The organism is Sciscionella sediminilitoris (genome assembly GCF_000737195.2).
GTDB lineage: Bacteria > Actinomycetota > Actinomycetes > Mycobacteriales > Pseudonocardiaceae > Sciscionella > Sciscionella sediminilitoris.
In genome coordinates, this window is sequence record NZ_JALM01000024.1 from 1 (window position 1) to 55328 (window position 55328).

Annotated in this window: 62 protein-coding genes and 2 tRNA genes (1 of these 64 running past the window's edge); 39 read left to right on the forward strand and 25 right to left on the reverse strand. The window is 66.4% G+C overall.

All coding sequences use genetic code 11. From position 1 onward, the window contains the following. Window positions 1-37 precede the first annotated feature (37 nt). On the reverse strand, window positions 38-514 hold the full coding sequence (locus AD72_RS12220; protein WP_031466597.1) for a DUF6474 family protein: 477 nt from the start codon (window positions 512-514) through the stop codon (window positions 38-40). A gap of 54 nt (window positions 515-568) precedes the next feature. Here AD72_RS12220 and AD72_RS12225 point away from each other — a divergent pair, with 54 nt between their 5' ends. Next, complete coding sequence (locus AD72_RS12225; RefSeq protein ID WP_231644805.1) at window positions 569-2164, forward strand: TM0106 family RecB-like putative nuclease; 1596 nt, start codon at window positions 569-571, stop codon at window positions 2162-2164. A 3-nt stretch (window positions 2165-2167) separates the two neighbouring features. Here the strand turns inward: AD72_RS12225 and AD72_RS12230 are convergent, their stop codons facing one another. Next, window positions 2168-3166 carry a LacI family DNA-binding transcriptional regulator gene (locus AD72_RS12230; protein ID WP_031466599.1) on the reverse strand — a complete coding sequence of 333 codons (999 nt, stop codon included), beginning with the start codon at window positions 3164-3166 and terminating at the stop codon, window positions 2168-2170. Between the two features lie 113 nt (window positions 3167-3279). On the opposite strand from AD72_RS12230, the gene AD72_RS12235 reads away from it, so the two are divergent. The 9 genes from AD72_RS12235 (at window position 3280) to AD72_RS12275 (ending at window position 10928) form a co-directional block, all read left to right on the forward strand. Then, window positions 3280-4305: a substrate-binding domain-containing protein gene (locus tag AD72_RS12235; protein ID WP_031466600.1), complete on the forward strand. Its 1026-nt coding sequence runs from the start codon at window positions 3280-3282 to the stop codon at window positions 4303-4305. Between the two features lie 88 nt (window positions 4306-4393). Further along, window positions 4394-5377, forward strand: a complete 984-nt coding sequence (locus AD72_RS12240) for an ABC transporter permease (protein ID WP_031466601.1) — start codon at window positions 4394-4396, stop codon at window positions 5375-5377. Next, window positions 5374-6180, forward strand: coding sequence for an ATP-binding cassette domain-containing protein (locus AD72_RS12245; protein WP_031466602.1), 807 nt, complete (start codon window positions 5374-5376; stop codon window positions 6178-6180). Before AD72_RS12240 ends, AD72_RS12245 begins: the two co-directional genes overlap by 4 nt. Window positions 6181-6336: 156 nt before the next feature. Further along, window positions 6337-7191: a type III secretion system chaperone family protein gene (locus AD72_RS12250; RefSeq protein WP_343123705.1), complete on the forward strand. Its 855-nt coding sequence runs from the start codon at window positions 6337-6339 to the stop codon at window positions 7189-7191. Between the two features lie 50 nt (window positions 7192-7241). Further along, window positions 7242-8021 (forward strand): SDR family NAD(P)-dependent oxidoreductase, encoded by a 780-nt coding sequence (locus AD72_RS12255; RefSeq protein ID WP_031466604.1) that lies wholly within the window; start codon window positions 7242-7244, stop codon window positions 8019-8021. A gap of 18 nt (window positions 8022-8039) precedes the next feature. After that, complete coding sequence (locus tag AD72_RS12260; RefSeq protein WP_051898537.1) at window positions 8040-8717, forward strand: hypothetical protein; 678 nt, start codon at window positions 8040-8042, stop codon at window positions 8715-8717. Between the two features lie 64 nt (window positions 8718-8781). Continuing rightward, a complete protein-coding gene (pyrE, locus tag AD72_RS12265) occupies window positions 8782-9339 on the forward strand; it encodes an orotate phosphoribosyltransferase (protein ID WP_425480764.1) in 558 nt (185 codons plus the stop codon). Between the two features lie 52 nt (window positions 9340-9391). Next, window positions 9392-10264, forward strand: coding sequence for a LemA family protein (locus AD72_RS35260; RefSeq protein ID WP_082468903.1), 873 nt, complete (start codon window positions 9392-9394; stop codon window positions 10262-10264). A 10-nt stretch (window positions 10265-10274) separates the two neighbouring features. Next, entirely contained in the window at window positions 10275-10928 is a 654-nt protein-coding gene (locus tag AD72_RS12275) for a TrmH family RNA methyltransferase (RefSeq protein WP_031466608.1), read from the forward strand. 78 nt (window positions 10929-11006) lie between these two features. Here the strand turns inward: AD72_RS12275 and AD72_RS12280 are convergent, their stop codons facing one another. Genes AD72_RS12280 through AD72_RS12285 form a run of 3 tightly spaced genes read right to left on the reverse strand, consistent with a single transcriptional unit; the run spans window position 11007 to window position 12692 of the window. After that, the gene (locus tag AD72_RS12280) at window positions 11007-11645 is read right to left on the reverse strand and encodes an aminodeoxychorismate/anthranilate synthase component II (RefSeq protein WP_031466609.1); all 639 of its coding nucleotides are present in this window, start codon (window positions 11643-11645) and stop codon (window positions 11007-11009) included. Window positions 11646-11670: 25 nt separating this feature from the next. Beyond that, window positions 11671-11826, reverse strand: coding sequence for a hypothetical protein (locus AD72_RS37155; protein ID WP_197284944.1), 156 nt, complete (start codon window positions 11824-11826; stop codon window positions 11671-11673). Then, window positions 11826-12692, reverse strand: coding sequence for a class E sortase (locus AD72_RS12285; RefSeq protein WP_231644807.1), 867 nt, complete (start codon window positions 12690-12692; stop codon window positions 11826-11828). The genes AD72_RS37155 and AD72_RS12285 overlap by 1 nt, the downstream gene beginning before the upstream one ends. Window positions 12693-12853: 161 nt before the next feature. Here AD72_RS12285 and crgA point away from each other — a divergent pair, with 161 nt between their 5' ends. Both crgA and AD72_RS12295 read left to right on the forward strand, forming a co-directional pair. Further along, window positions 12854-13120: a cell division protein CrgA gene (crgA, locus tag AD72_RS12290; RefSeq protein ID WP_020496810.1), complete on the forward strand. Its 267-nt coding sequence runs from the start codon at window positions 12854-12856 to the stop codon at window positions 13118-13120. A 49-nt stretch (window positions 13121-13169) separates the two neighbouring features. After that, complete coding sequence (locus tag AD72_RS12295) at window positions 13170-13613, forward strand: PH domain-containing protein (RefSeq protein ID WP_197284945.1); 444 nt, start codon at window positions 13170-13172, stop codon at window positions 13611-13613. 43 nt (window positions 13614-13656) lie between these two features. Here AD72_RS12295 and AD72_RS12300 read toward each other — a convergent pair whose 3' ends face one another. Together AD72_RS12300 and AD72_RS12305 are read right to left on the reverse strand one after the other, a co-directional pair. Continuing rightward, on the reverse strand, window positions 13657-14394 hold the full coding sequence (locus AD72_RS12300) for a rhomboid family intramembrane serine protease (RefSeq protein WP_037345570.1): 738 nt from the start codon (window positions 14392-14394) through the stop codon (window positions 13657-13659). 178 nt (window positions 14395-14572) lie between these two features. Then, window positions 14573-15127 (reverse strand): peptidylprolyl isomerase, encoded by a 555-nt coding sequence (locus AD72_RS12305; protein WP_020496807.1) that lies wholly within the window; start codon window positions 15125-15127, stop codon window positions 14573-14575. Window positions 15128-15297: 170 nt separating this feature from the next. Here AD72_RS12305 and AD72_RS12310 point away from each other — a divergent pair, with 170 nt between their 5' ends. After that, a complete protein-coding gene (locus AD72_RS12310) occupies window positions 15298-16077 on the forward strand; it encodes a hypothetical protein (RefSeq protein ID WP_156365158.1) in 780 nt (259 codons plus the stop codon). 31 nt (window positions 16078-16108) lie between these two features. Here the strand turns inward: AD72_RS12310 and AD72_RS12315 are convergent, their stop codons facing one another. Beyond that, window positions 16109-16627, reverse strand: a complete 519-nt coding sequence (locus AD72_RS12315) for a DUF2020 domain-containing protein (protein WP_031466614.1) — start codon at window positions 16625-16627, stop codon at window positions 16109-16111. Between the two features lie 258 nt (window positions 16628-16885). Between AD72_RS12315 and AD72_RS12320 the strand changes: the two genes are divergently transcribed. The 5 genes from AD72_RS12320 to AD72_RS12335 all read left to right on the forward strand — a co-directional run bounded on the left by AD72_RS12320 (window position 16886) and on the right by AD72_RS12335 (window position 21119). Beyond that, the gene (locus AD72_RS12320) at window positions 16886-17644 is read left to right on the forward strand and encodes an SAM-dependent methyltransferase (RefSeq protein ID WP_231644809.1); all 759 of its coding nucleotides are present in this window, start codon (window positions 16886-16888) and stop codon (window positions 17642-17644) included. A gap of 111 nt (window positions 17645-17755) precedes the next feature. Then, entirely contained in the window at window positions 17756-17881 is a 126-nt protein-coding gene (locus AD72_RS37935; RefSeq protein WP_255357153.1) for a hypothetical protein, read from the forward strand. A gap of 74 nt (window positions 17882-17955) precedes the next feature. Next, entirely contained in the window at window positions 17956-19200 is a 1245-nt protein-coding gene (locus tag AD72_RS12325) for a hypothetical protein (RefSeq protein WP_197284946.1), read from the forward strand. Window positions 19201-19213: 13 nt separating this feature from the next. Then, window positions 19214-19711 (forward strand): glycine-rich domain-containing protein, encoded by a 498-nt coding sequence (locus AD72_RS12330; protein ID WP_031466617.1) that lies wholly within the window; start codon window positions 19214-19216, stop codon window positions 19709-19711. Next, the gene (locus tag AD72_RS12335) at window positions 19695-21119 is read left to right on the forward strand and encodes an MFS transporter (protein WP_037345574.1); all 1425 of its coding nucleotides are present in this window, start codon (window positions 19695-19697) and stop codon (window positions 21117-21119) included. Before AD72_RS12330 ends, AD72_RS12335 begins: the two co-directional genes overlap by 17 nt. Before the next feature lie 53 nt (window positions 21120-21172). On the opposite strand, the gene AD72_RS12340 is transcribed toward AD72_RS12335, so the two are convergent. Both AD72_RS12340 and AD72_RS37590 read right to left on the reverse strand, forming a co-directional pair. Next, window positions 21173-21245 (reverse strand) — tRNA-Ala (locus tag AD72_RS12340). Window positions 21246-21261: 16 nt separating this feature from the next. Next, window positions 21262-21384, reverse strand: a complete 123-nt coding sequence (locus tag AD72_RS37590) for a DLW-39 family protein (RefSeq protein WP_231644810.1) — start codon at window positions 21382-21384, stop codon at window positions 21262-21264. Window positions 21385-21698: 314 nt separating this feature from the next. On the opposite strand from AD72_RS37590, the gene AD72_RS12345 reads away from it, so the two are divergent. Continuing rightward, on the forward strand, window positions 21699-21983 hold the full coding sequence (locus AD72_RS12345) for a hypothetical protein (RefSeq protein ID WP_031466619.1): 285 nt from the start codon (window positions 21699-21701) through the stop codon (window positions 21981-21983). A 102-nt stretch (window positions 21984-22085) separates the two neighbouring features. Beyond that, window positions 22086-22322 carry a hypothetical protein gene (locus AD72_RS36495; RefSeq protein ID WP_156365159.1) on the forward strand — a complete coding sequence of 79 codons (237 nt, stop codon included), beginning with the start codon at window positions 22086-22088 and terminating at the stop codon, window positions 22320-22322. Window positions 22323-22492: 170 nt separating this feature from the next. On the opposite strand, the gene AD72_RS12350 is transcribed toward AD72_RS36495, so the two are convergent. Continuing rightward, window positions 22493-22759 (reverse strand): YdeI/OmpD-associated family protein, encoded by a 267-nt coding sequence (locus AD72_RS12350; RefSeq protein ID WP_031466620.1) that lies wholly within the window; start codon window positions 22757-22759, stop codon window positions 22493-22495. Window positions 22760-23296: 537 nt separating this feature from the next. On the opposite strand from AD72_RS12350, the gene AD72_RS12355 reads away from it, so the two are divergent. Then, window positions 23297-23494 carry a hypothetical protein gene (locus AD72_RS12355; protein ID WP_031466621.1) on the forward strand — a complete coding sequence of 66 codons (198 nt, stop codon included), beginning with the start codon at window positions 23297-23299 and terminating at the stop codon, window positions 23492-23494. 246 nt (window positions 23495-23740) lie between these two features. Here the strand turns inward: AD72_RS12355 and AD72_RS12360 are convergent, their stop codons facing one another. From AD72_RS12360 to AD72_RS12370, 3 genes are read right to left on the reverse strand one after another with little or no spacing between them, the layout of a single operon-like run. After that, window positions 23741-24562, reverse strand: a complete 822-nt coding sequence (locus tag AD72_RS12360; protein WP_031466622.1) for an aminoglycoside phosphotransferase family protein — start codon at window positions 24560-24562, stop codon at window positions 23741-23743. Further along, a complete protein-coding gene (locus AD72_RS12365; protein WP_031466623.1) occupies window positions 24559-25242 on the reverse strand; it encodes an HAD family hydrolase in 684 nt (227 codons plus the stop codon). The genes AD72_RS12360 and AD72_RS12365 overlap by 4 nt, the downstream gene beginning before the upstream one ends. Continuing rightward, window positions 25239-26081 (reverse strand): GntR family transcriptional regulator, encoded by an 843-nt coding sequence (locus tag AD72_RS12370; protein ID WP_031466624.1) that lies wholly within the window; start codon window positions 26079-26081, stop codon window positions 25239-25241. The genes AD72_RS12365 and AD72_RS12370 overlap by 4 nt, the downstream gene beginning before the upstream one ends. 195 nt (window positions 26082-26276) lie before the next feature. Between AD72_RS12370 and AD72_RS12375 the strand changes: the two genes are divergently transcribed. The 7 genes from AD72_RS12375 to AD72_RS12400 all read left to right on the forward strand — a co-directional run bounded on the left by AD72_RS12375 (window position 26277) and on the right by AD72_RS12400 (window position 32589). After that, complete coding sequence (locus AD72_RS12375) at window positions 26277-26696, forward strand: hypothetical protein (protein WP_031466625.1); 420 nt, start codon at window positions 26277-26279, stop codon at window positions 26694-26696. A 288-nt stretch (window positions 26697-26984) separates the two neighbouring features. Beyond that, a complete protein-coding gene (locus AD72_RS36500; RefSeq protein WP_156365160.1) occupies window positions 26985-27239 on the forward strand; it encodes an AMED_5909 family protein in 255 nt (84 codons plus the stop codon). A 218-nt stretch (window positions 27240-27457) separates the two neighbouring features. Beyond that, entirely contained in the window at window positions 27458-27751 is a 294-nt protein-coding gene (locus tag AD72_RS12380; RefSeq protein WP_156365161.1) for a hypothetical protein, read from the forward strand. Further along, on the forward strand, window positions 27751-29313 hold the full coding sequence (locus AD72_RS12385; protein ID WP_051898541.1) for an FtsK/SpoIIIE domain-containing protein: 1563 nt from the start codon (window positions 27751-27753) through the stop codon (window positions 29311-29313). Before AD72_RS12380 ends, AD72_RS12385 begins: the two co-directional genes overlap by 1 nt. After that, window positions 29310-30953, forward strand: a complete 1644-nt coding sequence (locus AD72_RS12390; RefSeq protein WP_231644811.1) for a replication initiator — start codon at window positions 29310-29312, stop codon at window positions 30951-30953. Before AD72_RS12385 ends, AD72_RS12390 begins: the two co-directional genes overlap by 4 nt. Then, window positions 30950-31216, forward strand: coding sequence for a helix-turn-helix domain-containing protein (locus AD72_RS12395; protein ID WP_231644812.1), 267 nt, complete (start codon window positions 30950-30952; stop codon window positions 31214-31216). Before AD72_RS12390 ends, AD72_RS12395 begins: the two co-directional genes overlap by 4 nt. Further along, window positions 31216-32589, forward strand: a complete 1374-nt coding sequence (locus AD72_RS12400; RefSeq protein ID WP_051898542.1) for a tyrosine-type recombinase/integrase — start codon at window positions 31216-31218, stop codon at window positions 32587-32589. The genes AD72_RS12395 and AD72_RS12400 overlap by 1 nt, the downstream gene beginning before the upstream one ends. A gap of 113 nt (window positions 32590-32702) precedes the next feature. Here the strand turns inward: AD72_RS12400 and AD72_RS12405 are convergent. The 9 genes from AD72_RS12405 to dnaA all read right to left on the reverse strand — a co-directional run bounded on the left by AD72_RS12405 (window position 32703) and on the right by dnaA (window position 44607). Beyond that, window positions 32703-32776 (reverse strand) — tRNA-Ile (locus AD72_RS12405). A 31-nt stretch (window positions 32777-32807) separates the two neighbouring features. Then, window positions 32808-33515: a DUF3566 domain-containing protein gene (locus tag AD72_RS12410; RefSeq protein WP_231644813.1), complete on the reverse strand. Its 708-nt coding sequence runs from the start codon at window positions 33513-33515 to the stop codon at window positions 32808-32810. Between the two features lie 53 nt (window positions 33516-33568). Further along, window positions 33569-36076 carry a DNA gyrase subunit A gene (gene gyrA / locus AD72_RS12415; protein ID WP_425480765.1) on the reverse strand — a complete coding sequence of 836 codons (2508 nt, stop codon included), beginning with the start codon at window positions 36074-36076 and terminating at the stop codon, window positions 33569-33571. Between the two features lie 70 nt (window positions 36077-36146). Next, window positions 36147-38114 (reverse strand): DNA topoisomerase (ATP-hydrolyzing) subunit B, encoded by a 1968-nt coding sequence (gyrB, locus tag AD72_RS12420; protein WP_031466632.1) that lies wholly within the window; start codon window positions 38112-38114, stop codon window positions 36147-36149. 290 nt (window positions 38115-38404) lie between these two features. Further along, entirely contained in the window at window positions 38405-38950 is a 546-nt protein-coding gene (locus AD72_RS12425) for a DciA family protein (RefSeq protein WP_031466633.1), read from the reverse strand. 103 nt (window positions 38951-39053) lie between these two features. After that, complete coding sequence (gene recF, locus AD72_RS12430) at window positions 39054-40175, reverse strand: DNA replication/repair protein RecF (RefSeq protein ID WP_031466634.1); 1122 nt, start codon at window positions 40173-40175, stop codon at window positions 39054-39056. Window positions 40176-40178: 3 nt separating this feature from the next. After that, window positions 40179-41072 carry a phosphogluconate dehydrogenase (NAD(+)-dependent, decarboxylating) gene (gene gnd, locus AD72_RS12435; protein WP_031466635.1) on the reverse strand — a complete coding sequence of 298 codons (894 nt, stop codon included), beginning with the start codon at window positions 41070-41072 and terminating at the stop codon, window positions 40179-40181. Between the two features lie 46 nt (window positions 41073-41118). Next, window positions 41119-42246 carry a DNA polymerase III subunit beta gene (gene dnaN, locus AD72_RS12440; protein WP_031466636.1) on the reverse strand — a complete coding sequence of 376 codons (1128 nt, stop codon included), beginning with the start codon at window positions 42244-42246 and terminating at the stop codon, window positions 41119-41121. Window positions 42247-43014: 768 nt separating this feature from the next. Further along, window positions 43015-44607 carry a chromosomal replication initiator protein DnaA gene (gene dnaA / locus AD72_RS12445; RefSeq protein ID WP_031466637.1) on the reverse strand — a complete coding sequence of 531 codons (1593 nt, stop codon included), beginning with the start codon at window positions 44605-44607 and terminating at the stop codon, window positions 43015-43017. 549 nt (window positions 44608-45156) lie between these two features. Between dnaA and rpmH the strand changes: the two genes are divergently transcribed. From rpmH to AD72_RS12480, 9 genes are all read left to right on the forward strand, one after another. Beyond that, window positions 45157-45294 carry a 50S ribosomal protein L34 gene (gene rpmH, locus AD72_RS35580; RefSeq protein WP_082468910.1) on the forward strand — a complete coding sequence of 46 codons (138 nt, stop codon included), beginning with the start codon at window positions 45157-45159 and terminating at the stop codon, window positions 45292-45294. Between the two features lie 15 nt (window positions 45295-45309). Further along, the gene (gene rnpA, locus AD72_RS12450; RefSeq protein WP_031466638.1) at window positions 45310-45675 is read left to right on the forward strand and encodes a ribonuclease P protein component; all 366 of its coding nucleotides are present in this window, start codon (window positions 45310-45312) and stop codon (window positions 45673-45675) included. Next, a complete protein-coding gene (yidD, locus tag AD72_RS35585) occupies window positions 45675-45986 on the forward strand; it encodes a membrane protein insertion efficiency factor YidD (protein WP_082468913.1) in 312 nt (103 codons plus the stop codon). Before rnpA ends, yidD begins: the two co-directional genes overlap by 1 nt. 4 nt (window positions 45987-45990) lie before the next feature. Then, a complete protein-coding gene (gene yidC / locus AD72_RS12455; protein WP_031466639.1) occupies window positions 45991-47145 on the forward strand; it encodes a membrane protein insertase YidC in 1155 nt (384 codons plus the stop codon). A 31-nt stretch (window positions 47146-47176) separates the two neighbouring features. Then, window positions 47177-47758, forward strand: coding sequence for a Jag family protein (locus AD72_RS12460; RefSeq protein ID WP_231644814.1), 582 nt, complete (start codon window positions 47177-47179; stop codon window positions 47756-47758). 144 nt (window positions 47759-47902) lie between these two features. Next, window positions 47903-48598 (forward strand): 16S rRNA (guanine(527)-N(7))-methyltransferase RsmG, encoded by a 696-nt coding sequence (gene rsmG / locus AD72_RS12465; protein ID WP_031466641.1) that lies wholly within the window; start codon window positions 47903-47905, stop codon window positions 48596-48598. Window positions 48599-48714: 116 nt separating this feature from the next. Then, window positions 48715-49638 carry a ParA family protein gene (locus tag AD72_RS12470; RefSeq protein ID WP_051898550.1) on the forward strand — a complete coding sequence of 308 codons (924 nt, stop codon included), beginning with the start codon at window positions 48715-48717 and terminating at the stop codon, window positions 49636-49638. Next, window positions 49635-50636, forward strand: coding sequence for a ParB/RepB/Spo0J family partition protein (locus tag AD72_RS12475; protein ID WP_031466643.1), 1002 nt, complete (start codon window positions 49635-49637; stop codon window positions 50634-50636). Before AD72_RS12470 ends, AD72_RS12475 begins: the two co-directional genes overlap by 4 nt. A gap of 146 nt (window positions 50637-50782) precedes the next feature. Then, on the forward strand, window positions 50783-51337 hold the full coding sequence (locus AD72_RS12480; protein ID WP_051898543.1) for a DUF1707 SHOCT-like domain-containing protein: 555 nt from the start codon (window positions 50783-50785) through the stop codon (window positions 51335-51337). Window positions 51338-51340: 3 nt separating this feature from the next. Here AD72_RS12480 and AD72_RS12485 read toward each other — a convergent pair whose 3' ends face one another. After that, window positions 51341-52987, reverse strand: coding sequence for a phosphoenolpyruvate--protein phosphotransferase (locus AD72_RS12485; RefSeq protein ID WP_031466645.1), 1647 nt, complete (start codon window positions 52985-52987; stop codon window positions 51341-51343). Window positions 52988-53040: 53 nt separating this feature from the next. Further along, on the reverse strand, window positions 53041-54072 hold the full coding sequence (locus AD72_RS12490; RefSeq protein ID WP_031466646.1) for an MBL fold metallo-hydrolase: 1032 nt from the start codon (window positions 54070-54072) through the stop codon (window positions 53041-53043). 68 nt (window positions 54073-54140) lie between these two features. Here AD72_RS12490 and AD72_RS12495 point away from each other — a divergent pair, with 68 nt between their 5' ends. Together AD72_RS12495 and AD72_RS12500 are read left to right on the forward strand one after the other, a co-directional pair. Beyond that, window positions 54141-54710 (forward strand): DUF1707 SHOCT-like domain-containing protein, encoded by a 570-nt coding sequence (locus AD72_RS12495; RefSeq protein ID WP_197284948.1) that lies wholly within the window; start codon window positions 54141-54143, stop codon window positions 54708-54710. 132 nt (window positions 54711-54842) lie between these two features. After that, a protein-coding gene (locus AD72_RS12500) for a GNAT family N-acetyltransferase (protein WP_231644816.1) crosses the window boundary here: on the forward strand, window positions 54843-55328 show its 5' portion. 18 nt of this gene lie beyond the right edge of the window; 486 of the gene's 504 nt are visible here — the first part of the coding sequence; its start codon is at window positions 54843-54845; its stop codon lies off the right edge, out of view.

Sequence of the window (55328 nt, forward strand, 5' to 3'; positions counted from 1 at the left end):
CAACACAACCACTCACAAGCTGTTCGTGACTGAGTGACTACTGAACGACGCCGAGGCGGGCGAGCAGACCGGCTTCGACGATGTCGAGTTCTTCCGCGACGGCCCGGTGCGCGGCGCGGCGGCGGGCCGTCGGCATACGTTCGGCGGCGCGCACGGCGGTGGCGAGCTTGTCCAGGGTGGACGCGGACCGCGTGGCGAACCGCAGATCGTCCTCGGTGCGCTCGGCGGATTCGGCGAGCTCGCCAACGGCCGAACGCAGCCCGTTGATCCGAGCGTGCATGGCCGCACCCCGGCCGGTGTACTCGCCGAGCTGGTCGACGGCGATCCCGAGGCGCCGCGCGCGCAACCGGTCGTAGCCGTCGCGGGCATAGGCGGCGGCCTGGGCGGCGTACGGCGCGACCACGGGCAGCACGCTCGGGGCGAGCACCCTGACGACCTTGACCGCGTTCTTCGCCTTGCCCGGGGTGATCCTCGGCGTCTGCTCGGCCTCACCGGTCTTGTCCTTGCGTGCCATGCGGCTAACGTACCGCGCTCGGCGATTGTCAGTGGGTGCCCATACTCTGGCCGGGTGAGTTCGTCCCCAAGCACGCCGCTGCTGGACGCCGGAGTGATCAACCGGTGCCGGCATCGCGTGCACCTCGAGCACGACCCCGAGGCGGTGCGCCCGGAAGTCCCCGCCGATCCCGCGGCCGAGCAACGGCGCGCCGATCGCGCGGCCCATCTGGCCACGGTTCTCGGGGTGCTCAGCGAGCGGTTCGGCGCGCAGCTGGCCGAGGGTGGGCCGGACGGCACACTCGACGCCCTGCGCGAAGGGGTCGCCCTGATCTCCGGGGCGGTGCTGCCCGCGGACCGGGACGCGGGCCGCCGTGGTTCGGTGCCGCTGCTGATCCGGACCGGCGAGGGCTACCTTCCCGTGCTCATCGCGCACCACCGGATCACCGATCCCGGAGAGGGCGCCCGCACCGCACCGTTGACCAGTCCCTGGTACCGCTGCGCGGGCACCGATCCGCACCGCAAGGCGCGCGCACACTCCGGTGACCAGCTGCGCCTCGCCCACGCCTGGCGGCTGCTCGAGGCCACCGGATACGCCGCGCCGGGCCGGGCCCGCGGCGGGGTGATCGGGCTCGACGCGGATGTGGTGCTCTGGCACGACCTCGAGGCGGCGACCTGGCCAGGCGGGCACACCGCGCTCGCCGAGTACGACACCAGGTTCGCCGACCGGCTCGCGATCGCGAACGGGTCCAGGGACACCGCACCCTCCCGGATCATGGCCTGCCGCCGCTGCCCGTGGTGGTCGCAGTGCAGCGAGCAGCTGACCGAGCAGCGCGATGTGAGCCTCGTGACCAGCGGAAACGATGCCGATCAGCTGCGCGCGGCCGGAGTGCGCACCATCGATGAGCTCGCCGCGACCCACTACACCGCGCGAATCGAGGGGTTCACCGGCCAGCTGCGCGAGGCGATCGCCCTGGCCAGGGCCTGGCTCGCGGACGCGACGGTGATCCGCAAGGTCGGCGAGGTCCAGGTGCCCCGCGCGGATGTCGAGGTCGACGTGGACATGGAGAGCTTCGGGGACGCGGGCGCGTACCTGTGGGGCTGCCTGCTCACCGGGGAACCGATCGGCATCGAACCCGGCTACCACCCGTTCGCGACCTGGGATCCGCTGCCGAGCGGGGACGAGGGGCGTTCCTTCGCCGAGTTCTGGGCATGGTTCTCCGAAGTGCGCAGGCGTTGCGCCGAACGCGGGTTCAGTTTCCGCGCCTACTGCTACAACGAGCGCGCGGAGAACCGCTGGCTGCTCTCCTCCCCCGAACGCTTCCCGGATGTGGCGGGGATGCCGGGCCAGGCGCAGGTGCGCCGGTTCATCGAATCCGATCAGTGGGTCGACCTCTACGCCTGCGTCTCCGAACAGTTCCTCTGCGCGCGCGGCAAGGGACTCAAGGTCGTCGCCCCGGTCGCCGGGTTCAGCTGGCGCGATCCGGAGGCGGGCGGGGAGAACTCGATGCGCTGGTATCGCGAGGCGGTCGGATACGGCGGCGGGGAGACGCATCCGGACCAGCGGGACCGGATCCTGCGCTACAACGAGGACGATGTTCGGGCCACCCAGGCCCTGCGCGAGTGGATGTCCAAGGAGGCGAACGGACTGCCCCATCTCGACGAACTCTGAGGCTCAGCACCCACAGGACTTGCGGCCGCGGAACTCCGCGGGAAAGCGCACCGTCTCCGGTTCGCGTTGCGGGTCGGCGAGCCTGCGCACCAGCATGTCCACCGCGGCGCGCCCGATCTGATCGACCGGCTGAGCCATCGTGGTCAGCGGCGGATCGACCAGTTCGGCCCAGTCCATGTCGTCATAGGCGGCGATGGCCAGATCCTCGCCGATGCGCACCCCTTCGGCCCGCGCGGCGTGCAGCACCCCGGCGGTCATCACGTTGTTGCCGGTGATCAGCGCGGTCGGTGGCGGGTCGAGGATGCGCAGCTGGCGCAGGGCGTCGCGGGCCCCGAGGTTGGACGAGTTCCCGCTGATCACCAGCGCGGGATCCCAGGCGAGCCCGGCACGGCCGAGTCCGAGCCGGTACCCGAGCACCCGCTCCTGACTGGTGGTCAGTTCCTCGGCACCGCTGACCATGCCGATCCTCGTGTGCCCGTGCCCGGCGAGATGCTCGACGAGCTTCGAGGTCGCCTGCACGTTCTCCGGTCCGACCTGGTCGAGCGCGCGCCCCGCGGGCAACCGGTCCACCAGCACGGTCGGCATACCGAGCCGGATCAGCTCGGGAAGCACCGAACTGCGCGCGGCCGAGGACGGGGTGAGCAGCAGGCCGTCCACCCGGCGCGAGCGCAGCGCGCGCACCGCGGTCCGCTCGATCTCGGTGTCGTCGTGGGTGTCCATCAGCAGCAGCGTGTACCCGGCGGCGGTGGCCTGCGATTCGATCGCGGCGAGCAGTTCGGCGAAGTACGGATTGGTGACCACCGAGATCGCCACGCCAAGCGAACGGGTGCCGCCGGTGACCAGCGAGCGCGCGATGGCGTCCCCGGTGTAGCCGGTCGACTCGATCGCGGCGAGCACCCGTTCGCGGGTGTCCGGGGCGACCTTGCGCGTCTCGTTCAGCACGTGCGAGACGGTCGTGATGGAGACCCCGGCGAGTTCGGCGACCTGTTTCATCGTCACCATGACAACGCCCTCCGTACACAGTCCGCATTCGTTTGCGCAAACGCTTGCCTAGCGTACAGGGCCGTTATTACGGTGCGCACCGACCACGCAAAGCCCGAGCGAAGGAGCTCGTCGTGCGCGTTCCAAGAAGGCGGTCGGTCCGCGTACTCGCGGCCGGCTGCGCATTCCTCATCCTGGCCACCGCCTCCGGCTGCACGAGCAAACGCTACTGGGGCGGCAACACCTCCAGCGGTGGCCAGGCCACGATCGGACTCGTCACCAAAACCGAGAGCAATCCCTACTTCGTGGCCATGCGCAAAGCGGCCGAGGCGGAGGCGAACAAGCTGGGCGCGAAGCTCTACGCGCTCGCGGGCAAGTTCGACGGGGACAACGAAGGCCAGGTCACCGCGATCGAGAACCTCATGCAGCGCGGGGTGAACACCATCCTGATCACCCCGAGCACCGCGACCGGGGCCGTCGGCGCGATCCGTGAGGCACGCAAACGCGGCATCATGGTGCTCGCACTCGACTCCGAGACCGAACCCAAGACCGCGGTGGACGCCACCTTCGCCACCGACAACTACAAGGCGGGCCAGAAACAGGGCCAGTACCTGCGTGCGGCGGCCGGTGACGGGCAGCAGAAGGTGCTGATGATCGACGGCACCGACGGATCCTCGGTCAACACCCAGCGGCGCACCGGGTTCCTCAACGGGTTCGGGATCGCCGAGAACTCCCCGGCGATCCTCGGTCACCAGTCCACGAACGGCGACCAGAACAAGGCCCAGCAGGCGACCGAGAACCTGCTGCAGCGCGACGATTCGGCCACCGTCGTCTACAACATGAACGAGGCCAACGCCCGTGGATCCGCGGCCGCGCTCGCCTCGCGCGGACTGCTCAAGAAGGTCAGCTTCGGCACCATCGACGGCGGCTGCAGCGGGGTCGCCCAGGTCGCGGCGGGCGGCTACAACGTCGACGTCATGCAGTTCCCCGCCAAGATGGCCCGGCTCGGCGTCGACGCGGGTGCCGAGTTCGCCCGCAGCGGCAAGAAACCGTCCGGCTTCCACGACACGGGCTCCGAACCCATCGCGGCACAGCCCGTTCCCGGTGTGCCCACCAAGGACCCCGCATGGGGCAAACAACACTGCTGGAGCGACAAATGAGCAGGTCAAATGCTGTCGTGCGTGGTTGTGTTGGTTCTAACCAACACAACCACGCACGACCGGGAATCGGGGGTGCGCGGTGGCAGCGGTGACGCAGGATCAGGCGAAACGGTTCGACCCCGGCGAGATCTTCCGGCGTTCGCCCGTGGTGGGCCCGCTGCTCGCGCTCGTGGTCGCCATCGTGGTGTTCTCGGTGTCCACGGACACGTTCCTCAACCTGGACAATCTCTCCCTTGTCGTGGAGCAGTCGCTGGTCATCGGCACCCTCGCACTCGGACAGACGCTGGTGATCCTGACCAACGGCATCGACCTGTCGAACGCGTCGAACGCGGTGCTCGCGACCCTGATCATGGCGATGCTGGTGGCCTCCGGGACGACCTCGGGCTGGCTCGGCCTCGTCACCGGCATCGTGGCCTCGGTGCTCATCGGGTTCCTCATCGGCATGCTCGTGACCAGGGCGAAGCTGCCACCGTTCATCGTCACCCTGGGCTTGTTCACGATCCTGACCGCGCTCGGCAGGCTGTTCGCGAGCGGGCAGTCCGTGCCGGTCAAGGGCGGGGTGCTGGCCTGGCTCGGCACCGAGAGCTACCTGTTCGGCGGTATTCCGGTCACCTACGGCATGACCTTGGCGCTGATCATGTTCATCGTCGTCTGGTACGCGCTGGTGCGCACCTCCTGGGGCAAACACGTGTACGCGGTCGGCAATGCTCCGGAGGCCGCGCGGCTATCCGGGATCAACGTCGGGCGCACCGTGCTCTCGGTGTACATCGTTGCCGGGCTGATCTACGGCATCGCCGCCTGGCAGGCGCTCGGCCGGGTGCCCAACGCCGACCCGAACGCCTTCGAGACCGGCAACCTCGAATCGATCACCGCCGTCGTCATCGGTGGCACCAGCCTGTTCGGTGGCCGCGGCGGAGTCACCGGAACCCTGGTCGGCGCGCTGATCGTCGCGGTACTGCGCTCCGGACTCACCCAGCTCGGGGTCGACGACCTCTACCAGGAGGTCGCCATCGGTGTCCTCGTGATCGCCGCGGTCGCGGTGGACCGGTTCGCACGACGGAGGCAGCCATGAGCATCACCGCACGCGGGCTTTCCAAGCGCTACGGGCACGTGGTCGCCATGGACAAGACCGACTTCGATCTCACCGACGGCGAGGTGCTCGCCGTGGTCGGGGACAACGGCGCGGGCAAGTCCACCCTCATCAAGACACTGTCCGGGGCGGTCATCCCGGATGAGGGCAGCATCGAGCTCGACGGGAAACCGGTGCGCTTCCGCGGCCCGCTGGACGCACGCAGGCACGGCATCGAGACCGTCTACCAGGACCTCGCCGTCGCGCCCGCGCAGGACATCGCCAGCAACCTCTACCTCGGCCGTGAACGCAGGCTGGGTGGCTGGCGTGGCCGGGTGCTGCGCCACCTCGACCGCAAGGGCATGCGGGAGCACGCCCAGCAGGTGCTCGATGAGCTCGGTATCGGCATCAAGTCGATCAGCCAGGCCGTGGAGACCCTCTCCGGAGGTCAGCGCCAGGCGGTCGCGGTCGCCCGCGCCGCCGCGTTCGGTACCAAGGTCGTGATCATGGACGAACCGACCGCCGCGCTCGGGGTCGCCGAATCCGCGAAGGTGCTCGAGCTGATCGGGCGGATCCGGGACCGCGGCCTGCCCGTCGTGCTGATCAGCCACAACATGCCGCACGTGTTCGAGATCGCCGACCGCGTGCACGTGCACCGGCTCGGCAAACGCGTGGCCATCGCCGACCCGGGACGGCACAGCATGAACGAGGTCGTCGGCCTGCTCACCGGGGCGCTGCGAATGGACGAGGACGGCGCGGTCAGCGAGGTGTCCGGAGCGGTGCACACCGGACTCGACCCCGACTGACCTGGTCAAACACCGGCTTGTGAGTGCTTGTGTTGGTTCTAACCAACACAAGCACTCACGAACCCAAAGTGACCTGTGCGGGGGATTGACTGGGCCGGTTGGGCGAAACGCCGCACCCGGATCACGAAAATGATCTTGGTGGCGACTACTCTGCGCATGGTGGGACTTCCAGCGTGGTTGTGGTTCATGATCGCCGTACTCGCTGCCGGCGCGGGCGCATATCTGCTGCTGCGCGGCCGCACGGTGCAACATTCGGTCGACAAGGAGCGCCGCAAGTGGGCCTCGCTTCGCGGCTGGCAGTACGTGGACGAGGACGGCCGCCTGCTCGACCAGTGGAGCGGGGGCGCGATCGCGTACTTCGGTGGCCAGTCGGCCGTGGATGTGATCGCGGGCTCGACGTTCACCAGTGACGGCAGGCGCCCGGTCTTCGTGTTCGACCAGGAGACCGAGGGCCAGATCGACACCACCGTGGCTGCGGTCCGGTGCCGTCGCCAGTCGCCGGCGCTGATCGAACTGTGGCTGCCGAACGTGCCGTTCCAGCGCGACCAGATGCCCGATCTGCTCGGCCCGGTCGGCCAGCGCTACGCCTTCGTCTCGGATGTGAACACTGCCCGCGCGATGATCACCAGGGACCTCGTGGACATCGCCGACGGTCTCGGCGAGGACGTCACCGTTGTCTGGCTCGAGGCCGACTGGGTGCTCGCCGCGATCTCGCCGGACGCACCGCCCGCCCGCCTCGAGCGCCTGCTGCGCGACCTCGGCGAACTCGCCGACCTGATCGACCCGGTCGACCAGGCGCCGAATCCCGGCAGGCATGCGGAACCCTCCCAGCAGCAGGAATTCCAGGCACCACAGCAGGATCCGCAGCAGCAACAACAGCCGCAGCCGACCGCGATCCAGCAGCCCGCCGAGCCCGACCAGGGTGCCACCCCGCAACCGCGCACCTCGGACGACGAGGGCAACGAGCAGTCGAACCCCGGTCCGGCGGCCCAGCTCAACGGCAACAACTGAAATCCGCCGAACCCGCGAACACGCGCACCCGAACGCGTTACGGTTGACCCATGCCGACAGCCTTGATCACCGGGGCGACCGCGGGTATCGGTGCCGCGTTCGCCCGCAAGCTCGCCGCCGAGCGGTATGACCTGGTCACGATCGCCCGCACCGAAGCACGTCTGCGGGAGCAGGCCAAGCAGCTGCACGCCGAGCACGGCATCGAGGTCGAAGTGCTGCCCGCGGATCTCGCCGATCCGCAGCAGCGTGCCCGCGTCGAGCAGCGCCTCGCCGACGAGCACCGTCCCATCGATCTGCTGGTGAACAACGCGGGTTTCGGCACCCGTGGTCGATTTGTCGACACAGACCGGGAACGGCTGCAGGAACAGCTCGACGTGAACGTGGTCAGCGTGCTCCGGCTCAGCCACGCCGCGCTCGGCCCGATGCTCCGCAGGGACGCGGGCGCGGTCGTCAACGTCTCCAGTGTCGCCGGGTTCTTTCCCGGGACCGGCGCCACCTACTCGGCGACCAAGGCCTATGTGACGGCCCTTTCCGAAGGACTCGCCGCGAATCTCGCGGGGACGAACGTGCGGATGATGGCGCTGTGCCCCGGATTCACCAAGACCGAGTTCCACGATGCCGCCGGGGACGACATGTCCGAGGTACCCAAGCAGCTGTGGCTCGACGCGGACCGGGTGGTCGCCGACTGCCTCGCCGATCTACACCGCGGCCGCCCCGTCTCGGTGCCGAGCCTGCCGTACAAGGTACTCACCGGATTCGGCCAGTACGTGCCCCGTCCGCTGCTGCGCATCATCACCAAGCAGGCCACCAAGGGTCGCGAGCGGACCTGACCGGAGAACCACGAAGACATGCACAACAACTGGTGGATCTACGTCCTCATCGCGATCGGCGGCCTCGGCTGGGCGTTCATCCAGTACAAACTCCGCGAAAAGCGGGTGCGAGCCGTTTCTGCCTACGCTTCGCGGCACGGATGGAACTTCGTCCGGGTCAACCGCGAACTGGGCAACCGGTTCCGCGGCGAGCCCTTCGGCAAGGGACACCGGCGCACCGGGAACCTCGTGGTCACGGGGGCACACCGGAACCGGTACTTCACCGCCTTCGAGTACACCTTCAAGACCACCGAGGGAAGCGGGAAGGACCGCCGCGAGGTCACCCACTACTACATGGTCGTCGCGGTCACCCTGCCCGCACCGCGGCCGATGCTGCAGGTCAGCACGGAGAACTTCGCCACCCGGATGTTCGGCAATATCGGCATCGGCCGGGATCTGCAACTGGAGAGCGAACAGTTCAACGAGCGGTTCCGGATCAAGACCGACAACGACAAGTTCGCCTACGACGTACTGCATCCGCGCACCATGCAGTGGATGCTCGACGATCAGCGGTTCAGCCAGCAGCCGTTCCGCTTCGAACGCTCCGACCTGCTCACCTGGCGCAAGGGCAAGATCGAGCCGCAGCACATCGACGGGTATCTCAACTACCTCTGCGATATCGGGGACAGCGTTCCGCAGTTCGTCTGGAAATCCTGAGCCGCGCGGGTACCGGAGCCCGTCCGGAGTCCGCTGTGCGAAGATCGCCACCGTGGTGAGCGTGGTGAATGGCGGGGCATACGAGAAAGACCGTTCGGAACTGAGCAGGCTGGTGCGCGAGCTCTCGGTCGTGCACGGCGAGGTCACCCTCGCCTCCGGGAAGACGGCGGACTACTACGTGGACATGCGGCGGGCGACGCTGCATCACGCCGCCGCTCCGTTGATCGGCAGGCTGATGCGCGGGCTTACCGCCGACTGGCACTACGTCGCCGCGGGCGGGCTGACCCTCGGCGCCGACCCGATCGCCTGCGCGATGCTGCACGCCGCGGCCGCCGAGGGCACCGTGCTCGACGCCTTCGTGGTGCGCAAGGCCACCAAGGAGCACGGCATGCAGCGCCGCGTCGAGGGCATCGAGGTCGCCGGCCAGCCGGTGCTCGCCGTCGAGGACACCTCCACCACCGGTGGTTCGGTACTCAGCGCCGTCGAGGCACTGCGCGAGGCGGGAGCCGATGTGGTCGGCGTGGCCACCGTCGTGGACCGGGACACCGGGGCACGCGAGGCGATCGAGGCGCAGGGGCTGCCGTACCGCTACCTGCTCGGCAAATCCGAACTCGGACTGTAAAAACGCGCACTCGGCACCCGAACGCCGGTCCTTACCGGTAGCCTGCCCAATCGTGAGTACTGGTGCAGTAATCGGCATTATCGCCGCGGTCGTCGTGTTGTTGCTGATCATCGCCGTTTGGCTGATCAGCATGAAGAACAAGTTCGTACGGCTGAACGAGACCGTCCGCGAGTCATGGCGCCAGATCGACGTCGAGCTCGAGCGAAGGCACACCCTGATCGGCAACCTCGTCGAGACGGTCAAGGCCTCCGCCCGCTTCGAACAGCAGACGCTCACCCAGGTCGTGCAGGCCCGTTCGGCCGCGATCGCCACCCGCGGTCAGGGCCCGACCATGCAGAGCCAGGCCGAGCAGCAGCTCAACGGCGCGCTCAACCACTTCTTCCAGATCAGCGAGAACTACCCGGACCTCAAGGCCAGCGCCGATTTCCGGGCGCTACAGGACCAGATGGTCGAATGCGAGGACCGGATCGCCGCGGGCAGGCGCTTCTACAACGGCAACGTGAAGACCTACAACGAGCGGTTCGGCACCTTCCCCACCAGTCTCATGTCCGGTGGTTACCAGAAGGCCGACTACTTCCAGGTCGATGATCCGGTGGTGCGCCAGGCGCCCAATATGCGCGGGATGTTCGACGACCTGAACGGTCCGCCGCAGCCGCAGTTCGGCGGACCGCAGCAGCAATACGGCGCGCCACAGGGGATGCCGCAACAGCCGCCGATGCCCCAGCAGGGAATGCCGCCGCAGCAGCTTCCGGGTGGTCCGCAACAGCAGCCTCCGCAACAACAGCCACCGCAGCAGCAGCCGTATGGCCCCGGTCCCGGGCAGCCGTACCCGCAGCAGGGGCAATATCCGCAACCGGGCCAGTACCCCCAAGGTCAGTACCCGCAGCAGGGCCAGCCCGGCTACGGCCAGCAGTGGCGTGGTTGATCGCGATCACGTGAACGAGGTTCCCACCCCAGGGCCGACCGAGTGGGCCGCCGAACAGGTCGGGGTCGGCCCCTGGACCGGTCGCCTCCCCGAGGGCGAACACTACGATCCGCAACTGCTCGCCGAGGGCGATCGGCGCAACGTCGTCGACCACTACCGCTACTGGTCCCGGGAAGCGATCGTCGCCGAGCTCGACACCCGGCGAAACCCCTTTCACGTGGCGATCGAGAACTTCCAGCACGATGCGAACATCGGCACCGTGGTGCGTACCGCAAACGCTTTCCTCGCCGAAGCGGTGCACATCGTTGGCCGGAAACGCTGGAATCGGCGCGGCGCCATGGTCACCGACCGTTACCAGCACGTGTTCCACCAGCCGGATGCCGAGGCGCTCGCCGAGCACGCCCACGAACACGGACTCACCATCGTCGGCGTGGACAACACCCCCGGTTCCACCCGGATCGAACAGACCGAACTCCCCCGCGCCGCGATCCTCCTGTTCGGCCAGGAAGGGCCCGGGCTGTCCGCGGCCGCGCGCGAACACGCGCGGATGTGCGTGTCCATCGCCCAGTTCGGTTCCACCCGCTCCATCAACGCCGGGGTCGCCGCGGGTATCGTCATGCACACCTGGATCCGGCAGCACGCCGACCTGTCCGAAGCCTGGTGAATCCGGGCCCGGCATGGTCGTGCGTGGTTGTGTTGGTTAGAACCAACACAACCACGCACAAGGCCCTGTTTGAGCTGGTCAGCCAGCTTGCTGGGCGAGCGAGCGCATGCCCTGTTCGAGTTCCTCGACGAGTGGGGCGGGCACGTCGAAACCCGCCTGCCGCAGCCAGTTCGCCAGCATTCGGTGCCCGCCATCGGTGAGCACGGATTCGGGGTGGAACTGCACCCCTTCGAGCGGCGCCTCGCGGTGCCGCATCCCCATGACGACCCCGCCTTCGGTGCGCGCGGTGACCTCGAACTCGGCGGGAACGGTCTGCGGGAGAACGGTCAGCGAGTGGTACCTGGTCGCGGTGAACGGGTCGGGCAGCCCGGCGAGCACGCCGTGACCGGAATGGTGCACCTGGCTGGTCTTGCCGTGCATGAGCTCGGCAGCCCGATCCACGGTGGCCCCGTACGCGACACCGAGCGCCTGGTGCCCGAGGCACACGCCGAGCAGGGGGGTCCCGGACTCGGCGCAGGCGTGCACCATGTCGATGCAGACTCCGGCCCGTTCCGGGGTGCCCGGTCCCGGGGAGAGCAGCACCGCGTCGAACCGCGCAGCAGCATCGGCGCCGATCGCGTCGTTGCGCCAGACCTCGGGCCGCACGCCCAGCTGGGCGAGGTACTGCACGAGGTTGTAGACGAAGCTGTCGTAGTTGTCGACGACGAGTACCCGCATGGTCCAACCGTAGCGGGTCGGGCCATCAATCGATCGTGACGTCGTTGAACGGAAGCAGTGGATCCACCGCGGGGAAGATCACGAACAACAGCAGCGCGATGATCCCGAGCACCAGCCCGAGCGCGCACAACACCCGGACGGCGAGCGGTCCGGGAAGGTGGCGCCATATCCATGCGTACATCAGTCGGTCTCCCCGAGCTCCGGCGGCATCGAATCGCCGTTCTTCTCGTACGACTTGACCAGCACACCGTGCAGAATGAGCCGTTCCCGCGCGGAGAACTTCGGATGGCAGGTGGTCAGCGTGATCAGCGAGGCCTGTGCTTGCGGGACCACGGCGTTCGAGGGCTGTCCGGGAATCGGGTCGATCACCTGCCCCTGATCCGGTTGCACGATGTCCCTGCCGTGCACATCCCGGTAGGCGCCGCCGAGCGGTTGCACCCGGGATTTCGCGCACCGTGGTTGCGCACCGCGCCCCTGCGCCCAGCCGCCGACCTCATCGGCCTTGGGCAGCATGCGGTAGACGTACCAGTGATCCGCGGTCTCCACCACGATCGCGTCGCAGGACTGGACGAGGTCGAGATCGTTGAACGGGGCTCCGCGCCCGACCCGGTGCCCGGCGATGGCGAAGTTGCCGCGCTGTCCCGGCATCGCCGTATCCCGATAGTGCCCGGGACCGGCTTCGAGGTCTTTCGCGTTGGTGCCTTGCACGACCGAGAAGTGATAGTCGGGCCCGAGTGCCGGGATGTAGAGGCGCGCAAACGCTTGCCCGTCGAGCGGACCGAGGCCGTTTCCCCGGTTGTTCTGCCACTGCTGCTCGAGCCGTTCGGTGACCTGGCGCTGCTTCTGTGCCGAGAACCAGTCGGTCACGTAGACCTCGTAGAACACGAACAGCAGGACGATCACCCCGAGGGTCACCAGCAGTTCGCCGAGCACCCGCAGGATCCGCGCACCACCGCCACCACGACCGCTCCCGTGCGCAGGCGGGGCCGGAGTTCGTGGTGGCCCCTCGAACGTCCGCCCGTCTTGTTCAGCGGTTCGATGTGTCACGGACACCTCGTCGTGGCGATCGGTTGGCTGGCGTCCCCACGCGGCGCTCCGCACCGGGGACCTGCGCAGCGGTGTTCGGTTACGTTAACGTATTGGCAGGCAGGAGGTCGCGCAGTAGCCGGGACCCGCCGTTGACGTCGTAGGGAAGCTCGAGGATTCCGATGCCGAAATCAAAGGTCCGCAAGAAGGCGGTCTACACCCCGCCCGCAACCCAGAACACGCCGAAGAAGGCGAAAGCGGTAGGACCATCGCATCCCGCGTACGTCGCCGTGATGCTCGGACTCATCCTCATCGGCCTCGCCTGGATGATCGTCTACTACCTGGCCAGCGACCGGATCACGTTCATCGGCGATCTCGGCTCGTGGAACCTGCTGATCGGCTTCGCGCTCATGATCGCCGGCCTGCTGATGACGATGAAATGGCGTTGACCAGCGGAAACACATATCTGTAAGCCAATCCCCAGTGTGGACATCGCCTGTGGACAACTCTCCGATTAATCCACATGTCACCAGGGTCTCGTGGACAACTCCGGTCGGCGCGGTCGTCGTCTCGGTCCTGGCCACGGTGGTGTCCGTGCTGGTCGCGGTGCTCAGTTCGGCACGAGCGGGAGTGCTCTTCTGGAGCCTTGTCGCGATCGTGTTCGCCGCCTACACCGTGCACTGGCTGCGCGCGCGTCCACGGCTGAGCGCGGACCCGTCCGGCATCACCGTCCGGGGAACCCTGCACACCTATCGCCTCGACCACGGCCAGGTCCGGGTCGGGCTGCGGTCCACGCGCCGGCTCGGACGGACCGGTCAGCTGCTCGAGCTCGACGGCATCGACACGCACGGTGAAGAACGGCTCGTCCTGCTCGGCCGCTTCGACCTGGGCGCCGAGCCGGACGAGGTGCACCGCCAGCTGACCGCACTTCGCGCATCCTGACCAGGCCAAACGCTTGCTCGTGAGGTTTGCATGCCTGGGTTCGCTAGCTGCTCGTGGTGCAGAGCCACTGCGCCTGGTTGCAGATCGTGACCTCGGAGAGGGCGGATGTGCGCAGCACGCAGATGAGCACGAGTACCGCGAGGATGGCGATGATGGTGCCGATCTGAATGGCGGTCCGACGTTTCGCGGGCGCGTAGACCATCGCGGCCATGGTGAGCGCGCCGATGATCAACCCGCCGACGTGGCCCTGCCAGGAGATCCCGGTGACCTGGAACGAGATGACCAGGTTCAGCACGATCACGAACAGGACCGATTTCGGGTCGAGTTTGAGGCGTACGACCGCGATGAGCAGCGCGCCCATGAGCCCGAACACGGCCCCGGACGCCCCGGCGACCTGCGTGCCCACCGGGGAGAGCAGGTAGGCCGCGACTCCGCCGCCGAATAGCGCGGTGAAATAGAGAGCGGTGAACCGGATCCGGCCGAGCACGACCTCGACTTCGCGCCCGATGATGTACAGCGACACCATGTTTAGCACGATGTGCAGCAGTCCGAAGTGCAGGAATCCGGACGTGAGCAGCCGCCACCATTCGCCATGGGCGGCGACGAAGGCGGGGAGCAGGTCGAGCTGGACGAACAACGGCGTCCGCGTGTTCTGCATGACGCTCTGTGACTGATACGCGGTGATCACGTACATCAGTACGTTCACCGCGATCAGCACGAACGTGACGACCGGTGGCCCTCTTCGGATCGGTGCCCCGGCGACCGTGGTCGGGGCACGCATGGCCCCGGCCGCCTCGCGTATGCAGTCGACGCACTGATAGCCGACCGGTGCCTCGCGGAGGCACTCCGGGCAGGCCGGCCGACCGCAGCGAGTACAGGAGAGCTGCGTCGGCCGCCCAGGGTGCCGTACGCACACAGGTTGGCCGTGCGCGTCTGGCTCACCCTGGGGATAGCTCAAGTCAGCCCTCGCCGCGCTCGATCTCGACGCGCTCGATCACCACATCGTTGACCGGGCGGTCGCCCGGCCCGGTCGTGGTGGTCCCGATCGCGTCCACGACGTTGCGCGACTCCTGGTCGGCGACCTCGCCGAAGATGGTGTGCTTGAAATTCAGGTGCCCGGTCGGCGAGACCGTGATGAAGAACTGCGAGCCGTTCGTGCCCGGTCCCGCGTTCGCCATGGCGAGCAGGTACGGCCGGTCGAACTGCAGTTCCGGGTGGAACTCGTCGTCGAACTGGTAGCCGGGCCCGCCGCGGCCGGTGCCGGTCGGATCCCCGCCCTGGATCATGAAGCCTTCGATGACCCGGTGGAAGATCGAACCGTCGAAGAACGGTCCGGAGCTGCCGCCCTTGGCGTTCGGTTGGGTGTATTCGCGTGTGCCCTCGGCGAGACCGACGAAGTTCGCCACCGTCTTCGGCGCCTGATCGGGGTAGAGATTCACCCGAATGGACCCAAGCGAGGTGTGCAGCGTCGCGGTCACGTTCACTCCGACAAGCGATTCATTGCTGTCTGCCACGCCGCATATCCTGCCATTCCCCGACGAATCCGACCCGCGCGGGGGATAGCCGCTGGTCAGCGCGCGTATCCGGCCTTTCTTACGGCAGAATGAGCCGCTCAGGTGTATGAAGTAAGCAGCGGAGGCGGTGCGGGCACCGGCTTCGCTCGAGTTCGGATGAGGTGAACGCGGTGGGAGAAGCGAGCAAGACGCTCGAATCCGGTATTCGCGCGGTGCGGAAAAACGCGAAGCGCGCGGAGCGGAAACTCGCCGAGCACGGGCTCGACCCAGCGCAATTATCCGATACGGTCACGGCGGGTGCGGAATTCGCACGCGAGGAACTCGTCGCGACCACTCGCAGGACACAGGACTTGCTCGCCCGCGCGGGCGAGCGGACACGGAAACAGGCCACCAAGGAGGCGAACCACGTGGGCAAAAAGGCCGAAGCCACGTTGACAAAGGCCGAGAAGAAGGCGAAGCAGAAGGCCGACAAGACCGCGGCGAAGCTCGCGAAGAAGGGCAAGCAGGTCGAACAGGTCGCCGGTGAGGTCGCCACGAAGGTCGAGAAGAAGCTGAACGCGAAGCTCGACAAGAAGGCGGCCAAGGCCGAGAAGAAGTCGGCCAAGAAGGAAGGCAAGCGTCGCCGTTGGCCGTTGGTCGTCGGACTCGCCGTGGTCGGCGCCGGCGTCACCTACGCCGTGCGGGCCAAGTCCGCGCAGCAGGTCGCGCTCGACCAGGACCTGCCGGCGAGCAAGCCGACTCCGGTCCCGTCCCCGCAGCCGACCGCGAGCAAGCCCGCTCCGGCCAAGCCGAGCCAGGACTCCGCCGAACAGGCGAAGCCAGCTCCGAAGGCCGAGGCCAAGCCCGAATCGAAGTCGGCAGAGACCAAGCCGGCCTCCGGTCAGGACGAGCCGAGCGGGCAGCACGCGCTGCGCAACGGCAACGCCACCGCGCCCAAGAAAGAAAACTGATCCCTCCTGGTAGGTGGCGCGAGCGCGCCACCTACCAGCCCAGGGCCGCGATCGCCTGCTCCGCGGCCTCTTTCGCCTTGATCGTCTGCCGCTGATTCGTCGTCACCACGACCGCGGCATCACCTTTCGCGACCGCGTAGACCGCCCCGGAATCCGTTGGCTGCGAGCCTCCGCTCCACCCGGCCGGGTCCGTAGCCCTCGCCGAAGTCCGCACCGGCGCCGCCTGATCCACCAAAGCGTGCGCCGTTCCGCTGTCCCCCTTGTACGGCCGCACCGTCAGCTGCAGCCCGCCGTTCGGGCGGTAGAAGAAGCAGGCCGGCGCGGGCTTGTCCGCCGAGATCCGCACCTGCCCGACATGCTGGCCGTTCACATCCTGGGCGGATTCCTTCCGCAGATAAGGACAAGCCGCCGTGCGTGCCGGATGTACCGGTGGTGGTGGCTGCGCCGCGGGCGCCGTCACCGTCCGCGTGCTCGGCGGCGCCTGCCCCGTGCCGCCCGGCTGGCCACATCCCGCGACCACCCCACCCACGAGCACGATCATCACGGCCATCCCGATCCTCATGACCCGCGATGATAAGGACGCCACCCACCGTGTCGGCCCCTCCCCCGACTGTCTGCGTGGTTGTCCACAGCGGCGGCGGTTGTCCCCAGATTTTTCGCGCCCCGCCATTCACTGCCCTGCGCCGATATACTGGATGCGGGGTCGCCCCCCGGTGAGGGCGGGGGATGTCAGGGTGGGAACTTCTTTGTCAGGGCTGGGTTTCGGGATCGCATGTGTTCCTTCGGCTCTCCCCGAGGGCGAAAACCGATGGCGATCACGTCCGGCGGTCCGGCAGGCTCGCCGGGTATGGACATCCGCGACCGGTACCGCCCGATGCTCTGGAACACGCCGTTGTCCGAGCAGCATGCCTCCGTACTGCTCGGCGAACTCGACGCACGCGATGGACAGCGCATCGTCGACCTGGGATGTGGCTGGGGCGAACTGCTCCTGCGCGCGCTCGAACTGGCGGGACCGCGGGCGCACGGTGTCGGCATCGAATCGGAACCCGCGCATCTCGACCGTGCCCGCGAACTCGCCGAGAGCCGTGATCTGAGCGCACAGCTCGAATTTCACACCGGCGATGCGAGCGAATGGCGCGGGACGGCGGACCGAGTGCTGTGCATCGGCTCGACACACGCCTATGGCGGCCTCGGCGGCACACTCCAAGCCTGCGCCCGCATTCTCCCCGCCGACGGCCGCCTGCTCATCGGTGAGGGCTACTGGCTACGCCCGCCCCCTTCGCGGGCTCGGGAGATTTTCGGCGAGGAACTCGGCACACTCGAGGAACTGCTCGCCCGCTGCCGCGCGGCAGGCTGGCGGATCATGCACAGCAGCACGACCGATCAGCAGGAGTGGGACGAGTTCGAAGCCGCCTCAATGCGCGGACCGCAACGGTGGTGTGCCGAGAATCCCGGCGACCACACGGAAATCCGCGAATGGATCACCGAACGGAAGCGGACCTATCACGAGGTCTACCGCGGTGTACTCGGCTTCGCCTATCTCGTACTGGCCGCCGAACAGGACTGATCCGGGAAAACCCCTGGTCATAGATTTTACTACCTCTTGACCTTTCCTTGGGAATATTCATACCTGCTGGCATCGCCTGCCAGTGAAACCCTCTCCCCAAGGAGGCCCCTGATGAACGAGTTGATCGCCAAGATCGCCGAGGACCACACCTGGAGCAAGTGGGTCGCGGAGAACTCCGCGCAGGGCGAAGCGAAGGACGGCTGCATCTCATTGCCGAAGCAGGGCTGCATCAGCTAGCCATGTCCTGTGGGGCCGCGGATGCTCTTCCGCGGCCCCATCACCCATCGCAGGCCCGATGACGAGAAGGCGGGATGCCGATGCACGGCCAGCCGGATGCCAAGACTCGCGAGCGAATCCGCGACATCCCGATCTACCGTGATTCCCTTGAGCGTGGTCATTTCCCGATACTGGAGAAGACCGAGATCGCGCGTGGATTCCCGGAAAACTGGATGACCCCGCGGTTGGCCGAGGCCCTGGAAGCAGGCGAGGCCGAGTTCGTACTCTCCACCGGGACCAATCACGCGCGCATGCAGTTGATCCGCCCGCCCTACTTTCTGCTCAAGTCGTATTACCGGCTCTGGAGCGAACATCCCGATATCGCGCACACCTGGCGGGAACAGTGCAAGCGAGTCTCACTGACCACGGTGCTCGCGACCGAGCACATCGCCCGGGTCAATGCCAAAAAGCACGGCACTCAACCGGATGCACGTCCCGCACTCGCCGATCGCTGGCTCGATGAGCGGACGGTGTACCTGAACCTCGACCTGGACCCGGCACTATGGGACCGGCCGACCGTGGAACGCATGCTCGAGGAGATTTCCCTGGTCGCCGCGAGCCTGCCGAGCGGGAACTACCACCTCGACTGCTCCAGCTACCACCTGGCACATCTCGTCCGCAAGGTCGATGAATGGGGCTTGTGGTCGCGTTTTCCCGCTCCGGCGAGCATCATCCACGCCTACGAGTTCACCCCCGCCAATGTCCGCCGGTTCCTCGGACGGTTCTTCGACTGCGCGATCATCGATCTGTTCGGCAGCACCGAGCTCGGCTATCTGTACTACAGCGACCGGAACGGGAACTATCACCCGTTCCTCGAGGAGATGGGCGTCGAACTCGTTCCGGTGGCCCCAGGCTCGACGATCCACAGCATCATCGTCTCCAGCGTGCGAAACCCTTATATGCCACTGATTCGGTACCGCTCCGGCGATTGCGCACGCACCAGGGACGGGAGCGCCGATCCCGCGCGGATCACTCAGTTCTGCGGCCGCGAGAAGGAACTCCTGTGGCCGGACAACGGTCTGGGGCCGGTCTCCCAAGGCGATCTGGACGGCTGGATCAGCGCGACGAGCCCGGACATCTTCACCTATCGACTGCACACCGACGGGAAATCCGCGGTACTGCGCTACACGAGCTTCGACGGTTTCGCGATCGAGCAGTCGGACATCGAGACGCTACGCGCGAAGTTTCGGAACGAGACCGGAATACCGTGCCAGCTCGAGCATGCGGCGCACATCCCCATCGGCACATCCGGCAAGTACGCCTGGATCGCGAACGAGTAGCAAGGAGAAAGTCATGCCGCACAACGAAACCCCTGACCTCCGGGAATCGCTCGGCGCGCAGCTCCATGACGAGCTGGTCGACTACTTCACCGAGAAAACCGGGCACGAGCCCGGATTCGTGCAACGTCAGGTCCTCGAATGCCTTCGGTACCTTTATCTCGTGTCCAAGTACCGCGAGGAGCTCGGCGGGCTTTTCCTTCCCGTGGAACAGGAAATCGATGAGATCTGGCACTACCTGATCCTGCAGACCAGGGAGTACGCGTCGTTCTGCGCACGGCTGCCGGGCGGGATGTTCATCCATCACCGCAGCATTTCCTATGAGAACTACCAACAGCAGCCGAGCCGCGAACAGCTCGCCGAGCAGGCGCTGCGCTGGCTTCCGCTCTACCGCGCGGAGTTCGGTCCCTTTGACGAGGGCGCGCTACCGCACTGGACCATGGTGCGCTTCCTGCACGAGCAGCTGTCGATGTCGCTCGAGGAGATCGCCGCGCTCGATGCCGCCAACGCCTGACCGTTCGTGCATCTCGGCGATCGGCCTCGGTTCGGCCAGCACGGCCATTCTCGTTCCGATGATGGACGCGTTCATCGTGAACGTCGCCCTCCCGACCATCGCTGCGGAATTGCCTGCCGGTGCGACCGCTCTCGAACTCGTCATCGCCGGTTACGGGATAGCGTTCACCGTGCTGCTGGTACTCGGTGGCCGGCTCGGCGACCGATTCGGGCGCCGCCGGATCCTGTTGCTCGGCCTGCTGGGGTTCACCGCGAGCTCACTACTGTGCGGTCTCGCCGGGAACGCGCCCATGCTGATCGCGGCTCGTCTTGCCCAGGGGGCGTTCGCCGCGCTCATCCCGCCGCAAGTACTCGGCACGATCCAGGCGGCGACGAGCGGACCCCGGCGCACCCGCGCGATCAGCCGCTATTCGGCGGTCACCGGTATCTCCGCGACACTCGGGCTCGTTCTCGGCGGGTTGTTGTTGCACCTGGACCTCGGCGGAACTTCCTGGCGGAGCCTGTTCCTGATCAACATCCCGATCGGTCTGGTCTTGGCCGTGCTGATCCGGCGTACGGTCCCGGAGACACGCGCCGGGGAACCGGCCGGAATCGACGGCAAGGGGACGGTACTGCTCGCCGGTCTGTTGCTCGCCCTGCTCGTTCCGTTCAGCTTCGGCCAAGGTTCGGGCTGGCCGATCTGGAGTCTCCTGCTGTTGGTGGCCGCCGTACCACTGGCCCTCGTATTGTGGCGGACCGAGCGCGCGGTCACCGCGACCGGTCGGCTCGCTCTGCTGCCGCCTGCCCTGCTCGGCGAACCGCGGGTGTACCGCGGTCTGCTACTGCTCGCACCGTTTCTGGCCGCGGGCGCGGGATTCCTGTACGCGTTCCCGATCACCGTGCAGGGCGGGCTCGGGCTCAGCCCACTGGCGAGCGGGCTCGCGGTCGCCCCGATGTCACTGGCCTTCTTTCTCGGCAGCTATGGCGTTCCCCGGCTGGTGCGCGTTCTGGGACCACGCATCCTCGGGGCCGGAACACTCGTCCAGGCCGGTGGGCTCGCCCTGGTTGCCTGCGTCTTCTGGTTCTGGTCCGGACAACCGCCCGGCCTTGCCATCGTGCCCGGCATGATCCTCATCGGTCTCGGGCAGGCGCTCGCCATCAGTGGAACCAACACCCTCGTCCTCGCCGCCGTGCCCACCGAACTCGGCGGCGTGGGCGGCGGCATCCTCATCACCGCCCAACAAGCGGCGATGGCACTCGGCACGGCGCTACTCGGCGGCGTCTACACCGAATCCGCACACAGCAACGGATTCGTTCCGGCCTTCGTTCTTGTCATGATCGTGCAAATCGGCATCGCACTCGTGATCGCCGCACTGATACTGATCAGGCACCCACGAGATGTGACACACCTCATTACCGAGGAGAGCTGAACGAGCCATGAAAAAGAGCCCGTACTCTCTGCGAGTACGAGCTCTTCTCTACGTGGAGCCAAGGGGAATCGAACCCCTAACCCCTGCCTTGCAAAGGCAGTGCTCTGCCAATTGAGCTATGGCCCCTGGCGGCGAGACCGTCCTACTTCGAGGTCGGAGCGGTCGCCTCGCGCCACAGGTCCGCCTCTGCCTTGGCGGCCTTGTTCTTCCGGATAACGAACAGCACGCCACCCACGATGGCGCCCAGTACGAGCAGCTTCTTCATGGTCCTCACCTCTCTGCAGCCCCAGCGCCGTCAAGTGTACCGGCCAATGCCTCGGCCAGGTTCTCGGGCATGAGGTGATGCCGGGGTGAGCCGATACTCCATTGCGGTTCGCCCGGAAGTGTGGCTTTGCCTGGTTTCCCAGCCCCTACCTTGACACGACCATCCTCGCTCGTCAGGATTCGTTGTAAGACCTTTCAAACTCATCAGTAGGGAGGGGCCGATCTCGTGAGATGCGGAACCGGACAGACCGCGAAGGCGCGTGCGCCGCGATGAGTACTTTCAGGCCACGTCACTCCAGCGCAACGCGGACCCGAGTGCAGCATGGATCTGGCTCGAGCACGCTGTTCCGCTCGGTCGCCCCGCCGCTGCTCGGCTTCGTGCAATCGGCCCGGCCGGAACGGGATCCCGACGTCGTGCACCTCACCTACGGAGCGATCAATCCGTTGCATATGCCGGAACAGGCGCCGGTGATGACGTTGTGCGGTGAGCAGTTCACGCAGGACATGGCCCGCAGTCCGGAGCCGGCGGGCGCACCGCCGTGCCCGATGTGCCTCGATATGGCGATGAACGACACGGCGAGCGTGAACTCCGCCAGTTAATTCCTCCGACCGCCTCATGCGTCACAACGGCAACGGAGTACGGTGATGGCCTCATTACCGGCCGCTGCGGCTGTGTGCATGTACTGATCGAGGAGGTTTTCTGTGGCGATGGCCAGTGTCCTTGCGGAAATGCCCGATTTGTGCGATCGAATGCTCAATGAACATCTTCCCGATTCTTCTGGACGCTGCGCCGCCTGCCGGGACGAGCTCGGCACCCAAGCCTCCTGGCCCTGCCTTACTTACACAGTCGCGGAAAAAGCACGTGCGCTCAGCACCGGCGGCAACGTGCAGCCGATCAGCCAGCCCCGCAAGGCCGGCGGCGGCAAACACTCTCGCTGATTCACGAACTCCATAGCTTTCGAGGTGAATTCATCTCGAACCATATGTTTCCACCGCCTGCGCGATTTCACCTGCGGGCGGTGTTTAGTTTCTGTTAGTTTTTCGCCGAAAATAGCGTGAATACGAAATTCGCTGCTTGTTTCACGTTGAACCAGCGACGACCCGGCTGATCAGCTGCCCGTGCGCTCCCGGTGCTTGCACCCCGGCCAGCAGCACGGACGACGCTTCCCTTCCGCAAGCTCCTCCCGGGTCCGGCGGATGCGGCGTTCCCGGGTCGCCTCCTGCTTGGCGTCCTCGACCCAGCAGATGAACTCGTTGCGGGCGAGCGGCGTGATGTCGGCCCAGGCATCGAGCGCCACGGCATCCGCGAGGAGCGCGTGCTCCAGATCCGTGGGCAGTTCGTGCACCACTCCACCGGCCACCCGTGTGCTGCTCACCGCACCAGAATACGGGAGGAACGCGAAAACCCCCGCTGTCGTATCGGACAGCGGGGGTTTGCAGGGTGGGCCTACCAGGACTTGAACCTGGGACCTCTTCGTTATCAGGAAACGGTTGGCCGTCGCGGGCGTCTCATGATCAACAGGCATATGCACACTGACCTGCGCGTGGACCTTCGCACCGTCTCACCCTGCTCGGGTGTTCCGGTCCGTACCAACCCGTCTTGTTAGCAAATCCGTTAGCAGACTCCCCCATCCCCTTCGTCCCTGCTACTCGCTTCGCCTCGCGGTGGCCGGGTCCAGGGTGAGCGTCAGCTCATCGCGCAGCGACGCCGAACGGCGCCCTTGATGCGGCTGCCACGAGGTAAGACGATCCCTGGCGAAGGGCTGCGGTTGATCTACAACCGAGCTTCTGACACTGTTTCGGCGGGGCAACCCTGTCAGTGAATATCAGTGGATATCCGCGAATATTCACTGACTCTCCAGGGCCAGCCTCCCCTTCAGATACCGGGTTTCCGAGCTGAAGGGATCGAGCTCATGTTCATGTGGGCCGTCGTCGCTGGTTACAGTCTCTTGCTGGTTCTCGCCGCAGGTTCTGCAACTGCCGCGATATTCGCCAAGAAGCATCGCCGCGAGCATGCGGTGAAGGTCTACAAGATCACCGCTGCCGTACTCACCAGCGTGTTCGCCTTGCTCTTCGCACTCGCGCGCCTCCACGTCTGGCCTACACCGTGACCCGTTGGCCGCTGGCGCTTGCGTCGGCGGGCGTCGATCGCCCCGACCACGCTTGCCCGCTCGAGCTGCCTCGCGATCGTCCCGTCTGGGGTGGGCTGGTCGCCGTGTCTTGGGTCTGATGGTTCACGTGCGAAGTGAGCAGAGCATCGGCCCGGCCGCCGGGAGCGTCAGCGGGAGGCGGGCCGGGCCTCGGCGGCGCGCAGCGCCGCCCTTGATCCAATAGAGCCGAATTCGGCAAGAAGTCCGCTAAACCCTGGCGGCGCGGGCGATGTTCAGCCAGGTATGCACGCGGTCGGCGGGGCATCCGACTTCGGCGGCGAGCTGGTCGGCCAGGGCATGCGGGGCGCAGTGTAGGGCTGGGGCGGTTTTGAGGGCGAAGACGGCGAGGTCGTAGGCGAGTTCGCCGTTCATGCCGCGTGGGTCGATCCACTGCAACCGGCCGTCCGCGCCGACGAGGATGTTGTCGGGATGCGCGTCGCCGTGGGTCAGTTCGCGGCGTTCGTCCTGGCGGATGTCGGTGAGCTGGTGGGCTGCGCTGCGGCGTTCGTCCTCGGTGACGTTGTAGTCGTCCGGGGGTAGGTCGTCGGGTTCTGGGCCGGTGAGCCGGTCGTGCAGCCACTCGGCGATGTTGGGTGCATTCGGTGCGGGGCTCGGCTGTTCGGCCATCGCGCGGAAGATCGGGGCGACCGTCGGCACCACGTCGTCGCCGAGGTTGATCGGTTCACCGGGTACTACCCGATCCGCGACCGTCCATGTGCCGGTGTCGGTCTGGTTGACCTCGTGGACCGCAGGACCGATCCGGTGCTCGGCGAACGCCTCCGCGAACCGCGCCTGATCGGGTCCGGCCGGGTCAGCCGTCGACCTCATAACCAGCGGGCCGGTCGGTGTGGTGACTGCGACGACGAACCCGGTTCGGGCTGGAAAGACTCTTTCCGCCTGGCCCTCGTAGCGAGCGACAAGCTCGTCCAGCTCGGCGGGTGCTCGACTGGTCCATGCCTCGGCACGCTCGGGCCAGCGTCGCCGAACGTTCACGGCAACCTCGATGGGAACCTGGGCGGCGGGTGTCATACCCGAGCTTCGGGCGCGAGCTTTGCGGCAACGCTGGTGATGATCACGTCCGCGTTCACGAGCGTGCGCTCTTTGCCGGGCTTGTTCGCGTACCCGATCACCGGGCACCCGGCCGAGCGAGCGGCCTCGACGTCGGTCGGTGAGTCCCCGATCAGCACCGCCTCGGCGGGCGCGACGTGGAAGTGAGTCAGGGCCTGGTCGAGCAGCCAAGTCCGCGGCTTGAGCTGTTCCGGGTCCTCGCTGGTCCGCGCGGCGATGTGGTCCACGTACCGGTGCAGTCCGTGCAGATCCAGGTAGGCGCGCACGGCGTGGGCACTGTTGTTGCTGACGATCGCGAGCTCGCGGCCCGCGCGCTTCCATGCCCTGATCAGCTCGTGCGCGCCTGGCGCTGGTGTAGCGGTCGCGATCGCTTCGACCTCGTGCGCGGTAAACGCCGCGTTGACCATCCGCGCGTCCTCATCGGAGACGGTAGCGGCGTAGCGGAACACGTCGAACGGATCGGTTGCGGCGGCCACGGGTTCGGGAAAGTCGACATGTCGACCATCGGCGAGAACGTCGCGCAACTGCTCGGCGACCACATCGGCCGGGAACCCGGCGAACACCGAGCACACCGGGCCGTCGAAGTCGAGCAGCAGCAACCGTGCACGTTCGAGGAGTTCGCGAGCCTGTGCCTCGGTCATCGCACGTACTCGTGGGCGATCGTGGACCAGATGCTTTCGAACCAGGTCCGGGACTGCTCGACGTACTGCGATCCGGTCGAGGTGTCGTCGTCGTTCGCCGAGTGGTGGAACAGGATGGCGTCCTTGCCCATCAGGTCGTACATGGCTTCGGTCTCGCCGTTGTAGCTGATCGCGCGCTCGCGCACCGGATAGAAGCCGAAGAACGCTTCCTCGTTGTTGATCAAGTACAGCTTGAACAGCGGCGCGGCCGGGTGGACCCGGACCTGTGCGGACGCTGTGTTGACCAGGCCCAGTTCTCCGAGTTCATTGACCTCGTCGATCGTGGCGAGCGTGTGGCGACGCATGATCTCCTCGGCGCGCTTGCGGAAGTTCGGGCTGTCCGCGTGTCCGTCCACAGTGCACGGCAGCGACCAGGGCTCGGCCGGATCGGGAACCAGGAGTCGGACCGTGACCGACTCGGGTCGCAGCCTGCCGACCCGGATCTTGTCGAGTGGTTCGGTGAGGATGCCGTGCAGGGTCTCACCGGAGAACCCCGCGAAGTCGATAGTCACGTTCTCGGCCTCGAACGCGCGCTCGACGTGGGGGCGGAGGCCGACCGGGCTTTCCGTGCGCTCGCGGACGAAGACACCGCTCCCCTGCCGCGAAACGATCAGGCCCTCTTCGCGCAGCTCACGTAGGGCGTTCTGCACGGTCATCGGCGCTACGTTGTAGGTCTTCGCCAGTTCTGCCCGCGACGGCAACTTGTCCCCGGCGCTGAACTTCTTGGTCAGGATCGCGGCTCGTAGCGCGTTCGCGACCTGTACATACGGCGGTCGTGGATCGTCCGGGTCTAGCGCCATGATCAACCCTCGCTCGCATTTTCCCTGGTCAGCTCTTGACGAGTACTCGTCAAACCCAGTCTAGGCCAGCTAGCGAGCTAGTCACCACCCCTGTTGCTTGACTTGGCTAGTCAGGCCGGCTAGGCTGTGCATGTCAGGCAAGCTAGGCGGCGGCGAAGAGGGATTCCCCGCGTCGCCGAGGAAGGCAGGAACGCAATGGCTATTCCAGGTGGTTACCGGTTCCCGGTCCCGTTCGATGACGTGTTCCCGGAGGGCGCGTTCGTGCTCGGCGTGGAGCAGGTCTTCGACTACGACAACAACGGAGGCAAGAGTCCGGCGAAGGACAAGCAGTCCGGCAAGCTCGTGTGGGGTGTGCAGGTCACCGACCCGTCCGCGCGGGGCAAGAACACCGGTGTCGTGGTGAAGATCGACGCCGACGTGCAGCCCGTTCCCCCGGAGACCGCGCCCGGCCTGCCGTTCCGTCCGGTCGTGTTCGAGGGACTGACCGCGACCGCGTACGAGCAGAACGGCCGCGTGCAGTTCTCGTTGCGCGCCAAGGAGATGCACGCACCGGGCAAGGCAACGGGTACGAAATCCGCTGCGGCGCAGGGCAACGCCGAGCAGAAGGCAGCGTAATGGCGGGGCGGCCGTCACGGGAGGCGGTCGCTCGGTGGAACACCGCCTATGCCGAGCAGACGACCGCACTATTCACCGCGATGCGTAGCGGCGATGCAGGTGATGTGCGGCGTCTGGCTCGGGCCTACCAATCCGTTGCGGAAGCGTGGCGAATTCTGGCGGGTGACCTCAACGCACCGTTATGGGCACGCCATGCCGCGTCCGTCGCTTCCGAAGAATTCGACCTCCGCGCACAGCTCGAAACCGTTCGCGCGGATTCGGTCCAACGATAGCCGAAGGGAGGTAATCATGCACGGTAGTTGGCGGGTGGCGTGGGCTTCACGAACGTTGCCGGAAGCGTGCCGGGCACTGCTGGGTCTCCTGCCGGATCGGGGCGCAGATGCGACGGTTCTGCGGGACTACTACAAGGAAAGCGCGAAGCTCTACCGGCACATGGTCGAGGTCGACCCGGAGCATAAGCACGAAGCTCGGGCGCTGGCATGGGTTGATACGCAGCGAGCGGAGTCTTACGCGAAACTCGCCGCCAGCGAATCACAAGGCTAGAAGAAATTCAACGCACTGAATGAATAACGCACGTTTCGACGTGTGGCGATGAAACGCGTCCTTGAAACGGTCGCGGATTCCGTAAAGGCGCAGAAGCGGGACATGGCTACCAACCTCGCCGCCTCTGCGCTATCCACTCACTGGAGCAGACAATGAAAACCCTAAACAATTCTCGTGAAGCAATGTCAAGCGGGGTCACCGGAACGGGGTGCCCGTCGGTGGCCGAGTTGGTTCGTCGTGGCCTGGATCGGTGCGAAGAGATTCGACCGAGCTACCGTCCAAACAGGACACCCGAGCAGCGGTTGCGCGATCTGCGGAAGGCAGCGGCCTGCTACCGGCGCGAGGCTCGCTGGTGGGATCTGCTGATCGCTCGGGCGATCGACTCGTCCGAGTTGCCGTGGGCGTATGTCCGGGCCGCGATCAAGGCGAGTTCGGCGGCCGCGCGGACAGCCGACCGGTACGACGAACTCGCGGCGAACGCTGCTGCGCGTCTGTCGGGTGGTGGTCGGTGATGAGTCTGTGGAATGAGGTTGTCGACCGGGATGCGGGTTGGCAGGACATCACCGTCCGCAAGGGCAAGGACCATCCCGAAGGTATCCGCGGTTGGATCGCCTGGGCCGTTCGGCAGGTAGCGAAGCTGATCGGCGTGCTGATCACCTGCGCAGTGCTGTTCGCGGTTGCGTGTCCGATCCTGGCCGCGCCGATCCTCGGTGTGCTGTGGCTGCTGTTCACGGGCATGCCGTGGTCGGCGCTCGTGGTCCTCGGCGTCGCCCTGGTGGGTTTCGGGTTGTGGTTCTGGTTCTCCCCGGACTCGTTCGATGCCCGTGTGGTGTCGGGTTGCCGGTGCTGGGTCCGGCGCCTGCGCTACCGCTACCGGTGGACCGACACCATGGTCGGCGCCAAGCTGACGGTGAAGGACAAGAAACGCCGCGAACTGGCACCCCGGATCACCCGTGTTCGGCAGTCCCGGTTTGCTGATGTGCTCACGGTTCGGTTACCGCTCGGCCTGACCCGCGAGTCCTTCACGGATCGGCTCGCGGCAGTGGTCGAGGGCATGGGCGCGCAGGAAGCTCGGCTTGTTGCTGCTCCGGCTCGCAGTGTTCCGTCGTGGCTGGTGGCCCGGCGTGCGCTGGAGTTCGCCGACACCACGAACCGGTGCGTGTACATGCAACTCTCCTACGGGGATCCGCTGGTACGCACCCTCACCCCGAACGGTCCCGATGACGGCGGCAACGGGGGCGGTTCCCGAACTGCGGACTTTTCCGCAGTACAGATCGGCAAGCGTGATGACGGTCGGCCGTGGTTCCTGTCGCTGCTGGGCACGCACATCTTGTTGGCCGGGGCGACGGGTTCGGGGAAGGGCTCGGTGCTGTGGTCCCTGCTGGCCGGGCTCGGCCCCGCCATCCGTGACGGTCTCGTGCAGGTTGTCGGCGTGGACCCGAAGGGCGGTATGGAACTCGGCTACGGCCGTGAACTGTTCCGCGAGCTCGTGACCATGGACGGTGCGGACGCGCAACAGGGTGCGGTGGAGTTCCTGGAAAAACTCGCCGATGAGGCCGACCGCCGCGCTTCCCTGCTGGCCGGGCACGCGCGCAAGCTCGAACCGAGCACGGACATGCCGTTCATGGTGATCGTCCTCGATGAGTTGGCCTCGCTGACCGCGTTCATCGCCGACTCCAAGCTACGAGCACGCGCGGAGGCTGCCCTCGGGCGCCTGCTGACGAAGGGCCGTGCTCCGGGCATGTGCGTGATCGGGGCGATTCAGGACCCTCGCAAGGAGGTCGTGAAGTGGCGTGATCTGTTCCCGACCCGCATCGCGCTGCGCCTGGTCGAGCGCTCCCACGTGGACATGGTGCTCGGCGATGGTGCCCGCGAACGTGGCGCGAAGTGCGACCACATACCCGAAACAGCTCCCGGTGTCGGCTACCTGGTCGAAGACGGAACCCGCGCCATCACTCGGGTTCGCGCCATGTACCTCTCCGACGCCGATATCCGTCGAGTCGCCACCACCTATCAGCCCGGCCCGGTCGTGGCCGCTCCCCTGCGCGTCGTTGAGGGCGGTGAGGCGGCATGACCACCGAGGAACCGACCCCGATCCGCAAGATCATGGCACCGCTCGCCCGTCAGTTGGCCGAGTCGGCCGCTGAACAGGTCGGTGCCTGCGTCCGGCCGTTCGCGGTGCGCCGGATCGACAACGAGACCGGCGAGAAGATCGTGATCCCGATCCCCTGCGGCTCAACGAGGACGAGCGTGTGCCCCTCGTGTGCGGTGCGGGCGAAGCGGTTGCGGATGCACCAGGCCCGCGAAGGCTGGCACCTCACCGAGGAACCACGGATCGAGACCGAGGAACCGACGGTGCATCAACAGGCGATGCTCGGTCAGATCGCGGATCTCACCGAGGCTCGTGCGCACGCCGACGCGTCCGGGGACACCGCTCGTTCCGCGGCGCTCTCGGCCGAGATCGACCAGGCCGAACAAGTCCTGCGGCACAACGGAATCCGCGGTTCGATGCCGACCGAGGAGAACGAGCGCCAGGAGGAGAAACCGAAACGGGCACGCTCGACGCGCCGTCGTCAGGATGCGCCGAACCTGCCCCGGCAGAAGGTCGCCGACACCACGACCGGGCGCGTGTACGAGGCACCGGACGGGAAAACCTACCGGCCCTCGACGTTCGTCACGCTCACCCTGCCCTCGTACGGGCGGGTGCACGGCGATGGCACCCCGGTTGATCCAGACTCGTATGACTACCGGTCGGCGGCACGGGATGCGATCCACTTCGGCTCGCTGGTGGACCGGTTCTGGCAGAACCTGCGCCGCGCAGCCGGGTGGAACGTGCAGTACTTCGCGGCCGTGGAACCACAACGGCGGTTGGCGATGCACCTGCACGCGGCCGTGCGCGGCACCATCCCCCGCAAGCTCATGCGCCAGGTCGCCGAGGCCACCTATCACCAAGTCTGGTGGCCCGAACACGACGAACCCCTGTACACCAACGAACTGCCGGTGTGGGACGAGCAAGCGGAAACCTACGTCGATCCCCACACCGGTGCCCGTCTGTCCACATGGGACGAAGCGATCGAGGCCACCTTCGACCAGAACGCGCGTCCCGCGCACGTGGCACGGTTCGGGCACCGGGGTATCGACGTGCAAGGCGTAGTCGGCAACTCGGAGAAATCCGGGAAATGCCTCGGCTACCTCGTCAAGTACCTGACCAAGGACATCGGCGAGGTCTACGAACCCGACAGCACTCGGCAACGCCAGCACATGGACCGGCTCGCCGACACCATGCGCTACCAGCCCTGCCACGAGACATGCGCGAACTGGCTGCGCTACGGCATCCAACCCAAGAACGCCAAGGCGGGCATGGTTCCCGGACAGTGCCGCCGCAAGGCACACCGCCCCACGAACCTCGGCTACGCGGGCCGCCGCTGCCTGGTCTCCCGCAAATGGTCCGGGCGCAACCTCGCCGAACACCGCACCCAACGCCGCGAACACGTCCTCCGTGTCCTCGGTGCAGCCGGAGCCAACGTTCAGCAATCCACCGAGGAAGACCCGGAAGGAACCCGCTACCGGTGGGAACCCATCCACACCGGAGATCCCGACCAGCCCAACCGAACCGACCTGCTGCTGCGCAGCATCGCCCAACAACGCCGCTGGCGACACCAATACGACCAAGCCAAACACTCAGCAACCGAGACCGAAGGGAGGGCGGCATGAGTACCAACGTTGCGGCAGCGATGGAGATGCTGGCTCAGGCCCTGACCGAGCAGCAGCAACCAGCACCGGAACCCGTGGTGGCCGAATCGGTGTTCGACGGGCTTCCGGCGTTCGTTCCGGTCACGCAGGTCGCGAGCCTGCTCGGCATCAGCCGGGCCTCGGCCTACCGGTATGCGGCCTCGGGTGAGCTTCCGGCAAAGCGGATCGGGAAACGCGTGCTTGTCGTTCGTGACCAGCTCCGCGCGTGGATGGAGGCCGCGTAATGGCCGAGCAGAAGAAGCGGCGGGACAAGAACGGCATCAACGGCGGCGTCTACCAGCGCGGGAAGAAGTGGGGCTACGTCCTCGATATCGGCCACGACCCACTGACCGGGAAGCGCAAGCAGCAGACCAAGGGTGGTTTCACGACCGAAGGTGACGCCTGGGATGCCCTGGTCGAAGCGAATACCGCGCTGAAAACGAAGAAGTTCGTCAAACCGTCGAAGCGGACGGTCGCCGAGTTCTTCGCCGAGTGGTTCCCCGCCGTGAAGCTCTCGCTCAAGACCACGACGTTCGGCAACTATCAGAACTACGCGAACGCGTATGTGCTGCCGATCATCGGGAACCGTCAACTTCAGCAGATCGAGACGGACACGATCACCAAGCTGTGGTCCTACCTCGCCGAGAAGGGACGGGTGAAGGGCGACTCGAACCAGCGCATGTACGAACACTGGAAGAAGGTCACCGAGGCCGGGCAGAAGGTTGCGCTCGCCGAGCTGGCCGAGGCCGGTGGGGTGACCTACAGTGCGGCGTCCAAGGCTGCGGCACGGTATCGGGCCGGACGTATCCCGAAGGAGTACTCGTCCTCGCTGGACAACACCACGATTCAGAGTGTGCGGATCATGCTGCATCGCGCGTTCGAGGATGCGGTGGCGTGGCAGTACATGGAGGCGAACCCGGTATCGGACGCGGTGCGTGTCCGGCGTACACACAAAGTGCACAGCACCTGGACCCCCGAACAGCTCAAGGCGTTCTTGGCCGAGGCTCGTCGAGAACGGCTGTACGCGATGTGGTTGATGTTCGCCACGACCGGTGTCCGTCGCGGTGAGGCGGCCGGAGCTATGCGGCACCTGCTCGTTCCGGCTCGCAAGATCATCACCGTGTGGGATACGCGTGTGGTCGCGAACGGGAAAGTCGTGGATTCAGACGGCAAGTCGAAGAACTCGCGCCGCCACCTCGCGCTCGACAAGCGCACGATCGCCGAGCTGGCGAACCACACCGCGATGCTCGACCAAGAGCGCAAGGACCATGGTGCGGACTACGAGGACAACGGGCTGTTGTTCTGCTGGCCGGACGGTTCGCCGATCTATCCGGAGACGATCAGCGATCAGTTCGACCGGCTCGTGGACCGTGCGGGTGTGCCGATCATCACGCTGCACGATGTGCGGCACACCTACGCCACCATGTCTCTGCGGGCCGGGGTGAATCCGAAGATCGTCAGTGCCCGGCTCGGCCACGCCTCGGTGTCGTTCACGCTCGACATGTACACCGAGGACGTCCCCGAGCTGCACCACGCTGCGGCCGAGACCGTGTCCGACCTGTTCCTTGAGCCGGATGAGGACGATGAGACGGCCGATCCCCCGATTGACCTGCCGTAATGCGGGTCTTGTTAGCAAATCCGTTAGCAATCGGGCCAGCGCCGCCGACAACCGAATACCCCGGAAAGGCAAGAACCCCGCGACCGTGCTGGTCAGCGGGGTTCTTGTTGGGGTGGGCCTACCAGGACTTGAACCTGGGACCTCTTCGTTATCAGCGAAGCGCTCTAACCGCCTGAGCTATAGGCCCTGGAGACAGCCAACAGCTTAGCGTACGGCTCTCACTCGCGTTCAGCCAGGGTGACTTCGAGTCCGCCGGCGAGATCGGCGGAGACGTTGTACACGAACGCGGACACGGTGGCCACCGCGGTGAACAGGATGATGTTGACGACGCCGATGATCGCGGTGATCCCGAAGACGCGGCCGATGGTGATCAGCGGCTCGGGGCTGGCTCCGCTGGAGGGCGCGACGAGGTCGGTGTAGGTGCCGTTGATCTTGTCCCACACCCCCATTCCGCCGAGCACGGCGTAGAGCACTCCGACGGCGACCATGAGCACGAGGAAGAAGGCGATGGAGAGCACGAAGGCGAGTTTGAGCACCGACCACGGGTCGACGCGTTTCACCTGGAGGCTCGCCCGCCGCGGCCCACGCCCCGGCCTGCGCAGTGCGCTCGGTGTTCCGGTGCGCTCGTCACCGCGGCCGCCGGTCCCGGGAAGGCTCACGGATGTGCGCCCTCCGGCACGGGCATTCGGTTCCGGGGCGAACAGCGGCTCGTGGTCCTCGGCGCCGACTGGCTGCTGAATCATCGTCGGTTGTTCCTGGTACTCGGTTCCGTCTTCGGTCAGTTGGCCGGAGGCAGCGGGCATCGGATGCTCGCCGGTTTCGGTGCGGGTCTGGCTGCTGGCCCGTTGCCACGGTGGCGTACCGCGCTCAGTGGACGCTTTGTCGCCCGACTCGGGTTGGGTGCCGTTGCGCTGCTCGTCGCTCACGGCCTCTCCTTCCGCTCATTCACCGTGTACCCGCTCTCCACCGTGCCACAGACTCACTCGGCCGGCTCGGTCGTGTCTTCGCCGGTGTCTTCCTCGCCGTTGGTTGGGACGTCCATCCCCTCATCGGCGTTGCGCGCGATGGCCACAAGTGTGACGCCTTCGTCCAGGTTCATCAGCCGCACGCCCTTGGTCTGCCTGCCGGCGACGCGCACCTGCTTGGCCTCGGTGCGGATGACCCCGCCGCCGGATGTGATGGCGAAGACCTGGTCTTCCTCGTCCACGATGAGCGCACCGACGAGGCGCCCGCGTTTGCTGTCGTGCTGGATGGTGGTGACGCCCTTGCCGCCGCGACCCTGGGGCGAGTAGTCGGCGAGCGGGGTCCGCTTGGCGTAGCCGCCGTCGGTGGCGACGAGCACGTAGTAGTCGTCGTGCACCAGGCCGATGGTGAGCAGTTCGTCGCCCTCGTTGAACCGCATGCCGAGCACTCCGGATGTGGCCCGGCCCATCGGGCGCAGCGCCTCATCGCTGGCGTGGAAGCGGATGGACTGCCCGCCGGCGGAGACGAGCAGCAGATCGTCCTCTGCGGAGCAGAGCACCGCACCGACGAGTTCGTCGCTGTCCCGCAGGTTGATGCCGATCAGCCCGCCGGAGCGGTTCGAGTCGAAGTCGCCGAGCTTGGACTTCTTGACCAGTCCGGACTTGGTGGCGAGCACGAGGTACGGCGCGACCTGGTAGTCCCGGATCTGGATGACCTGGGCGATCTCCTCGTCCGGGCCGAAGGCGAGCAGGTTCGCGACGTGCTGGCCGCGCGCGCTGCGGTTCTGCTCGGGCAGCTCGTAGGCCTTGGTGCGGTACACCCTGCCCTTGTTGGTGAAGAACAGGATCCAGTCGTGCGTGGAGCACACGAAGAAGTGCTGCACGATGTCGTCCTGTTTGAGGCCCGCACCCTGCACGCCCTTGCCGCCGCGTTTCTGCGCGCGGTACAGCTCGGTCTTGGTCCGCTTGGCGTAACCGGTGCGCGTGATCGTGATGACCACGTCTTCCTCGGCGATGAGGTCCTCGACGGAAACCTCGCCGTCGTACGGAATGATCTTGGTGCGCCGATCGTCGCCGTGCCGCTCCACGATCTCGGTGAGCTCCTCGCGCACGATCGAGCGCTGGCGCTCCGGGGAGGCGAGGATGTCCTGCAGGTCGGCGATGATCTCCTCGAGCTCGCGCAGTTTGTCGACGATCTTCTGCCGTTCCAGGGCGGCGAGCCGGCGCAGCTGCATGTCCAGGATCGCCTGGGCCTGCACCTCGTCGATGTCCAGCAGCTCGATCAGCCCGGTGCGCGCCTCGTCCACCGTCGGCGAGCGCCGGATCAGGGCGATGACCTCGTCGAGCGCATCGAGCGCCTTGACCAGTCCGCGGTAGATGTGCGCCTGTTCCTCGGCCTTGCGCAACCGGTACTTGGTGCGCCGCACGATGACCTCGACCTGGTGGCGCACGTAGTGCCGGATGATCTGGTCCAGCCGCAGGGTGCGCGGCACCCCGTCGACCAGCGCGATCATGTTGACGCCGAAGTTGTACTGCAGCTGGGTGTGCTTGTAGAGGTTGTTCAGCACGACCTTGGCGACCGCGTCCCGCTTGAGCGTGACCACGATACGCATCCCGGATCGGCTGTTCGATTCATCGGCGATGTCCGCGATCCCGGTGATCTTGCCGTCCTTGACCAGGCTCGCGATGTTCTCCACCAGGTTGTCCGGGTTCACCTGGTACGGCAGTTCGGAGACGACGAGGATGGTGCGTCCCTTGTTGTCCTCGTCGATCTCCACCACGGCGCGCATCCGCACCGATCCGCGACCGGTGCGATAGGCCTCTTCGATCCCGGATGTGCCCAGGATCAGCCCGCGGGTCGGGAAGTCCGGCCCCTTGATCCGCTGCAGCATCGCGGCGAGGGTTTCCTCCTCGGAGGCCTCCCAGTTGTCCAGCGCCCAGATGACTCCGTCGGCCACCTCGCGCAGGTTGTGCGGCGGGATGTTCGTCGCCATCCCGACCGCGATCCCGGATCCGCCGTTGACCAACAGGTTCGGGATCCGCGCCGGAAGCACATCCGGTTCCTGGGTGCGCCCGTCGTAGTTGTCCGAGAAGTCGACGGTCTCTTCCTCGATGTCCCGCAGCATTTCCATGGCGAGCGGGTCGAGGCGGCACTCGGTGTACCGCATGGCGGCCGCGGGGTCGTTACCCGCGGAACCGAAGTTGCCCTGCCCGTCGATGAGCGGGTAGCGCATCGTCCACGGCTGGGCGAGTCGCACGAGCGCGTCGTACACCGAGGAGTCGCCGTGCGGGTGGTAGTTACCGAGCACATCGCCGACCACGCGGGAACACTTGTTGTACCCGCGGTCCGGCCGGAAGTTGTTGTCGAACATCGAGTACAGCACGCGCCGCTGTACCGGTTTGAGCCCGTCGCGCACATCCGGAAGCGCACGGGAGACGATCACGCTCATCGCATAGGCGATGTACGAGCGCTGCATCTCCTGCTGGACATCAACCGGTTCGACCCGATCGATCTCGGGGGGCATGGCATCGGTCACGAGAAATCCCTATTCGCAGTCGACTGGCGTGGGCTGTTACCCGCTACAGCGCGGACGATCAGATATCCAAGAACCCAACATCTTTGGCATTGCGGACGATGAAGGAGCGGCGTGCTTCCACGTCCTCGCCCATGAGCACCGCGAACAGCTCGTCCGCTGTCGCCGCGTCGTCCAGGGTGACCTGGCCCATCAGCCTGGTCGCCGGATCCATGGTGGTCTCCCAGAGTTCCTCGGCGTTCATTTCGCCGAGACCCTTGTACCGCTGGATCGCGTCATCCTTCGGCAGTTTCCTGCCCGCCTCGGCACCGGCCTTGAGCAGGCCGTCGCGCTCTTTGTCGTTGTAGGCGTATTCGGGTTCGGCGCGCGGCCACTTGATCTTGTACAGCGGCGGGCGGGCGATGAACACGTGACCGTTCTCGATCAGCGGCCGGAAGAAGCGGAAGAACAGGGTCAGCAGCAGGGTGCAGATGTGCTGGCCGTCCACATCGGCGTCGGCCATGATCACGATCTTGTGGTACCGCAGCTTCTCCAGGTCGAAATCGTCGTGGATCCCGGTACCGAGCGCGGTGATCAGCGACTGCACCTCGGCGTTCTTGAGCACGCGGTCGATGCGCGCCTTCTCCACGTTGATGATCTTGCCACGGATCGGCAGGATCGCCTGGTACATCGAGTCCCGGCCTTCCTTGGCCGAGCCACCTGCCGAGTCACCCTCGACGATGTAGAGCTCGCACTCGTGCGGATCCTTGGAGCGGCAGTCCTTGAGCTTGCCCGGCAGCCCACCGATGTCCAGCGCTCCCTTGCGGCGCACCAGATCGCGAGCGTGCCGCGCGGCCATCCGGGCCTGTGCCGAGGAAACCGCCTTGTTGATGATCGCCTTGGCTTCGTTGGGATTGCGCTCGAACCAGTCGGCGAGCCACTCGTTGCACGTCTTCTGCACGAAGGAACGGGCCTCGGTGTTGCCGAGCTTGGTCTTGGTCTGTCCCTCGAACTGCGGCTCGCGGAGCTTGATCGAGATGATCGCGGCGAGTCCCTCACGGATGTCGTCCCCGGTGAGGTTGTCGTCCTTCTCCTTGAGGAGCTTCTTGTCCTTCGCGTACTTGTTCACCGTGTAGGTCAGCGCGGAACGGAACCCTTCCTCGTGGGTACCGCCCTCGTGCGTGTTGATCGTGTTCGCGAAGGTGTACACGCTCGCGGTGTAGCCGCTGTTCCACTGCATCGCGACCTCGACCGAGAGCCCTTCACCGTCCGCGTCGAAGGCCACGACCTTCTCGTGGATCGGGTCCCTGGCACCGTTGATGTGCTTGACGAAGTCCTCGAGACCGCCCGGGTAGTGGTAGACCACATCCTTGGTCTTGGCCGTCTGCCCCTCGGCGTCCTCGGTGCCCTCGTCCCCGTTCGGCCGCTCGTCGTGCAGCTTGATGGTCAGGCCCTTGTTCAGGAAGGCCATCTCCTGCAGCCGTCGCGAGATCGTCTCGAAGTTGTAGGTCGTGGTCTCGAAGATGTCCGGGTCGGCCCAGAACGTCGTCGTGGTCCCGGTCTCGGTCGTCTCCTCCCCCTCGACCAGCGGTTCCGGCTCCGAACGCTCGTAGTGCTGGCGCCAGACCTTGCCGTTCCGCCGGGTTTCCACATCCAGGGCCGTGGAAAGGGCGTTCACCACGGAGACACCGACACCGTGCAGACCGCCGGAGACCGCGTAGGAGTCCGAATTGAACTTCCCGCCCGCGTGCAGAATCGTGTGCACCACTTCGATGGTGGGCTTCTGTTCCTTGGGGTGCAGCTCGACCGGAATACCGCGGCCATCGTCCTGCACCCGGACACCGCCGTCCGCGAGCAGGCTGACATCCACCGTGGTGGCGTATCCGGCCATCGCCTCATCGACGGAGTTGTCCACAACTTCCTGCACGAGATGGTGCAGACCGCGTTCCCCGGTCGACCCGATGTACATCCCCGGTCGTTTCCGGACCGCCTCGAGGCCTTCGAGGACAGTGATGGACGATGCGTTGTAGTCGTTCGTGTTCGCTGCCACGGGCGGAGGTTCTCCTTGCGCGGATCGAGTGCGCTACACCCGGCTCGTGAGCGTGGCGCACGGTACCCGTCAATTCTACTTGCCCCTTCGCGCAGAAGTGGCAGTAGGACACCCCTAGCGTGTCCACTGACGCGATTTTTTCTTCCTGGACGAGCGGCCCCACGCACCACCGGGGTCCACCGGCTTCTGCGTGCCACTGTGCGTACTCCCCACCGAGCCGGATCGGGGGTTGTGCGTGGTTGTGTTGGTTCTAGGCAACACAACCACGCACGAGCACGTGTTTGTGCTGGTCAGCCGTAGGTGTCCCGGGGTCCGCGGCCGGGAACGTGGCGCGGGCCGTAGCGCCAGCTCGGTGCGGCCGGGCCCGCCACCTTGATGGAGGTGACGACCCCGTCCCCGAGCTTTTCGGCGAACCGTTTGATCAGCTGGCGCTGGAGCAGCCGCAGCTGGGTCGCCCATGCGGTGGATTCCGCGCGCACATGCAGTTCGGTGCCCTTGAGCTGTTCGGGGACCGAGTGCGCGGCGACCTCCTCACCGACGAGTTCGGGCCAGCGCGCGATCACCGAACCACCGGTGAGGTGCTCTTTCCAGCCGCGCTCGGCGATGATCCGCGCGGTGAGCCTGCCGAGCGGCTGCGGATCCCGGTCGTCCGGACGGGCTCCCGACCAGCCTCTGCGCCGGGCGCGTTTGCGTTTGCCGTACACGGCGTGCTTGGCCTGTTGCCGATCGCGGGCCGCGGATTTGGCGCGCGCGGCCTCGAGTGCCTGGCGTGCCAGATCGGGTCCACGCAGTTCCCCTCCACCGTGTGTACCACTTTCGGGGACTGAATCGGACATATTTTCGGGTGGTTCGGGCCCCGAGGCCGACCCTGAGAGTGTCTTGTCCACATTATCCACAGAGTTGTCCCCAGGTGTGTCTGCGCTCACAGCCATCTCCTGTTCACGCTGAGGCGTCCGCGGTAACCGTCCCGTTCGAGACGTGAAACCGATCCCCGTCGAGTTCGGCGGGAACGTCTTCACCGACCGCCGCGGTCACGATCACCTGCTCAGCAGCCGTCGCGACCTCGGCGAGCTTGCCTCTTCGTCTTCGATCGAGCTCGGCGAACACGTCGTCGAGGATCAGTACCGGCTCACTGCCTTCACCGCGTAACAGCTCGTACGCGCCGAGTCGCAGCGCCAGTGCGAAGGACCAGGATTCGCCGTGGCTGGCGTATCCCTTGGCAGGTCCTTCACCGAGCAGCAAATCCAGATCGTCGCGATGCGGTCCGATCAGGCTGACACCACGTTCGAGTTCCTGGTCACGCACACGGGCGATGCCCTCGAGCAGCGCCTGTTCGAGTTCCGTGACATCCGTGCTCTCCGGCAAGTACTCGCCGAGACTCGAGCGATAGCGGATGTCGATGGGCACCGATTCCGGCGCCACCCCCGCGTACGCGGCGGCCACATGCGGGGCGAGTGCCGCGGTCAGCTCGATCCGGCCCGCGAGCAGCGCCGCCCCCTGCGCGGCGAGGTGCCCGTCCCAGACCTCGAGGGTGCTCAGATTGGATTTCGCCGCTCGCGCTGTCTTCAACAGCGCACTCCGCTGTTTGAGCACCCGCTCGTAGTCGGAGCGGATCCCGGCGAACCGCGGTGCGCGCAGGGCGAGCAGGCCGTCGAGGAACGAGCGCCGTTCCCCGGGATCCCCGCGCACCAGGGCCAGATCCTCCGGAGCGAACAGCACGGTGCGCAGGATCCCGGCGACATCCCTGGTCCGGGGAACCGCGCCGCGATTGAGCAGCGCCCGGTTCGCCTTGCCCGAGGTGATCTCGAGTTCGACGGTCACTTCCCGGCCGTCCTGCACGATCGCGGTGCGCACCACCGCACGCTGGGCACCCCGCCGAATCAGCGGGGCATCCGAGGCGACTCGGTGCGAGGACAGTGTCGCGGCATAGCCGAGCGCCTCGACCAGGTTGGTCTTGCCCTGGCCGTTGCGCCCGACCAATACCGTCGGTCCCGGGCGTAAGGGCAGGTCAGCGAGTTCCCAGGAACGAAAATCGGTGACCTGGAGATGCCGGACGTACACCGATCAGCTGGATTCCTCGGCGCTGTGGACCGCGTGCCCGCCGAACTGGTTGCGCAGTGCGGCGATCGCCTTGAGTGCCGGCGAATCGGTCTGCCGCGAGGAGAACCGCGCGAACAGGGCGGCCGAGATGACCGGAACCGGGACCGCGTGGTCGATGGCTTCCTCGATCGTCCAGCGTCCCTCCCCGGAATCCTCGACATAGCCGGTGATCCCGGCCAGGTCCGGGTCCTCCTCGAGCGCACGCACGAGCAGGTCCAGCAGCCAGGACCGCACGACGGTCCCCCGCCGCCATGCCTTGAACACACCCGCGGTGTTCGTGACCTCTTCGGCGGCCTCGAGCAGTTCGAAGCCCTCCGCGTAGGCCTGCATCAGCCCGTACTCGATGCCGTTGTGCACCATCTTCGCGTAGTGACCGGCACCGACGGCGCCCGCGTGGGCGAACCCTTCATCGCGCGGGCCTTCCGGGCGCAGCGCGTCGAAGATGGGCATGGCGCGCTCGACATCCTTGTCCGCGCCACCGCACATCAAGCCGTATCCGACCTCGAGGCCCCAGACTCCGCCGGAAACTCCGCAGTCCACGAACCCGATCCCGCGGGCGGCGAGCACATCCGCGTTGTGTTTGTCCTCGGTGAACCGGGAGTTGCCGCCGTCGATGACGAGGTCGCCGTCCCCGAGCAGTCCGGCGAGTTCGGCGATCGTGGACCGGGTCGGTTCCCCTGCCGGGACCATGACCCACACGACGCGTGGCCCGCTGAGCTTGCCGACGAGGTCGGCGAGCGAACTGCTGTCGCTGACATCCGGGTTCTGGTCGTAGCCGACGACCTCGTGTCCCGCGCGACGCAAACGTTCGCGCATGTTGAATCCCATTTTGCCGAGGCCGATGAGACCGAGTTGCACGGTGCGCTCCCCTTCTAGCTCCCTGATCGTGGTTTCGCGGATGTACTCAGCCCGGAAGCCGGACCGGCATCAACAGGTACAGATAGTCACCCGCTACTTGTCCATCCTCGTCCACCGGCTTGAGCAGTGCAGGCCGGTTGGCCGTGGTGAACGCCATGTGTGCCCGATCGGTACGCACGGCACTCAGTCCATCGAGCAGATAGGTCGGGTTGAACGCGATGGTCACGGGCTCGCCCTCGAACTCGACCGCGATCGCTTCCTCCGCGCTGCCCTCTTCCTCGCCACCCGCGGTGAGGTTGAGCCCGTCCTCGGAGAACTCGAGCCGGACCTGGGTCCCGCGCTCGGCGACGAGCGAGACACGTTTGATCGCATCGACCAGCTTGGCCACCTCGATGATCGCGGTCGTGGTCTGATCATCGGGCAACAGCTGGCGGTACTTCGGGAATTCGGCGTCGAGCAAGCGCGCGGTCGAGCGGCGTCCCGCACCGGAGAGCCCGACCAGGCCATCCCCTGAGGCGAGTGCCAGTTCGGCGGTCGCCCCGGACGCGCCGAGTGTCTTCGCCGATTCGGCGAGGGTCCGTGCGGGCACGAGCACCGCGGTGTCCTCGGATTCCTGGGCCGGGGTCCAGGTGATCTCCCGCATCGCGAGCCGGAACCGGTCGGTCGCCACGAGCGTGAGTTTGTCGCCCGCGATCTCCACTCGCACCCCGGTGAGCATTGGCAGTGTGTCGTCCTTGCCTGCGGCGACCGCGACCTGGGCGACGGCGGTGCCGAGCAGTTCACCGGGCAGTTCACCGACCTTGTCCGGCATGTTCGGCAGCTGCGGATAGTCCTCCACCGGCATCGTGGGCAGGGAGAACTTCGCGGTCCCGCAGACGATCTCTACCCGGGAACCTTCGACGGCGAGCTCGACCGGCTTGTTCGGCAGCGCCTTGGTGATGTCCGCGAGCAGTCGCCCGGAGACGAGGGTGCGCCCGGACGCGGACAGGGTCGCGGGCACGTTGACCGTCGCCGAGGTCTCGTAGTCGAAACCCGAGACCGTGAGCACGTCCTGTTCGGCATCTGCTTCGAGGAGGATCCCGCCGAGCACCGGTACCGGTGGGCGGGCGGGGAGGCTTCTCGCGACCCACGCGACGGCGTCGGCGAGTCCATCACGCTCGACACGGATTTTCATCTGACGTCCTTTCCCGACGACGGTTCCCGCACCGGTCGTACCACCGGGGTCCGACACCCCAGCGCCGATCGCAGCGAAGCGTGACCGGCTCGACGCAGTGGGTGTTGGCGGTGTGTGCCGGTGCTCGATGCGCATCCCGGCGGTGAATGCCAACCGTAGAACGTGCCCGGCGGTAGCGCGAACCGGGCTCCGGCACCCGAGCCGCGTTCCGGGTCTCGGTTGTCCCCAGTTCACAAGCTCGCCTGTTGTTGTTTGTTTTTCTCTTCAAAAGAGAACAAACCGTCGTAACAGTAAGCGTTGTGGGTTGTGTGGACGGAGGTGATTCTCGCAGGTGAACGGCTTGCGTTGGATGTGGACCCGCCCGTGTGCGAGTCCGGGAGGGAGCCTGTGGATGTGTGGACCGAACCGGCTCGGCGGCCGCTGCTCCACATCCGGGCACTGTTTTCCACAGTTCCATCCCCAGCTATCCACCGAGTTGTGCCCAAGCCTGTGGGGATACCCGAACGCGCGCGTTCGGCACCGAATCCCACCCTCGAGTGACGCAGATCACTGCATCCTGGCGGTGTCGAGGCACATCCGAGCCGGTTCGGAGGCGGAATCGGTCGTGCGTGGTTGTGTTGCCTAGAACCAACACAACCACGCACAAGCGGCTATCGGCGCAGGTGAGAGCCCGTTCGGTGGGCAGCATGAGCGAGCGCCGGATGTGGGCGCTGCAGGGGTGTGGAAAGAGCTCCGGGGCGACCGGAGAAGGGAGGCGGATGTGCCGGTTCAGCCGCGAGCGCGCTGCTTGATGCGCGCGGTCAGTTCCTGAACCTGGTCGTAGGTGCGGCGGCGCTCGGCCATCTCCTTGCGGATCTTCTTGTCCGCGTGCATGACCGTGGTGTGGTCACGGCCGCCGAAGGCCTGACCGATCCGCGGCAGCGAGGCATCGGTGAGTTCGCGGCACAGATACATGGCGATCTGGCGCGACTGCGCGAGCGCCTTGACCTTGCCGGGGCCGCACAGCTCGTCGACGGTGACACCGAAGAACTCCGCGGTGACCGACATGATCGTGGTCGCCGAGATCTCCGGCTGCTGTGAATCGGGGATCAGATCGCGCAGCACGATCTCGGCGAGCTGAACATCCACCGCCTGCCGGTTGAGCGAGGCGAAGGCGGTGACCCGGATGAGCGCGCCCTCGAGTTCCCGGATGTTGCGTTCGACGCGCGCGGCGATGAACTCCAGTACATCCATGGGCACGTTCAACCGGTCCTGCGCGGCCTTCTTCCGCAGGATCGCGATTCGGGTCTCGAGCTCGGGCGGCTGGATGTCGGTGATCAGGCCCCACTCGAAGCGGGTGCGCAGCCGGTCCTCGAGGGTGCCCAGTCCCTTGGGCGGGCGGTCCGAGGAGACGACGATCTGCTTGTTCGCGTTGTGCAAGGTGTTGAAGGTATGGAAGAACTCCTCCTGGGTTCCTTCCTTGCCTTCGAGGAACTGCACATCGTCGACGAGCAGTACATCCACATCCCGGTACCTGCGCTGGAACGCGACCTTGCGGTCGTCACGCAGGGAGTTGATGAAGTCGTTGGTGAATTCCTCGGTCGATACGTAGCGCACTCGCATCCCGGGGAACAGGCGTTGCGCGTAGTGCCCGACCGCGTGCAGCAGGTGGGTCTTTCCGAGCCCGGACTCGCCCCAGATGAACAGCGGGTTGTACGCGCGCGCCGGTGCTTCGGACACGGCGACGGCCGCGGCGTTCGCGAACCGGTTCGAAGCACCGATGACGAAGGTGTCGAAGGTGTACTTCTCGTTCAGCTTCGTCTTGGAAGTCTGCGGTTGCGCGGGCGCGGTGAACGGTTGCTCGCTCGGCGTGGACTGTTGCTGGCCGGTGAACCGCGGCCAGATCTCGTTCGCCGCCTTGAGCGCGTCGCCCTCCTCGTCGACCTCTTCGGTCTGCGATTCCTCGAGGTGATGCAGCGGGGCCTGGTCCTCGGATCCGCCCACCTGCGCGGCACTGACCAGGGCCGGTTCCGGGGTCGGCGAACCGTTGGTCGGTTCCGCCTCCTCGGCCGGGGCGGCCTCGGCGGGTTCGTTGTCCTTGCGATGCCGCGCGTCCGCGGTTCCGGTGTCCACCTTCACGGCGAGCGAGACCGGGGCCCCAATGTGCCTGGAGAGTGCTTCGGTGATCGGATCCCGGAGGGCGCGTTCGATCGCGTCCTTGGCGAACTCGCTCGGCGCGGCGAGCAGAGCGGTGCCGTCGAGTAGCCCGAGCGGACGAGTCACCTGCATCCACGCGCGCTGCAACGGGGACAAGGTCCCGTTGGAAAGTTCGGTGACCACCTGGTCCCAGATGAGACCCAGGTCGGCCCGGGTTTCCGACACGCCCCCGCTCACTCCCCTCCCGTACAGGTCTGACCTGGGTCGTTAGCTCACACTACGCGGTTACCGCCCGATTCGCTCATCGAGCGCCATAGCTTGCAAGGCCGGTATCACCCTTCCGTGGGCGCCCGAGAGCAAGGATATCCACAAACTTGTCCACAGCTGTGCACGAGCATGCGTGTTAACGCATCAAACTCCACAACAGTTCGACACTCCAATGGACCGGCGTCCGATGCAGAGGACCAACTCCCACGTTCTCGCCTCTGCGCGATATCCGTACTTCTCGCTCCACGGCATCCAGCAATGCCGGCAGGATGGGAACGCTAACAACACCGGCGCGATGCCACAAGACGTGGTGGTAGATCAAGCACCTTATCGTCCGGCGTGTCGCTGGTCGGTACCCGGTTTTCAGCCCGATCGAGGGACTGCGTAACCTATGAAGGTCTCCCGCCTGCGCGGGTTGTTTCGCATGCCCGCACGCATGGGTAGGACACTAGCGAATGGGAGACGACCGGATTTCTGGCCAATGGCACTGTACGGGAGTAACCAGCCGTGAGTAAGCGTACGTTCCAACCGAACAATCGTCGTCGGTCCCGCAAGCACGGGTTCCGGCTTCGGATGCGCACCCGCGCCGGTCGCGCCATCCTCGCGAACCGCAGGCGTAAGGGACGCGCCAAGCTGTCCGCCTGATCGCGGGCGGATGCCGTGCTGCCCGCGACCGCTCGACTGACGAACAGCCGGGAGTTCCGCTCGGTGACCCGCAGGGGTCGTCGAGCTGGACGCTCCCGGCTTGTTGTGCATGCGCTGCGCGATGAGTCGGTCACTGAGGGTCCCGCGCGGGCCGGATTTGTCGTGAGCAAGGCGGTCGGTAACTCGGTGGTCCGCCACCGGGTCACCCGCCAACTGCGTCATCTGGTGCGCGACCGGATCGATCGGTTGCCGCCCGGGACGCAGCTTGTCGTGCGCGCCCTCCCCGCGGCCGCGGGTTCGCGGAGTTCGGCGCTCGCGGCGGATCTCGATAGCGCGCTCGACCGACTGCGGCTGCCCGGATCGCGTACCGGCGAGTCGTGATGGCTCGCCCGGTCTCCGCGGCGGCGGCACGTCCCGGCGTGCTCGCCAGGGGCCTGATGCTGCTGGTCAAGGGATACCGGAAGGGCATCTCCCCGCTGCTCCCGCCGAGCTGCCGGTTCTACCCGAGCTGTAGCGAGTACGCGCTCGAGGCGCTCCGCGTGCACGGCGCCGCACGAGGGACCTTGCTCGCGGTCCGCCGACTGCTTCGTTGCGGTCCCTGGCATCCTGGGGGTATTGACCCGGTTCCGCCGAGGCGCGGAGCCGGTACGAGCGCACTCGAAGACTTGACCGAACACCCTGCCAAGGAGTAGCCGCGTGCTCGATTTTATTTACTGGCCCGTGTCCTTCGTCATGTGGTGTTGGCACAAGGTCTTCGGGTTCATCCTCGGCGACAGCAACGCTTTCGCCTGGGCGCTCTCGATCGTCTTCCTCGTCTTCACACTGCGTGCGCTGCTGCTCAAGCCGATGGTGCACCAGATCAAGTCCATGCGGAAGATGCAGGAGTTCCAGCCGCAGATCAAGGCGCTCCAGAAGAAGTACGCCAATGATCGGCAGCGCCAGGCGCAGGAGATGCAGAAGCTGCAGCGCGAGCACGGGTTCAACCCGCTCGGTGGCTGCCTGCCGATGATCTTCCAGATCCCGGTGTTCATCGGGCTCAACCACGTCATCCGGAACTTCAACCCGAACTACGGCAGCAACTACTTCTTCCCGAAGTCGGACATCACCTCGTACCTGCGCGCGGACCTGTTCGGCGTGCACCTCAACGACATGGTGTTCAACGCCGGGCTGCTCGGCTCCTACGGCGGCGGTGCTCACGGATTCCACTGGGGTGTGGCCCCGGTCGCCATCCCGCTGATGATCGTCGCCTCGATCGCGACCCACTTCACCGCGCGGCTTTCGGTGCAGCGCCAGCAGGCCATGGGCACCACGAACAACCAGCCCGGCGGCGCGATGATGCAGAAGGTTCAGCTGTATCTGTTCCCGCTCGGTGTGCTCATCTTCGGTGCGGCCCTGCCGATCGGTCTGCTCCTCTACTGGCTGAGCAACAACAGCTGGACGCTTGCCCAGCAGCACTTCGTGTTCCGTCGGATGGACAAGGAAGAAGCTCGCAAGAAGCAGGAGGCTCAGGAGGCGCGCCAGGCGCTCGCCCCCAAGCCGGGGCAGAAGCCCGGCAAGCAGCCGGCCAACCAGCCGAAGCAGCAGGACGAGCCGAAGGCGGAGAAGGCACCCGAGCCGGTCGAGAAGAACGAGACCAAGAAGTCCGAGAAGTCCGGTGGTGAGGCGAAATCCGGTGGCGGTTCGCCGCAGCAGCAGCCGAAAGAAGCGCCGGCGGGAACCACGGCCTCGAACGGTTCCGGAGGCAAGGGAGATTCCGCGCAGTCGAAGTCGAACGGCGCGCTGAACACCTCGCAATCGGTACCCGGCTTGATATCCGACCGAGGGCGGAAGAAGAAGCGCAACCGGAAGTAGCCCGAACTTCGTGCTGGAGAGGAGAACAAGCGTGGCAGGGACATTGGAGGTCGACGGGGCGAGTGCCTCGCCGGACCGTGAGGAAGACGAACAGGCTGAAGCTGTCACCGGCGAGGAGCAGGAAGCCCAGGCCGAGGGTGAGAAGAGCGAAGAGGAACTACTCGTCCAGGAGGGCGATGTCGCGGGCGACTACCTGGAGCGGCTGCTCGACATCCTCGACTACGACGGCGATATTGATCTAGACGTCGAAGCCGGGCGTGCCATGGTCAGCATCGACGGTGGTAGCGACCTGGAGAAGCTCGTCGGCCAGCGCGGTCAGGTGCTCGAGGCATTGCAGGAGTTGACCCGGCTCGCGGTGCAGACCGAGACCAGTTCGCGGAGCAGGCTCATGCTCGACATCGCCGGGTGGCGGGCGAGTCGGCGCGGCGAGCTGACCGACCTCGGCCGGACCACCGCGGAGAAGGTCGCCGAGAGCGGTGAGAAGACCAAGCTTCAGGCGATGACCCCGTTCGAGCGGAAGATCGTGCACGATGCGGTCGCCGACGTGGCGGGTGTGACGAGCGAGAGCGAGGGTGAGGAACCGAACCGCCGAGTGGTGGTCCTCCCCGAATAGTCGACACGAAGACGGAGCGGCCCGGTTTCACGTGAAACCGGGCCGCTTTTCGTGCTCGCGTGGACGGTCCCCTGGCTGTCCGAGGTACCGACTAGACTTGACCTGCCGAGGTCAGGTTGTGTCACGTCGATCGAAAGAGACCGAATGTCCAACGGGACGCTATTGCCCGCTCCCCCGGAATCCGCTGCGGAAGTGTTCGGTGCACGACTGCCGATCGCCCGCGCCTTCGCTGAGCGGCTCGCGAGCGAGGGAGTCCTCCGCGGCATGATCGGTCCGAGGGAAGTGGAGCGGCTGTGGGAGCGGCACATCCTGAACTCCGCGGTTCTCGGTGAGGTGATCCCGGAGCGGGCGAAGGTGATCGATGTCGGTTCGGGGGCCGGGCTTCCCGGGATCCCACTTGCGATCGCTCGCCCGGATGTACGTGTCACGCTTCTCGAACCGATGCAACGCCGAGTGGATTGGCTGGAGCTGATCGTCGGTGAGTTGGAGTTGCCGATTGACGTGGTTCGCGGCCGGGCGGAGGATCGGTCGGTGCGTGACAGCCTGCCGAACGCGAATGTGGTGACGGCGCGGGCGGTCGCGAGTCTGGACAAACTGTCGTCCTGGTGTCTTCCGCTCATCAAACAGGGGGCGGCACTGTACGCCATGAAGGGAGCTTCGGCGTACGACGAGATTGAGCGCGATCGGGAGGCGGTCGCTCGGCTCGGTGGTGGTAACCCGCGGGTACTCACTTGCGGGCAGGGGAAACTGGAACAGTCGGTGAGAGTTGTGCGCATCGAACGGGTGGGTTCTCGTGCAACGGGTAGCCGGCAGCAACAACGGACGAGGAGGAGTCGGTGAGCGTCCGGTCGAAGTTGAAGGTTGCCAAGAAGCGTGTTTCACGTGAAACCAAAGAGACCGAGGATCATGACAACGCAGTCGATGGGTCTGTCGGAGCTGGCGAGGTGCTCAAGCCGATGACCGAACAGAAGCCCGGAGACGGGACGCCGTTCAGCGATTGGACCCCGATAGCCGACGCCGCCGCCCGTGCCACCCAAGTACTTCATCCCCAGGAACTCAGTTTGCCGAAGCCACCGCATCGCCGGGTCATCACCGTCGCCAACCAGAAGGGCGGGGTTGGTAAGACAACGAGCACGGTGAACCTCGCGGCGGCGCTGGCGCTGCACGGCTTGAAGGTGCTCGTGATCGACCTCGACCCACAGGGCAACGCGAGTACCGCGCTTGGGGTGGAGCATCGCGGCGAGGTGCCGTCCATCTACGATGTGCTGCTCGGCGAGATCTCCGTCAAGGAAGCCGCAGCGGTCAGCGATCAGTCGCCGAACCTGTGGTGTGTGCCCGCCACGATCGATCTTGCCGGTGCCGAGGTCGAACTGGTGACCATGGTGGCGCGCGAATCGCGGCTGAAGACCGCGCTCACCGAGGAAGCGCTCGACGAGCTCTCCCCCGACTACGTCTTCATCGACTGCCCTCCCTCGCTCGGACTGCTCACGGTGAACGCGCTCGTCGCCGCCGAGGAGGTGCTCATCCCGATCCAGTGCGAGTACTACGCGCTCGAAGGGCTCGGCCAGCTGCTCAACAACATCGAGCTGGTGCGCGGGCACCTCAATACGAGCCTCGAGGTGTCCACCATCGTGCTCACCATGTACGACGGGCGCACCAAGCTCGCCGATCAGGTCACCAAGGATGTGCGCGACTACTTCGGGGACACCGTGCTCAGCACGGTGATCCCGCGCAGTGTGAAGGTCTCCGAAGCACCCGGTTATGGGCAGACCGTGCTCGCCTACGATCCCGGTTCACGTGGCGCGATGAGCTATCTGGACGCCGCGAAGGAGATCGCCGTGCAGGGTGGATCCGCGGACGAGCAGGAGGCCGGGGAATGACGGAGCGCAAGGGTGGCCTCGGGCGTGGACTCGCGGCACTGATTCCCAGTGCTCCCCCGGAGGACGGAGCTGCGGCACCCGCGGCGGAGTCGTCCAGCACGGCATCGAAGACCACTACGGCGAAGACCAGCACGGCGAAAGCTCCCGCCGCGCAGAGCGAGTCCGCTCCCCCGGCGGAACCGAGCGGCGAGGTTGCGGGCGCGGTCTACCGCGAGGTGCCGATCGATGCGATCACGACGAACCCGAAGCAGCCTCGTCAGGTCTTCGATGAGGAAGCGCTCACCGAGCTCTCCCACTCGATCCGCGAGTTCGGCCTGTTGCAGCCGATTGTCCTGCGGACCCTGCCCGACGAGAAGTTCGAACTCGTCATGGGTGAGCGCCGGTGGCGCGCGGCGAAGCAGGCGGGACTGGACACGCTTCCTGCGATCGTCCGCGGTACCGCCGATGACGCGATGCTGCGCGATGCCCTGTTGGAGAACATCCACCGGGTGCAGCTGAACCCGCTCGAAGAGGCGGCGGCGTATCAGCAGCTGCTCGACGAGTTCGACGTGACGCACGATCAGCTCGCTTCGCGGATCGGACGCAGCAGGCCGGTCATCTCGAACACCATCCGCCTGCTGAAGCTTCCCCTCCCCGTGCAGCGCCGGGTCGCCGCGGGGGTGCTCTCCGCCGGTCACGCGCGGGCGCTGCTCAGCCTCGAGGACCCGGACATCGTGGACGACCTCGCCGCGCGGATCGTGGCGGAGGGGCTCTCGGTGCGGGCGACCGAAGAAGCGGTCATGCTCGCGAAGTCGGGCCCGAAGCGACCACAGAAGGCGCCGCCGAAAAAGATCGAGGTGCCCCGGGCGGGCGAGATCGCGGATGATCTCTCCGACCGCTTCGACACCAGGGTGAAGGTGGATGTCGGGCGGAAGAAGGGCAAGATCACCATCGAATTCGGCTCGGCGGATGATCTTGATCGGCTTCTCGGACTGATCAGCCCAAAAGAGACAAAATAGACCCGTAACCGGGATATCCGATCGTACCGGCGTCTTTTGTCACGGTGACAAATACTCTCAGTGGTCGATATGTTCAGGGTGTGACGGGCTGAGTTCAGGGATTTCACCTGATTCCCGGAGTGCTCCCGGGAGCTAATCTCGGGGACGTGAGCGAACGAGATCTGCGAGTCTCCGATGACGAACGCAACCACGTGGTCGGCTTGCTCGAAAAGGCGACCGGTCGCGGGATGATCGACTTGAACGAGTTCGCCGAGCGGAGTGCCACGGCGACGGCCGCCAAGACCCGGGGCGAGCTCAATGCCGTCCTCGTCGATCTGCCCGGGATGGTGCACAGCTCCGCGCCGGCCGGTGCGCGCGAGGAGACGCTGTCGTCTTCGATGACGCTGTTGAAGCGGGACGGTGCCTGGACTCCCCCGCTGGAGCTGCACGTCCGGAACACGATGGCGACCACGATCCTCGACTTCCGCCAGGCGCGGATCAACTATCCGCGGCTGGTGATCGACTTCGACGTGTCGCTCGGCAACGTCAAGCTACGGCTCCCCGAACACGCGACGATCAATCTCGAAGGTTTCACGTGCACGATGGGGCACGTGGTCGGCAGGGGGCGCCCGGTGGAAACCGCGGAAGCCCCGGGGGATCCGCATTTCGTGATCGCCGGCCAGTTGCGGCTGTGCTCGCTGGTTGTGAACCGGAAGAAGTAGCTCTCAGCGCCCCAGCGCTGTCCTGACGGCCGCGCGTGCTTCCGCCGGGGTTCGGGCCCGCGCAGCCGCCTGTGCGGCCGTCACACAGGCGCTGTGGGCGTGCTTCGCCAGCTCGGCGCCGACGGCGTCGAGTGCGATCGGGGTCATCGAAAGGCTGGTCGCTCCCAGCCCGACGAGGACACAGGCCAGCAGCGGATCGGCGGCGGCCTCCCCGCAGACACCGACCGGCTTGCCCGCTTCCCGCCCCGCGGTGCCGATCAGTTCGATCAGGCGCAGCAGCGCGGGCTGCCACGGGTCACCGAGCGCGGCCAGCGTTCCGAGCTGGCGGTCCGCGGCCATCGTGTACTGGGTGAGGTCATTGGTGCCGATGGAGATGAAGTCCACGATCTCGAGCAGTTCCCCGGCCTGCAGTGCGGCCGAGGGGACCTCGATCATCACGCCGACGCGCCGGATTCCCGCCGCGCGAGCGCGTTCGGCGAACCACGCGGCTTCCTCGGTCGTGGCGACCATCGGGGCCATGACCGAATCCCCGCCCGCGGCGCGGATCGCGTGGAGCTGGCGGTCGAGCAGTTCCGGTTGATGCTGACGGGCCATGCGGAGACCGCGCACGCCGAGCGCGGGGTTCGGTTCAGCTTCGGCGGGCAGGAAGGTCAGGGGCTTGTCCGCGCCCGCGTCGAGGGTCCGCACGATGCATGGTTTCCCGTGAAACACCGCGATGATGGCGCGGTACATCTCGGCCTGTTCCTCGACCGTGGGCTCGGATTCCATTGCCAGGTAACAGAATTCGGTTCGGAAGAGGCCTACTCCCTCGGCTGGGGAGTCCGCCGCTTTGATCGCGTCCGCCGCCGATCCGATGTTGGCCAGCAGCGGGATGCGCACCCCGTCGCCGGTGGACCCGACACCGTTCCACTCCGGCGTGCTCGTACTGGGCGCGGCTTCCGCTTCGCCCTCGGTCACCACCTCGACGAGGCCGGTTTCCCCGTCCACGCGCAGATAGTCCGCGGTCAGGCCGAGGGCGCCGGTACAGCCGACGACGGCGGGAATGCCGAGTGCGCGGGCGATGATCGCGGTGTGCGAGGTGGGCCCGCCCTCCTCGGTGACGATCGCGAGCACCGTGGCCGAATCCAGGGCCGCCGTATCCGCGGGCGCGAGTTCGCGGGCCAGCAACACGTGCGGGGTGTCCAGTTCCGGCACCGCGCTGGACTGTGCGCCGGTGAGCTCCTCGATGATCCGGTCGCGCACGTCCCGGAGATCACCGGTGCGCTCGGCCAGATAACCACCGGCCTCGGCGAGCCCGTCGATGAACTGTTCCGCGGCGTCCCATACCGCGCGGGCCGCGGGCAGACCGTGTTCGGTGACCAGTTCCTCCGCGGTACCCAGCAGCGAGGGATCGGTCGCCATCACCGCGGTCATGTGGAGGATGTCGCGCGCTTCCCCGGTCGCCAGCGCCGCCTTGTCGGTCAGCGCGGCAGCCACCAGGTCCGCGGCCGGATGGATCCGCGCGGCCTCCTCGCGGTAGTCGAGGGGCTTCGGATACCGCGCAGGCTGGCCGATGCTCACCCGCGCGGGTTCCCGGAGGCGCAGCACCGGACCCGCGGCCCGCCCAGGACTCGCCGGGACTCCGTGCACCGCCTGCTGCTCGACCGTCATGCCTGCTGAGGGTACTCGTGAGCGGATGTGTTGGTTCTAGCCAACATTTCCACTCACGAGCAGCTGTAGTAGCGGACTCCCCCGTGCTCCTCGCCGGTGAGCTCACCACGTGCGACCAGCAGATCCAGGTGCGATTTCGTCTCGAGCACGGCCAGCATGGCGTTGAAGACGTCCAGATCGCTCAGGGCGCGCTCGCGGCGGGTCCAGGTGAGCTTGGCCGCCGATTCCGCACTTGTCCTGGCCCCCGCGCGCACGGTGTCGTAGGTGACCTCGAGCCGGGCGCGGTGGTGCTCCAGCAGCTCGTCGACCCGTTCGTGCACGCTGCTGGTCACCGGTCCGTGCGCGGGAAGCAGCCAGGTGTCGGGAAGTTCGCGGATCCTGCGCAGTGATTCGAGGAAGTCCCCGAGTGGCAGCCGCGGGGTGCGCGGTTCGAGCGCGATGGAGGGGGTGATGTGCGGGAGCACGTGGTCCCCGGCGAACAACAGCCCGTTCGCCGCATCACGGAACACGATATGGCCGCTGGTGTGTCCCGGCGTGTGCACGACTTCGAGGTCGTACGCGCCGACCGGGATCCGCTCCCCCGCCGCGAGCCATCGATCCGGGGACGGCCACTCCGCGGGATCCACCGCGGTGTCGCCGACCATCTCGATGAACTTCGCGGTGATCTCGGTGGCGCCGGTGCCGCGGAGCAGGTGTTGCTGGGTGATCATCGGGCTCTTGTCGGCCCGCTGCAGTGCCTCGATGGTCGGGCGCTCCTCCGCACCGAGCGCGATCGGGGTGCCGTGTTCGGCGCGCACGTGAGTGCCGAGGTTGTAGTGGTCCTTGTGCGCGTGGGTGATCAGGAACCGGCGAATGTGCGCGGTATCCGAACCGAGTTCGGTGAGGACCGTGTCGAGCTGGGCGCGCGCCTCAGCGACTCCCCACCCCGAGTCGATCAGCGTGAACCCGTCTCCGTCGCGGATCGCGTACACGTTCACCGCGCGCAGTCCGTCGTTCGGCATCGGCAACGGGATCCGGAACACTCCCTCGGTGACCTCGTACGAACCGGGTTCTGCCCATGCGTTCCTGCTGGCGTTCTCGGCCACTGTGCCGCCCTGCCTTTCTCGCGTCCCGCAAGATACGGTACCTACCAGGTGGTATGAAGGAGGCCACAGTGCGAGATGACCACGTACGGGCATCGGACGAGGAACGCGAAGCCACGCTCGAGGTCCTCAAGGAAGCCATGGCGAACGGCATGCTGGACATCAACGAGTTCGATGAGCGTTCGTCGCGGACCATGGCTTCGCGGACCAGGGGTGATCTCGCCGAGGTCGTCGCCGATCTGCCGATCGCGGGTGGTGCTCCGGCCGCCGAGGACAACCGGACCGTCGAGTTCACCGGGACCTTCAACTCGGTGAAGCGCAAAGGCGACTGGGATGTTCCCCGCAGGATCATGATCCGGAAGAACATGGGGTCAACCGAGCTCGACTTCACCGAGGCGAACATCGCGCACCCGGTCGTCGATATCGAGGTCGAGGTCAACGGCGGATCGCTGCAGATGCGGGTACCGGACGAGGCCAGCGTCGATTTCAACGGTGTCGAGCTCACCCTCGCCAGTGCCGAAGACCACCGGAAAAGGCCGCCACAGCAAGGAAAACCGCACTTCCGGCTCACCGGGGCGATGCGCGTGGGCTCCATCGAGGTGCGTGGCAGGCCATGGCGCCCGTTCGCCCGCAAACGGTGATTTGTCGACATATCGTTTTGTTTTCGCTGGGCGCCGGGGCAGACTGATGCCGTGCCCCAGCTACTGATACCGGCCCTGCCGCCCGGTTCGCTTCGAGACCGGAATCAGCCGAATCTGACCGTTGAAGGGGACGTGGTTTTGCGTCCCTGGCGGGAATCCGATGCATCAGCGGTACGAAAAGCCTTTGACTGCCCCGAAATTCAGCGGTGGCACCAGCGCCGGATGGACAGCGCGGAGGAGGCACGGGACTGGATCGCGAACTGGGAAACCGCCTGGGGACAGGAAACCGGCGCCAGTTGGGCGATCGTGCGTGCGGATCGCGTGCTCGGCCAGATCGGTCTGCGCCGGATCACGCTGCCCCAGGCATCCGCGGAACTCTCCTACTGGCTGCTCCCCGAGGCACGCGGTGCCGGAGTGGCCGGCCGTGCGGTGCGCGCCCTGACCCGGTGGGCGTTCACCGATCGCGGATTCCACCGCCTCACGCTCAGGCACTCCACCGGAAACCTCGCCTCCTGCCGGGTCGCCGCCAAGACCGGGTTCGTGCTCGAGGGGACCAGCAGAGGATCACATCTGCACGCGGACGGTTGGCATGACGTCCACCTGCACTCCTTGCTGTGC

Coding starts and splice junctions, on each gene's coding strand:
- AD72_RS12220 (WP_031466597.1), bottom strand. CDS start 514: ATGGCACGCAAGGACAAGACCGGTGAGGCCGAGCAGACGCCGAGGATC.
- AD72_RS12230 (WP_031466599.1), bottom strand. CDS start 3,166: ATGGTGACGATGAAACAGGTCGCCGAACTCGCCGGGGTCTCCATCACG.
- AD72_RS12245 (WP_031466602.1), top strand. CDS start 5,374: ATGAGCATCACCGCACGCGGGCTTTCCAAGCGCTACGGGCACGTGGTC.
- AD72_RS12250 (WP_343123705.1), top strand. CDS start 6,337: ATGGTGGGACTTCCAGCGTGGTTGTGGTTCATGATCGCCGTACTCGCT.
- AD72_RS12255 (WP_031466604.1), top strand. CDS start 7,242: ATGCCGACAGCCTTGATCACCGGGGCGACCGCGGGTATCGGTGCCGCG.
- AD72_RS12260 (WP_051898537.1), top strand. CDS start 8,040: ATGCACAACAACTGGTGGATCTACGTCCTCATCGCGATCGGCGGCCTC.
- AD72_RS12280 (WP_031466609.1), bottom strand. CDS start 11,645: ATGCGGGTACTCGTCGTCGACAACTACGACAGCTTCGTCTACAACCTC.
- AD72_RS37155 (WP_197284944.1), bottom strand. CDS start 11,826: ATGTACGCATGGATATGGCGCCACCTTCCCGGACCGCTCGCCGTCCGG.
- crgA (WP_020496810.1), top strand. CDS start 12,854: ATGCCGAAATCAAAGGTCCGCAAGAAGGCGGTCTACACCCCGCCCGCA.
- AD72_RS12300 (WP_037345570.1), bottom strand. CDS start 14,394: ATGCGTGCCCCGACCACGGTCGCCGGGGCACCGATCCGAAGAGGGCCA.
- AD72_RS12315 (WP_031466614.1), bottom strand. CDS start 16,627: ATGGCCGTGATGATCGTGCTCGTGGGTGGGGTGGTCGCGGGATGTGGC.
- AD72_RS12320 (WP_231644809.1), top strand. CDS start 16,886: ATGGCGATCACGTCCGGCGGTCCGGCAGGCTCGCCGGGTATGGACATC.
- AD72_RS37935 (WP_255357153.1), top strand. CDS start 17,756: ATGAACGAGTTGATCGCCAAGATCGCCGAGGACCACACCTGGAGCAAG.
- AD72_RS12325 (WP_197284946.1), top strand. CDS start 17,956: ATGCCGATGCACGGCCAGCCGGATGCCAAGACTCGCGAGCGAATCCGC.
- AD72_RS12330 (WP_031466617.1), top strand. CDS start 19,214: ATGCCGCACAACGAAACCCCTGACCTCCGGGAATCGCTCGGCGCGCAG.
- AD72_RS12335 (WP_037345574.1), top strand. CDS start 19,695: ATGCCGCCAACGCCTGACCGTTCGTGCATCTCGGCGATCGGCCTCGGT.
- AD72_RS37590 (WP_231644810.1), bottom strand. CDS start 21,384: ATGAAGAAGCTGCTCGTACTGGGCGCCATCGTGGGTGGCGTGCTGTTC.
- AD72_RS12355 (WP_031466621.1), top strand. CDS start 23,297: ATGTTCATGTGGGCCGTCGTCGCTGGTTACAGTCTCTTGCTGGTTCTC.
- AD72_RS12360 (WP_031466622.1), bottom strand. CDS start 24,562: ATGACACCCGCCGCCCAGGTTCCCATCGAGGTTGCCGTGAACGTTCGG.
- AD72_RS12365 (WP_031466623.1), bottom strand. CDS start 25,242: ATGACCGAGGCACAGGCTCGCGAACTCCTCGAACGTGCACGGTTGCTG.
- AD72_RS12370 (WP_031466624.1), bottom strand. CDS start 26,081: ATGGCGCTAGACCCGGACGATCCACGACCGCCGTATGTACAGGTCGCG.
- AD72_RS12375 (WP_031466625.1), top strand. CDS start 26,277: ATGGCTATTCCAGGTGGTTACCGGTTCCCGGTCCCGTTCGATGACGTG.
- AD72_RS36500 (WP_156365160.1), top strand. CDS start 26,985: ATGCACGGTAGTTGGCGGGTGGCGTGGGCTTCACGAACGTTGCCGGAA.
- AD72_RS12385 (WP_051898541.1), top strand. CDS start 27,751: ATGAGTCTGTGGAATGAGGTTGTCGACCGGGATGCGGGTTGGCAGGAC.
- AD72_RS12390 (WP_231644811.1), top strand. CDS start 29,310: ATGACCACCGAGGAACCGACCCCGATCCGCAAGATCATGGCACCGCTC.
- AD72_RS12395 (WP_231644812.1), top strand. CDS start 30,950: ATGAGTACCAACGTTGCGGCAGCGATGGAGATGCTGGCTCAGGCCCTG.
- AD72_RS12400 (WP_051898542.1), top strand. CDS start 31,216: ATGGCCGAGCAGAAGAAGCGGCGGGACAAGAACGGCATCAACGGCGGC.
- gyrA (WP_425480765.1), bottom strand. CDS start 36,076: ATGCCCCCCGAGATCGATCGGGTCGAACCGGTTGATGTCCAGCAGGAG.
- AD72_RS12425 (WP_031466633.1), bottom strand. CDS start 38,950: ATGTCCGATTCAGTCCCCGAAAGTGGTACACACGGTGGAGGGGAACTG.
- dnaN (WP_031466636.1), bottom strand. CDS start 42,246: ATGAAAATCCGTGTCGAGCGTGATGGACTCGCCGACGCCGTCGCGTGG.
- yidD (WP_082468913.1), top strand. CDS start 45,675: ATGGCTCGCCCGGTCTCCGCGGCGGCGGCACGTCCCGGCGTGCTCGCC.
- rsmG (WP_031466641.1), top strand. CDS start 47,903: ATGTCCAACGGGACGCTATTGCCCGCTCCCCCGGAATCCGCTGCGGAA.
- AD72_RS12470 (WP_051898550.1), top strand. CDS start 48,715: ATGACCGAACAGAAGCCCGGAGACGGGACGCCGTTCAGCGATTGGACC.
- AD72_RS12475 (WP_031466643.1), top strand. CDS start 49,635: ATGACGGAGCGCAAGGGTGGCCTCGGGCGTGGACTCGCGGCACTGATT.
- AD72_RS12485 (WP_031466645.1), bottom strand. CDS start 52,987: ATGACGGTCGAGCAGCAGGCGGTGCACGGAGTCCCGGCGAGTCCTGGG.